Origin of the sequence: Plesiomonas sp. ZOR0011 (assembly GCF_000800945.1) — a bacterium.
Classification (GTDB): Bacteria; Pseudomonadota; Gammaproteobacteria; order Enterobacterales; family CAMTGL01; genus Plesiomonas; species Plesiomonas shigelloides.
In genome coordinates, this window is record NZ_JRKB01000009.1 from 1 (window position 1) to 57,671 (window position 57,671).

Consider the following 57,671-nt stretch of genomic DNA (forward strand, 5'->3'; position numbering starts at 1 on the left):
TATGTAGCTCAGCTGGTTAGAGCACAGCACTCATAATGCTGGGGTCACAGGTTCGAATCCCGTCATAGCCACCATTAATTTGAAACACCTTGTTGGGGTGTCGCCAAGCGGTAAGGCAGCGGGTTTTGATCCCGCCATGCCCAGGTTCGAATCCTGGCACCCCAGCCACTCTTCTCGAAGTAAAAAGGCCTGCTTTTAGCGGGCCTTTTTGCTATCTGGCGTTCAGCTATTTCTTTCTCCCTTTCTCATTATTTGGGCTAGCCATGACTTGGCGCTTCAGGCTGTATTTGAGCGCTGCGCGGCACAAAAAAACCGGCGCTCGTGTGAGATCGCCGGTTAGATGGGTTGCATATCCGTGCTATTTGAAGCGGCAGCAATGTTGGCTAGGTTGCCGCAGCGCGCTGCCTTACCATTTTCTCTTCTTACACTGATCTTGTGCTCAGGGCGCTACAGGCCAAGCGCGTAACGCAGTGCCTGACGTTTGAGCACGCCAGACTTATCCGCCACCATCAGGCCGACATTGCGCAGCATACGCAGCGGCGGTAAATCGTTACTGAACAGGCCATAGAACAGATCCATGCCCGATTGCATCAGTAAGTTATCCGGTCGACGGCGACACTCATAACGGCGCAGCACCGCCAGAGAGCTAATATCTTCTTGATGGCTGACCGCACTGTCCAGTACCTCCAGCAAGGCTTGCACATCTTTAAAGCCCAGATTGACACCCTGCCCTGCCAGCGGATTAATGGTGTGCGCCGCATCCCCCAGCAATGCTAATCCCGGTAACACATACTGCTGTGCATGACGACGCACCAGCGCGAACGCGCCTTTATCTAGCACCTCAAACTCGCCCAAACGCGCCGGAAAGGATTGGCTAATAGCTTTGTGTAACTGCGCATTCGGCAATACCGACAGCTGTTTAATGCGCGCCGGCTTGTCATACCACACCAGCGACCCATGCTGACCATACAGCGGCAAAAATGCCCGTGGCCCAGACGGATAAAAACGCTGCCAGGTAGTGTCTTGCTGCGGTGCTGCGGTTTTTACCGTGACTAACAGGCAAGACTGACGATACTGCCAGCCACTTAAGCCGATACCGGCTTGGGCACGCACGCGTGATTGCGCGCCATCAGCGCCCGCGAGCAAGCGCGGTAGCCATTGACGACCATCGGCCAAGGTCAGCCGCCAACGGTTATCCTCGCGCGTAAGGGTAAAGCCTTCAGACTCACACAGCAGCGTTACCTTTGGATGCGCCTGCAACGCTTGCCACAGAGCCAACTGTACCACGCAGTTTTCCACGATATGACCGAGCTCGGGCAAATTGAGCTCTTGGGCTGAAAAGCGGGTCTGCGCCCCTTCCCACTCCCAAGTTTCTAAGTGGCGGTACGGACAGGTGCGCATGGCCTGAATCTGTGGCCAGACGCCTAAGCGCTGCAACAGCGAGACCGACGCCACACTGATGGCCGAGACGCGCACTTGCGGCGGCAGCTCAGCTGACCAAGGTTCGGGCTCGTGTTGTTCGAGTACGGTGACGCTGAGCCCTTGCTGCGCTGCGCCAAGCGCCAAAGCCGCGCCGACCATGCCACCACCGACCACCAGCAGATCCGGCGTAAGCGTATGTTGTTGCCTGTCCATATCCATACCTGACATCTGTAAATATCATCTGTGATTATGCTTACGGTGAAGTGTACCGGATTTGCCCGCCGCACTCAGCGCCGAAGGCCACTGATTCACGAAAAAGTTCACGCCTAACTCAGACCTCGTTTTCCTACACTATACCTTCACAGCCCCAAAAGCGGCATTAGGCGCACAGCGGTTAAAAACCGATACGCAAACCAACTGGTCACCGGTCAGGTGAATGAGTAGAATAGTTCGCTTGCATACTGTCTGCCCGCCGCGACGGGCCGGCGTTTCACTTTGTTTTGGGCACTGAGATTCGATGACGAAGAAACTTCACATCAAAACCTGGGGCTGCCAGATGAATGAATACGATTCATCTAAAATGGCCGATCTGCTGGACTCCACTCACGGTTACCAGCTCACTGAAGAAGCAGAAGAGGCAGACGTTCTGCTGCTCAATACCTGCTCCATTCGGGAAAAAGCGCAGGAAAAAGTGTTCCATCAACTGGGACGCTGGAAAAACCTGAAAGAGAAAAACCCAGATCTGATCATCGGGGTGGGTGGCTGTGTGGCGTCACAAGAAGGCGACCATATCCGTCAGCGCGCGCCGTATGTGGATATCGTATTCGGCCCACAAACCCTGCACCGTTTGCCTGAGATGATCAATCGTCTGCGCGGCAATCGCAGCCCGATTGTGGACGTCAGCTTCCCTGAAATCGAGAAGTTTGACCGCCTGCCTGAGCCACGTGCGGAAGGCCCGACAGCGTTCGTATCTATCATGGAAGGCTGCAACAAATATTGTACTTACTGCGTGGTACCGTATACCCGTGGTGAGGAAGTGAGCCGTCCGGCAGATGATATCCTGCTGGAAATCGCGCAATTGGCCGCGCAAGGCGTGCGTGAGATTAACCTGCTGGGTCAAAACGTGAACGCGTATCGCGCCACTAACCATGATGGCAGCGAGTGCACCTTCGCCGAACTGCTACGTTTGGTTGCCTCTATCGATGGTATCGACCGTTTGCGCTTTACCACCAGCCACCCGATCGAGTTTACTGACGACATCATCGCGGTGTACGAAGACACCCCTGAGTTGGTGAGCTTCCTGCACCTGCCGGTACAAAGCGGCTCCGATCGCATTTTGACCATGATGAAGCGTGCGCACACCGCGCTGGAATACAAATCGCTGATCCGCAAGATCCGCAAAGCTCGCCCAGGCATTCAGATCAGCTCTGACTTTATCGTCGGCTTCCCAGGTGAAACTCAAGAAGACTTCGAGCAGACCATGAAGCTGATTGCCGATGTAGAATTCGACATGAGCTACAGCTTTGTCTTCTCTGCACGCCCAGGTACACCGGCAGCCGATATGCCGGATGATGTGCCGGAAGAAGAGAAAAAGCAGCGTCTGTACATTCTGCAAGAGCGCATTAACCAGCAAGCGATGCAGTTTAGCCGCCGTATGCTCGGCACCACACAGCGTATTTTGGTGGAAGGCTTGTCACGTAAGAGCGTAATGGAGCTGTCTGGCCGTACCGAGAACAACCGCGTGGTGAACTTCGAAGGTACACCGGATCTGATTGGTAAATTTGTTGATGTCGAAATCACCGATGTCAATCCGAACTCCCTGCGCGGTAAACTGCTGCGCACCGAAGATGAAATGAATCTGCGGGTCGTCGAGTCACCAGAGAGCGTGATCGCCCGTACCCGTAAGGAAGATGATTTAGGGGTTGGTACTTACGCACCTTAAATCCTCTTAAGCGCTTAACTGACACTGCCCGCGCTGCGGGCAGTAATTTAAGAGGTTGAATTTGAACAAGGTCTATACCCACGAAATTTCCCTGACCCCCGCGGATAACAAGCGTCTGCTGAGTCTGTGCGGCCCGTTTGACGACAACTTAAAACAGCTGGAGCGCCGTCTGGGCGTGGAAATTATCCGTCGTGATAACTTTTTCCAGATCTCTGGCAAACAACTGTGTGTAGAGGCGGTCAGCCAGATCCTCACGCGTTTGTATGTGGATACTGCGCCGGTGCGTGGTGTGATCCCTGATTTGGAGCCGGACCAAATCCATCTGGCTATCACCGAAAGTCGTGTGCTGGAGCAGGTCAATGCTGAGTTGCCGCAATACGGCAAAGAAGTGGTGATCAAAACCAAACGCGGTCTGATTAAGCCACGTACGCCAAATCAAGCCCATTACATTGCCAATATCCTTGGCCATGACATCACCTTCGGCGTCGGCCCAGCCGGTACCGGTAAAACCTATCTGGCGGTTGCTGCCGCAGTCGATGCGCTGGAGCGTCAAGAAATCCGTCGTATTCTGTTGACGCGTCCTGCGGTAGAGGCCGGTGAAAAACTAGGCTTCTTGCCGGGCGATCTGAGCCAGAAAGTCGACCCGTATCTGCGCCCGCTGTACGATGCCCTGTTCGAGATGCTGGGTTTTGAGCGCGTAGAAAAGCTGATTGAGCGCAACGTGATTGAAATCGCCCCGCTGGCTTACATGCGTGGTCGAACGCTGAACGATGCCTTCATCATTTTGGATGAAAGCCAGAACACCACCAGCGAACAGATGAAAATGTTCCTGACGCGGATTGGCTTTAATTCCAAAGCGGTGATCACCGGTGACGTCACGCAGGTTGACTTACCACGTGGCCAGCGCTCTGGCTTGCGTCACGCCATTGAAGTGCTGAAGGATGTGGAAGACATCAGCTTCAACTTCCTGATGACCGAAGATATCGTGCGTCATCCGGTTGTCGCCCGTGTAGTGCAGGCGTATGAAGCGTGGGATGCACAAGACCAGCGTCACCGAGAAGAAAAGGCCGAACAGCGTCGCCTAGAAGCTTTAGCGCTGTCAGCGCCAGCAGCGACTTCGGAAGTGACTGAAATTACAGCACTTGCTCCTACCAGTGAGAACGAATAATAATGAGCGTGGAACTCGATCTGCAGATTGCCTGTCAGAATGATAGCGGTTTACCGGCCGCCGCTGACTTTCAGCGTTGGCTCGATGGCGCAGTGCTCGGCTTTCAACCGGAAGCCGAAGTCACCATCCGCATTGTGGATGAAGAAGAAAGCCATCATCTAAATTTAACCTATCGCGGCAAAGATAAGCCTACCAATGTGTTATCTTTCCCGTTTGAAGCCCCGCCAGGCATTGAACTGCCGTTGCTGGGCGATCTGATTATCTGCCGTCAGGTTGTTGAAGCCGAAGCGGTAGAGCAACAAAAGGAGCTTTCGGCCCACTGGGCTCATATGGTGGTACACGGCAGTTTGCATCTGCTGGGCTATGATCATATTGAGGACGAAGAAGCCGAAGAAATGGAGTCTTTGGAAACGGAAATCATGCAGGAGATGGGGTATCCCGATCCGTATGCTGCCGAAAAAGACCTGGATTAACTAACTAAATAGAGCACATGAGCGACGACCATTCGCAAAACACTGATGGCCCCAGTCAGAAAAAGGGATTCTTCAGTCAACTGTTAACCCAGCTTTTTCACGGTGAACCGAAAAACCGTGATGAACTGTTTGAGGTCCTGCGGGACTCCGAGCAGAACGAGCTGATCGATCAGGAAACCCGCGAGATGATCGAGGGTGTCATGGAAATCTCCGAACTGCGTGTTCGCGATATCATGATCCCCCGTTCTCAGATCGTTACCCTGAAGGTCAACCAGTCACTGGATGAGTGTATTGACGTGATTATTCAATCCGCCCATTCACGTTTTCCGGTGATCAGCGAAGACAAAGATCACATCGAAGGCCTGCTGATGGCCAAGGATCTGCTGCCGTTTATGCGTAGCGATGCCGAGCCGTTTGCCATCAGCAAAGTGCTGCGCCCTGCCGTGGTAGTGCCCGAAAGTAAGCGGGTTGACCGCATGCTGAAGGACTTCCGCTCACAGCGCTACCACATGGCTATCGTGATCGATGAATTCGGTGGGGTGTCCGGTCTGGTAACCATCGAAGATATTCTCGAGGAGATCGTCGGCGAGATTGAAGATGAGTACGACGAAGAGGACGATCGTGATATTCGTCAGCTGAGCCGGCATACCTTTGCGGTCAATGCCCTCGCCCCGATTGACGAGTTCAATGACGCCTTTGGTACCCACTTCAGTGATGAAGAGGTCGACACTATCGGTGGTCTGATCATGCAAAGCTTCGGCCATCTTCCCGCGCGGGGAGAGCAGGTCACCATCGATGGCTATCAGTTTAAGGTCACCATGGCGGACAGCCGCCGGATAATTCAAGTGCGGGTAACCATTCCCGACGATGCCCCTCAACCTGATTTGGCTGACTGAGCTGTATGATGCAACTGTTAACTCGCCGGCGGTTTGCGCTACCGCTGGCGGCGCTGTTTGGCGCCTTGGGTACACTGGCCTACTCCCCGTTTGATTTTTGGCCGTGTGCTCTGCTGTCTTTGATGGGATTACTCCTGCTGACCTTAAACCGTTCAGCCAAACAGGCTGCGTTGGTTGGGTTTGTCTGGGGGTTTGCCCTGTTTATCACCGGCATTAGCTGGATCAACGTCAGTATCCAGCAATTTGGCGGGTTACCGGTGGCGGTCGGCTGGGTATTGGTGGCGTTACTGGCTGCCTACCTGTCGCTCTATCCGGCGCTGTTTGCCGCCTTACTGGCGCGTCTCTTGCCGTATGCCAATGCTGCCCGTTTGGTGTTTGCTGCGCCAGTACTGTGGACCTTCACCGAGTTTCTGCGCGGCTGGATGCTCACCGGCTTCCCGTGGCTGCAATTTGGCTATACCCAGATTGATGGCCCACTGCGCGGGCTGGGGCCCATCACTGGCGTGCAAGGCATTACCTTTGCCCTGATGCTCATCAGCGGCCTGCTGACGCTGGCGCTGGTGCGTCGTAAGGTGATCCCTGCCGTAGTCGCGGTCGCACTACCACTCGCGGCATTGCCACTGGCTAATCTGCATTGGGTGAAAGCCGATGGCGAGCGCAAAATCAACGTGGCGCTGGTTCAGGGCAATATCGATCAGGAGCTCAAGTGGGAGCCAGCCTATCGGATCCCGACACTGCAAACTTACCTCGATATGTCGCGTCCGTATCTGCAACGCGGCGATCTGGTGATTTGGCCGGAAGCGGCGATTCCGTCACTGGAAACCGAGGAAAATGAGCTGCTGAGCATGCTCGATAGCATCACCCGCAGCAATAAATCGATGCTGATCACTGGTGTGGTGGATCGTAATCCACAGACCAAGCAGTTTTTTAACACGGTGATTGTGCTCGGCGATCCGCAAGAGACGTATCAATATCCAACCCGTAACCGCTATAACAAGAACCATCTGGTGCTGTTTGGCGAATACGTACCGTTTGAAGGTTTGCTGCGTGAAATTGCGCCGCTGTTCAATCTGCCGATGTCTTCATTTAGCCGCGGCGATTACCTGCAGCCGGATCTGCGGGCCGGTCAATTCCATCTGGAAACCGCTATCTGCTACGAAATTATTCTGGGCAGCCGGATGCGCGCTAATTTCCTGCAAAATCCGGATACCGATTTCCTGCTGACTGTCTCTAATGATGCGTGGTTTGGTCACTCTATCGGCCCGTGGCAGCATTTCCAGATGGCACGTATGCGCGCCCTTGAACTGGGTCGCCCACTGCTACGCGCCACCAATAACGGCGTCACTGCCGTGATTGATAGCAATGGCGAAATTCAGCAGCAGATCCCGCAATTCAAAACTGCGGTGCTGAGCGCGACCGTGGTGCCGATGCGCGGTGAAACGCCCTATGCCCGGTTTGGTGACTGGCCATTGTGGATTGCATCACTTTTAGCCATCGCAGCGGCGGCAGTTTTACGTCAGCGCCGTTAATGGTGAGTGGCGACCACTGAGTAGCCACACCGTAAGTAACGCATCTGCGCCATAATGAAAAACGCCGTCCTAGGACGGCGTTTTTGTTGTCTTGAATATCATCAATCCGCATTACGGCTGAAATGGCTGACGGCTAAACTCAGTACCGCCGCATTTTGGACACACCGGCAACACATCCGGATGGTTGAACACCAAACGATGATGACAATGTTCGCACACCAGATTCCCCAAACCGACAATCTCGCCGCTTTGGTATACCCCGTGGTGGGTTACATCATCAATCACCTCACGCCATTCCAGCTGGGTTTTATCGGTGATCTCCGCCAACCCCTGCCAGATACTCTCTTTCAGGCTCAGGTAGAACACCCCGTCTTTGAACGCCGCCTTGCTCTCTTCATATGACTGCGCAAACTCGGCCAAGTCACGTTCGATATAAGCATTGATCAGAGCCAACTCATCACGGGTCAGATCGCTGGTTGCATTCAGATAAGCTTCGGTGGTCTCCACCGCCTTATTAATCTGGTGTTCACCGGTTTGCAAATCACGGGTGAAACGCTCGATAAACGCCTGATAGTACTTTGTCCACTTACTCATCATGCCTCCTCAGCCTGCAAGGCTGTACCGGTAGATAGCGGCTTGTTCGCGGCCAGCAACACCACAACGGGCGCTGCTCTATTCAGTGTAATCTGCAAGAAAAGAGTACTCCATCGACAGCAAAACACTAAACTCCGACGGGAAAAGCCGGTTGCTATTGTTGCACCTTGCTTCAATACGTTATTCTATGAGAATTTCTAAGTGTGATACTTAACTAACCCCACAGAATTCTGGATTGTCAGCATGCAAGAGCAATACCGCCCGGAAGACCTTGAAGGCAAGGTTCAGCAACATTGGGATACCAAAAAAACGTTTCAGGTTACCGAAGATGCCAGCAAAGAGAAGTTTTATTGCCTCTCCATGTTCCCGTATCCGTCCGGCCGCCTGCACATGGGTCACGTGCGTAACTACACCATCGGTGATGTGATCTCCCGCTACCAGCGGATGCAGGGCAAAAACGTTCTGCAGCCTATCGGTTGGGATGCGTTCGGTCTGCCAGCAGAAAACGCGGCGATCAAAAACAAGACCGCGCCTGCACCGTGGACTTACGACAACATCGAATACATGAAAAACCAGCTGAAAATGCTGGGCTTTGGCTATGACTGGAAGCGTGAAATCGCTACCTGCAAGCCAGAATACTATCGTTGGGAGCAGTGGTTCTTCACCAAACTGTACGAAAAAGGTCTGGTCTACAAGAAAACTTCTTCCGTGAACTGGTGCCCGAACGACCAAACCGTACTGGCTAACGAGCAAGTAATCGAAGGTTGCTGCTGGCGTTGTGACACCAAAGTTGAACAAAAAGAGATCCCACAGTGGTTCATCAAGATCACTGACTACGCCGATCAGCTGCTGAGCGATCTGGACGGTCTGAACGAATGGCCAGACATGGTGAAAACCATGCAGCGCAACTGGATTGGCCGCTCTGAAGGGGTCGACATCACCTTTGATATCGACGGCATGGATGACACGCTGACCGTGTACACCACCCGTCCAGATACCTTCATGGGCGTGACCTATGTTGGTATTGCCGCCGGTCACCCACTGGCGCAAAAAGCCGCGGAGAACAACCCAGAGCTGGCGGCTTTCATCAACGAATGCCGTAACACCAAGGTGGCCGAAGCTGAGCTGGCAACCATGGAGAAAAAAGGCGTGGCCACCGGCCTGTACGCTATCCACCCACTGAACGGCCGCAAGGTGCCAGTATGGGTAGCGAACTTTGTACTGATGGGCTATGGCACCGGCGCAGTCATGGCGGTACCAGCGCACGATCAGCGCGATTATGAATTTGCCACCAAGTACAGCCTGCCAATTGACGCGGTAATCAAACCGGCTGACGGTAGCGAGCTGGATATCTCCGCTCAGGCATACACTGAAAAAGGCATTCTGTTTAACTCTGGCGAGTTCGACGGTCTGGACTTCGACGGTGCGTTCAATGCCGTCGCTGACAAGCTGCACAGCATCGGTAAAGGCGAGCGCCGCGTGAACTTCCGTCTGCGTGACTGGGGAGTGTCTCGTCAGCGTTACTGGGGCGCGCCAATTCCAATGATCACTTTGGAAGACGGTACCGTAATCCCAACGCCAGAAGACATGCTGCCGGTCGTGCTGCCAGAAGACGTGACCATGGACGGCGTACAAAGCCCAATCAAAGCCGATCCAGAGTGGGCGAAAGTGACCGTTAACGGTCAGCCAGCCCTGCGCGAAACCGACACCTTCGATACCTTCATGGAATCCTCTTGGTATTACTCACGTTATACCTGCCCAGATTACAACGACGGTATGCTGAACCCAGCTGCGGCTAACTACTGGCTGCCAGTGGATCAGTACATCGGTGGTATCGAGCACGCGACCATGCACCTGCTGTACTTCCGCTTCTTCCACAAGCTGTTGCGCGATGCCGGTCTGGTTAACTCCGACGAGCCAGCCAAGCGCCTGCTGTGCCAAGGCATGGTTCTGGCTGATGCGTTCTACTACACCGGTAGCAACGGCGAGCGTATTTGGGTATCTCCAACCGACGCTATCATCACCGAGCGTGATGACAAGGGTCGCATCCTGAAAGCACAAGACCAAGACGGCCATGAGCTGGTGTATGCCGGCATGAGCAAGATGTCGAAGTCCAAGAACAACGGTATCGATCCACAAGAAATGGTGGAAAAATACGGTGCTGACACCGTGCGTCTGTTCATGATGTTCGCCTCTCCAGCCGAAATGACACTGGAATGGCAAGAGTCTGGCGTTGAAGGTGCGAACCGCTTCCTGAAGCGTCTGTGGCGTCTGGCCTTTGAACATCTGGCACAAGGCCCGGTTAGCGCGCTGGATGTGGCTGCGCTGAACGCAGATCAAAAAGCGCTGCGTCGCGATCTGCACAAGACCATCGCTAAAGTGAGCGACGACATCGGCCGTCGTCAGACCTTCAACACCGCGATTGCGGCTGTGATGGAGCTGATGAACAAGCTGACCCGTATGCCACAAGAGACCGAGCAAGATCGCGCACTGCTGCAAGAAGCGCTGATGGCAGTGGTACGTATGCTGTACCCAATCACACCGCACATCTGCTTTGCTCTGTGGCAAGAGCTGGGCGGCGAAGGTGATATCGACGTTGCTCCATGGCCAGTGGCTGACGAAGCGGCAATGGTCGAAGACAGCAAGCTGGTCGTGGTACAGGTGAACGGTAAGCTGCGCGGTAAAGTGACTGTTGCGGCCGATGCCACCGAAGAGCAAGTGAAGGAAGTAGCCTTTGCTGATGCCAACATCGCCAAACACATGGAAGGCGTGAGCATCCGTAAGGTGATCTACGTACCTGGCAAACTGCTGAACGTGGTTGTCGGCTAACACAGGAGCATTTACGTGCTGAAAGCATCGCTACTCAAGCCGTTAATGACAATCCTGACCGTGGTGGCATTAGCCGCCACGGCAGGCTGCGGTTTCCATCTGCGTGGGACAACTCAAATCCCACAACCGCTACAGAAAATGAGCCTGCAAAGCTATGACCCGTACGGCCCGCTAACCCGCGCGGTACGCGAGCAGATGCAGCTCAATGACATCACTATCGTCAGTGATACCACGCCGGGGGTACACCAGTTACCGACGCTGCGTATCAACGGCTCCGGCCAAGGCGATGCGGTCGTGTCCGTTTTCCGTAACGGTATTGCCGCCGAGAAAAACATTACTCTGAACGTGAATGCCAGCGTATTGATCCCAGGTCAGGATCTCTATCCGCTGTCAGTTCAGGTAACCCGTTCTTTCTTCGATAACCCGAATACTGCACTCGCCAAAGCAGCTGAAGAAGATTTGCTGCGCGACGAGATGTATGAGGAAGCGGCCCGCCGCCTGATGCTGAAATTGCTGACTATTCAGGCCCGTACCCCAGCGGCTACGGACACCCTGCCGGCCAACTCTGCGCCGGCACAATAATCTGAACCTGATGAATAAAATTTATCCGGAACAACTTGGCGCGCAACTGCAACACGGGCTGCGCGCCTGTTACCTGCTCCTTGGTAACGAACCGCTGCTGTTGCAAGAAAGTCTCGATACCCTACGCCAGCACGCCCGTCAACACGGCTTCGAAGAGCGCCACAGTTTTACCCTTGATAATAGAACCGATTGGGATGCTATTTTTGACTGCGCCCAAGCCATGAGTCTGTTTTCCGCTCGGCAAATTATCGAGCTCACCTTGCCAGAAAGCGGCCCCGGTGCGCATAACAGCGAACCATTAGTTGCGCTGGCCGGCATGTTACATCCCGATATTTTGCTGCTGATCCAAGGCGGCAAGCCAACCCGCGCACAAGAAAACAGTAAATGGTTTAAAGCACTGTCGCAGCAAAACGCTACCTTAGTCAGCTGCCAGACACCGGAGTTAGCCCAGCTTCCGCGTTGGGTTAGCCAGCGTGCTCGTTCGCTGAAACTGCAACTCGATGAACCGGCGCTCAATTTGCTGTGTCATTGCTACGAAGGCAACCTGCTGGCGCTGGGTCAGGCTCTTGAGCGGCTGCGTCTGCTGTTTCCCGATGGCAAATTATCACTGCCACGCGTCGAATCTGCCGTTAACCAGTCCGCGCACTTTACCCCTTATCACTGGCTGGATGCGCTCCTCGAAGGCAAGACCAAACGCGCCCTGCGCATTTTGGAGCAGCTGAAAAACGAAGATGTCGAACCGGTGATCTTGTTGCGTACCCTGCAACGGGAATTACAGCTCGTGCTGCAATTTCACCAGCAGATGCAACGCGGTATACCGCTGCGCACTCTGTTCGATCAGCATAAAGTGTGGCAAAACCGTCGTCCGTTACTGACTCATGCAGTCCAGCGCCTGACCTTGCCACAGCTGACGGTCCTGTTCACGCAACTTGCCGCGCTCGAACGCAGCGTCAAACAAGATTACAGCAGCAATCCGTGGCCTGCGCTGCAAACCCTCAGCTGTGGTGTGTGTGGCCATGTGTTGGATCTGGGGTCACCATCGACATGACTGAGCATGCGTTATCCCCAGCAGCCACGCTGCCGCTCATCGGTCTGTATGGCGGCACCTTTGATCCGCTGCATCGCGGTCATTTAGAGCCAGTGCAAGCCTTAGCCCGCACGTTACAACTGAGCCAAGTGCGGCTGATGCCCAACAATGTGCCGCCACACCGGCCACAACCGGTCGCATCTGCCGCCCAGCGCGCCGAGATGGTGCGTCTCGCCTGTGCAGCTAACCCGCTGTTTGTGCCGGATTTGCGCGAACTGCAACGCAGCACGCCGTCCTACACCATCGAAACGCTGGAAGAAGTGCGCCGTGAGATAGGCCCGCGCCAACCGTTGGCCTTTATCATCGGTCAAGATTCCCTGCTCACGTTGCCCAGCTGGTTTCGCTGGCAGGAGCTGACGGACTACGCGCACTTACTGGTATGCGCGCGCCCCGGTTATGCGCGGATGCCGGATGATGCGGCATTTCAGCACTGGCTACACCCGCGTCTGACCACGGATTGCAACGTGCTGCACCACCAACCGGCCGGCACGGTATTTTTGGCCGAAACACCGGAATATCCTATTTCAGCCACCGCCATCCGCCAGCGTTTGCAAAACAGACAACCGTGCGATGACTGGCTTACCTGCGAAGTGGCCACCTACATCACACAGCATGGCCTGTACTCATCACGCTAGTCGCATGCTATACTCCGCCGCCTATTTTCGGCTAACTGCATATCACCGGAACTGATTTCCGGTCAGGGGGAACCTTTGCAAGGCAAGACACTCCAAGACTTTGTTATTGATAAAATTGACGATCTGAAAGGCCAAGATATCCTGCCTTTAGATGTACGCGGCAAGTCCAGCATCACCGATTACATGGTGATCGCTACCGGTACATCAAGCCGTCATGTCTCTTCCATCGCTGACTATGTGGCTAAAGAAGCCCGTCTGGCAGGTGCGGATATGATGGGGATCGAAGGTACACAAACCGGTGAATGGGTGATCGTGGATCTGGGTGATGTGATTGTGCACATCATGCAAGAAGAGAGCCGCGCCCTGTACCAACTGGAAAAACTCTGGAGCTAAGCGGTGAAACTGCAACTGGTCGCGGTCGGCACCAAAATGCCGGCCTGGGTTGAAACGGGCTTTCAAGAATATGTGCGCCGTTTTCCCAAAGACATGCCGTTTGAACTGCTGGAAATTCCAGCCGGAAAGCGCGGCAAAAATGCCGATATCAAGCGCATTCTGGAAAAAGAAGGCGAACAAACACTGGCGGCCATCCCAAAAGGCAACCGGATTGTAACGCTGGATATTCCGGGCAAACCGTGGACGACCGAGCAATTGGCCGAACAGCTGGAGCGCTGGAAGCAAGATGGCCGCGACGTCAGCTTTTTGATTGGCGGGCCGGAAGGTCTGGCGCCGTCGTGTAAAGCGGCTGCGGACCAAAGTTGGTCTTTATCTCCCCTGACCTTACCACATCCGCTGGTACGGGTCGTGGTGGCAGAAAGTTTATACCGGGCGTGGAGCATCACAGCTAACCACCCTTATCACCGGGAATAATTACGCTGTTTACAGCATTATCATTGGGATTGTTATAGCGGATGAAGCAGGATCGTACGCATTTTCGGGATCACTCGTCGGAAAGCGCGTTATTTTTTCGCCGGGCCATTGTCGCCTTTATCGGCATTCTGCTGTTAAGCGGTGTTCTGGTTGCCAATCTGTACCACCTTCAGGTGCAGAACTACGAAGACTACCAGACCCGCTCCAATGATAACCGGATCAAACTGCTGCCGATCCCGCCGAGTCGGGGTCTGATCTATGACCGCAACGGCATCTTGCTGGCGGAAAACCGCACCGTCTTCCAATTAGAGATGGTGCCGGAGAAAGTCGACAGCGTCGATAAGACGCTGGCTGCTTTGCGTCCCATTGTGGGCCTGACCGACGAAGATATCGCCAACTTCCGTAAAGAGCGCAAGCGCTCGCGCCGCTTTAGCTCTATCCCAATTAAAACGCCGCTCAATGAAGAGCAGGTGGCCCGTTTTGCCATCAACCAATACCTCTTCCCCGGCGTGGAAGTGAAAGGCTACCTGAAGCGTTACTACCCGTATGGGGAGGCGCTGACGCACGTCATCGGCTATGTAGCCAAAATTAACGATAAAGACGTCGAGCGACTGGATAAAGAAGGTCGACTAGCCAACTACGCCGGTACCCACGATATCGGTAAGCTCGGCATCGAGAAATACTACGAAAATATCCTGCACGGCCAAGTGGGCTCAGAAGAAGTTGAGGTCAACAACCGCGGCAAGGTGATCCGCAAACTGCGTGAACAGCCTGCCACCGCCGGCCAAAACATTACGCTGAGCTTAGATCTGGAGCTGCAGCAATATATCGAACGCATTCTGGGTAAACGCCGCGGTGCGGTCGTGGTGATGGACCCACGCGATGGCAGCATTCTGGCGATGGTCTCCAGCCCAAGTTATGACCCGAACCTGTTCGTCAACGGTATTCCGAGCAAGACCTATAGCGCCCTGCTCAACGATCCGGATCGCCCGCTGATTAACCGGACCACCCAAGGTACCTATCCACCGGCCTCCACCGTCAAACCATTGATTACCGTGGCAGCGCTGGAGTCTGGCGCGATCACCACCAAAACCACGCTGTTTGACCCTGGTTGGTGGAAACTGCCGGGTTCCGAAAAACGCTACCGCGACTGGAAAAAGTGGGGCCACGGTCAGCTGAATATCACCAAAGCCATTGAAGAGTCGGCAGATACCTTCTTCTATCAGGTTGCCTACGACATGGGCATCGATCGCCTGTCTGAGTGGATGAAAAAATTCGGCTTCGGTCAGTATACCGGCGTGGATATCTCAGAAGAGCGCTCGGGCGTCATGCCATCACGGGAATGGAAAATGGCCCGTTATCGTAAGCCGTGGTATCAGGGCGATACCATTCCGGTGGGGATCGGCCAAGGTTACTGGACCGCCACCCCATTGCAGCTAGCCAAAGCCATGACCATCTTAATCAACGATGGCGAGGTGAAACCGCCACACCTGTTAAAGAGCATTCAGGGTAACGGCATCACCATGAACTATCCGGAAGAAAATCTGCCCTCGATTGGCGTGAAAGACTCCGGCTACTGGGAAATCGCCAAAGACGGTATGTACGGCGTGAATAACCGACCAAACGGTACAGCCCGTCGCTCATTTGCTGGCACGCCGTACAAGTCGGCTGGTAAGTCGGGTACCGCGCAGGTATTTAGTCTGGCACCAAATCAGACTTACGATGCGAAGAAACTGGCCAATTACCTGCACGACCATGCTTGGTTCACCGGTTTTGCGCCGTATGACAACCCACAAGTCGTCGTCTCCATTTTGCTGGAGAACGCCGGAGGCGGCTCCACCAACGGTGCACCAATCGCACGTAAGATTTTCGACCATATTTTGCTGGGTAAGAACGATACCGATCTGCCGGCTGCGACACAGGATCATACTCCGAATGACTGATACCAATCCCAATCGCCCTCGTTCATTCTGGGATCGCATTCATATCGATCTCCCGCTGCTGACGGGGTTGTTACTGCTGCTGATGATGGGCGCGTTTGTGATGTACAGCGCCAGCGGTCAGGACATCGACATGATGGAGCGTAAAATCGCGCAGGTCAGCTTAGGTCTGCTGGCGATGTTCGGCATGGCGCAAATTCCACCGCGCGTGTATGAAAGCTGGGCACCGTACCTGTATATCGTCGGGGTGATTTTGCTGGTGCTGGTTGACCTGTTCGGTGCGATCTCCAAAGGGGCGCAGCGCTGGCTGGACTTAGGCTTCATCCGCTTTCAGCCTTCGGAGCTAATCAAACTGTCGGTACCGCTGATGGTGGCGCGTTTTATCAGCCGCGAGCCATTACCGCCCTCGTCGCGTAACACGGTCATCGCACTGATCCTGATCTTTGTCCCAACTTTACTGGTTGCGGCGCAACCCGACTTGGGGACCTCGGTGCTGGTTGCCAGCTCGGGTCTGTTCATCGTGTTCTTATCCGGCATCAGCTGGTACTTCATTTTGGGCGCGGTATTGTTGATCGCCGCCTTCGTGCCGGTACTGTGGTTCTTCCTGATGCACGATTATCAGCGCACGCGGGTACTGACTCTGCTCAATCCAGAAAGCGATCCGCTGGGCGCAGGTTACCACATTATCCAATCCAAGATTGCCATCGGCTCAGGTGGCGTGTTTGGTAAAGGTTGGCTGCACGGTACCCAGTCCCAGCTGGAGTTTTTGCCAGAGCGCCACACAGACTTTATTTTCGCGGTGATCGCCGAAGAGCTGGGGATGATCGGCTTCTTAGTGCTGCTGGCCTTGTACCTGTTTGTCATCGCCCGTGGCCTAGTGATCGCGTCACGTGCGCAGACCGCCTTTGGCCGTCTGCTAGCCGGGGGTATCACCCTGATCTTCTTTGTGTATGTATTTGTGAATATTGGTATGGTCAGTGGTATCCTTCCTGTGGTGGGGGTACCGCTGCCACTGATCAGTCATGGTGGTACTTCCATCATTGCTCTGATGGCCGGTTTTGGTATCGTGATGTCTATCCATACCCACCGTAAAATGTTATCTAAAAACGTATGAGGGACTTCATGCGCAATTTACGCGTTTCCGCAATTGTCTTCAGTTTGCTGCTGGCAGGATGTGCCGCCCAGCAGCCAGCGCCACATCAGGATGCGGCCAATCAGCCACAAGATCAGGGTGAAGAGACTCAATCTTTTGCTCTGGATATGTCGCCACAAATGGAGACGCTGGGTAGCGCCGTACCGGTTAATCACGAAGCCAGTGAGCCTGAGTATGCACAACCTGCGGCGCGCAGCGCAGACAGCTCTTACGCCGCAAGCAGCTATTCGGATAACAGTTATACCAGCAGTGCTGCGCAGCCAACCCTGAGCCAGCCGGGCCCGATTGAAGATGCGCCGGCGAAGCAGCAAGCCTTACCGATGTACAGCAACACCGATCAAAACGGTGTCACCACCATGGTCAGTACCGAAGGCAACAACACGCGCATTCACTTTGCCGCCCCTGCCGGTGAGCCAGAAGTGATCCCCGAGCCTGCCGTAGCAGCGCCGGTCGCCTCCCGCACCGCGACAACACACACATACACTCCTGCCGCTAGCAGCACTGATGGCTACATGGTGCAAGTGGTCGCGATCAGTAATGCGGAGCGGGCCAAACAATTGCTTACTCAGCTTAAACAAAGTCACCAAGTCAGCGGTAAAATCGAACCGGCTGGTGCGTTTTACCGAGTTCAGCTAGGACCGCTGAGCTCACGTGCACAAGCTGAGGAACTCCGAGACAGTCTGAAGGTCGAAAACTATCAGCAAGCGTTTGTTTTAGCGGGCGCCGGACGCTGATAAAACCCGCCCTGTCAGTGAGGGTAGCGGATACCTTGTTCATTTAACTTTTTGTTTCACCATGGAAGAAGTCACACACAGACCATGAAATTAACTACATTTACCCAATCTATTCGGGCTCTGCTGCTCGGTACTCTATCGGTTTCCGCATGCTATGCGCAGGCAGATACCACCATTCCTGCAGCGCCTGAAATCGCGGCAAAGTCTTATATCCTGATTGATTACAACTCAGGAAAAGTACTGGCTGAGCGCGATGCCGATATGAAGGTTTTGCCGGCCAGTCTGACCAAGATGATGACCAGCTACGTTATCGGCCGCGAAATCAAAGCCGGTAAAATTTCGCCGGACGACATGGTCACCGTGAGCAAAAACGCATGGAGCAAAAACTACCCGGACTCCTCCAAGATGTTTATCGAGGTGGGTAAGCAGGTCAAAGTGGCTGACCTGAACCGCGGTATCATCATTCAATCCGGTAACGATGCGTGTGTGGCGATGGCTGAACACGTTGCCGGTAGCGAAGACTCCTTCGCCGACATGATGAACAACTATGCCAAGCAGCTGGGCATGACCAACTCCCACTTCATGAACCCACACGGTCTGGATAACCCAGATCAGTACAGTACCGCGCGTGATTTGGCGACACTGGGCGCCGCGCTGATCCGTGATGTGCCGGATGAGTACGCCGTGTATAAGGAAAAATCCTTTACCTATAACGGGATCACCCAGCCAAACCGTAACTCCCTGCTGTGGGACAAGAGCATGAATGTGGACGGAATCAAAACCGGTCACACCGCCGCTGCCGGTTATAACTTGGTGACTTCCGCGACAGAAGGCCAGATGCGTCTGGTTGCCGCAGTCATTGGTGCTTCCAGTTCACAACAGCGCGCGGCAGAAAGTAAAAAACTGCTGACATGGGGCTTCCGTTTCTTTGAAACCATCGAGCCGCTGAAAGCCGATCGCGAATTTACCAAAGAGCGCGTTTGGTTTGGTGACAAGTCAGAAGTGAGCCTCGGCGTGCTGAAAAATGTTTACCTGACCGTACCACGTGGTCGAGTTAACGATCTGAAAGCGCACTTTGTGCTGGATAAAGAGCTGAAAGCACCACTTAAGCGTGGCGAAGCTGTCGGTAAAATCTACTTCCAGCTGGATGGCAAAGATATTGATACTCAGCCGCTGGTGGTATTAAATAACGTCGAAGAAGGCGGGATCTTTAGCCGTCTGATGGATTACTTCACTTTACTGTTCCACCGTTGGTTTGGCTAATTTCGCCCCCATATAGTAAACAGTAACGCGTAACAACGTTATCTCAAGGATGATCCCGGCCTCTTGCCGGGATCGTTTTTTGTTGCGGCCAATAGCGTACAACGCAAGAAAGTCGGCATACAAAGATATGCTGACAAGGCTGCAGATTCGTGCGGATAATACACACCGCCTTAGCGCGATGCGAATAACACGCATCCCATCCGGTGCTCGTATTCCTGTTAGAGAGTAGGGATACCCTTTAATTTTATCTAGCAACGGAGGCACTCACTCCCCTGATAGGAGACATGATTATGCAAAAGACCAAACTGAATGAACTGCTGGAATTCCCATGCTCTTTCACTTACAAAGTCATGGGTTTGGCACAGCCAGAATTGGTAGACAAAGTACTGAACGTTGTGCAAAAGCATGCGCCGGGCGATTACACCCCAAGCGTTAAGCCAAGCAGCAAAGGTAACTACCACTCCGTATCTGTGACTATCACTGCTACCCATATCGATCAGGTCGAAACCCTGTACGAAGAGCTGGGTGCCATCGATATCGTACGTATGGTGCTGTAATCAGGCTTTCGCTTGTCCGGCAACACCGTATAATGCACCTGATAATCACAACTTTATGGTGATGCTTTTGCAACATCAAACTTTGATTGTACGCCGTTTGGGCATGCAGGATTACGCATCGGTCTGGCAAGCGATGCATGACTTCACTGATCAGCGCAGCGAAAATTGCGCTGATGAAGTGTGGCTGGTCGAACATCCCCCGGTCTTCACCCAAGGCCAAGCTGGCAAGGCTGAGCACTTACTGGCCTGTGGTGATATTCCGGTGATCCAGTCTGATCGCGGGGGTCAGGTCACCTACCATGGTCCGGGTCAAATCGTTATGTATGTGTTGGTGGATCTGCGCCGTCGCCGTCTCGGTGTTCGCGAGTTGGTCAGCCATATCGAAAACACCGTCATCAATACACTGGCTCACTTCTCCCTGACCGCCGCAGCGCGTGCCGATGCTCCCGGCGTCTATATTGATAATAAAAAAATCTGCTCTCTGGGTCTGCGGATCCGGCGGGGCTGCTCGTTCCACGGACTGGCCCTCAATATTAATATGGATTTGTCTCCCTTCACCCGAATCAACCCTTGCGGATACGCCGGCATGGAGATGACTCAGACAAAAGATCTGGGCGGTCCTGAAACGGTGGCAGAGGTCGAGCCGGTTCTGGTGCAGGAATTTATCAAATTACTCGGTTACTCCGGTGCTGAGTATTCTAGTTGGAAACCACTGACCAATGAGTAAACCTATTCAGATTGAACGGGGCGTGAAATACCGTGATGCCGATAAAATGGCATTAATTCCGGTGAAAAACGTTGCCGCTGAACAGAGTGAGCGCCTGCGTAAGCCCGAATGGATGAAAATCAAGCTGCCCGCTGATTCCACTCGGATCCAAGAAATCAAATCTGCCATGCGCCACAACGGTCTGCACTCGGTGTGTGAAGAAGCTTCTTGTCCGAATCTGGCTGAATGCTTTAACCACGGCACCGCGACCTTCATGATCCTCGGCGCTATCTGTACCCGTCGCTGCCCGTTCTGCGATGTGGCACATGGCCGTCCACTGCCGGTCGATCCGGAAGAAGCCGCCAAACTTGGCCGCACTATCCGTGATATGAAGCTGAAGTATGTAGTGATCACCTCTGTCGATCGCGATGATCTACGCGACGGCGGTGCGCAGCACTTTGCGGATTGCATCAGCAGTATCCGCGCCGAAAGCCCAAATATCCGCATCGAAACGCTGGTCCCTGACTTCCGTGGTCGGATGGACAAGGCGCTGGATATTTTCGCGCAAACGCCACCGGATGTGTTCAACCACAATCTGGAAAACGTGCCGCGCTTGTACCGTCAAATTCGTCCGGGCGCAGACTATCAGTGGTCGCTGACCTTGCTGCAAAAATTCAAAGAACTGCATCCGGATGTGCCGACCAAGTCAGGCCTGATGATGGGGCTCGGTGAAACTAACGAAGAGATTTTGCAAGTGATGCAAGATCTGCGCGCTCACGGCGTAACGATGCTGACGCTGGGCCAATATCTGCAGCCAAGCCGTCATCACCTGCCGGTACAGCGTTATGTCAGCCCAGCTGAATTTGATGACTTCAAACAAAAAGCGCTGGAAATGGGCTTTACCCATGCCGCGTGTGGTCCGTTTGTCCGCTCTTCTTATCATGCGGATCTGCAGGCCAAAGGCGAAGAAGTTAAATAAAAGCGACGCTGGTATATTGGCGCTGATAGGACGTCATCGCTGTAACGGCACTGTTATCGAGCTGCTGTTATAGCGGTGCTGCTACAAACTGCGCTATGACACACTGAACATGACACACTAAACAAACCAAAGGCCACGGAGCAGTTTTGCCACGTGGCCTTTGTTCACTCTTGCATCGTTATTAGCCTACCGATGGTTTAACGAGTTTTACCCTTCACCGTCATGCTGTCTGCCTGTGTTACCCAGCCACCGCCCATCGCCGCATACACATTTACGATCGACTGAATCGCCTGCCCTTGCACCTGAACTTGGTTCAATTCCGTGGTAAACAGTGTTTGCTCGGCATCCAGTACTTCCAAATAAGGCGTATTCCCGCTGTCATAGCTCAAACGCGCGAGGCGTGCGTAGCTACGTAGCGAATCCACCTGTTGCTGTAACGTGTCTTGCTGCTCTTTGATTTTCACCACCGCCGATAGCGCATTGTTGGCGTCGGCAAAGGCATTTTGAATCGCCTTTTGATACTCCGCTAACAACTGTTGTTGCTGCGCACTGGCTTGCTGTATCTGGCCCTCAATACTGCCTGCGGTAAAGATAGGGCCGGCCAACTCTGCGCCCAAGCTCCACAGCGCCGCGGGGCCGGTCAGCAAATCCGTCAACGCCAAGCTCAAACTGCCCAACGCTCCGGTCAACGAAATGGTCGGGAAGTAAGCCAGACGCGCTGCGGCCAAATTCGCCTGTGCGGCCACCAAATTTTGCTCGGCCACACGAATATCTGGGCGCTGCTGCAACAACGTAGACGGCAAATCCGCCGGAATCGCTGGCAAACTCAAACCATCCAAGGTCTGCCCACGTGGGATCGCCTGCGGATTAACCCCCAGCAATACCGACAGCGCATTTTCCTGCTGAGCAATGCTATCTTGCAGCCGTGGCACTTCACTTTGCGCTTGGTAGTACTGCGACTCCGCTTGGTTCAGCTGCAACTGTGAAATCACGCCAGCATTGAACTGCAAGCGGAAGATCTGCAGTGACTCTTGCTGCGCAGCCGCCGTGCTACGAGCAATATGTAATTGCTGATCTAAACTCAACAGTTGAATGTAGTTGTTCGCGACCTGCGTCACCAACGTCAGCAATACCGCTTGGCGCTGCTCTTCAGCGCTCAACATCTGAGCCTTGCTCGCTTCTGTCGCCGCCCGCAGCTGGCCAAATAAATCCAGCTGCCAACTGGCGGTCAGACCGACTTGATAGGTCGAGGTGTAATCACCTAACCGCCGCTGCCGACTGGCGCCCGCACCATAACCGAGTTGCGGATAGAGATCAGCGCGCGTCTCTCTAAGCTTGCCCGCGGCCTCTTCAATACGCTGGGTAGCAATCACCAGATCCAAATTCTGCTGCAGTGCGGTTTGAATCAAGCGGGTCAGCACCGGATCATTAAATTGCTCCCACCAGCGCATTTGCACTTGTTTACTGGCCTGTGAATACGGCATACGCCACTCAGCGGGAGTGCTGACCTTCGGCTTTTCATACGTAAACGGAGTGATACAGCCACTGAGCAACCACGGTATTCCGGCAACAGTGAGTGTGACTGCATGACGAATGCTGCGTCTCATGATTGCCCCTCCTGATTGCTCTGGCCGCCTTTTGTCTCTTTATCGGCATGCTGTTGCGCATGGGGTGATTGCTCGGCTGTCGGCGTAACCTCGCTCTCGCCACTCGGAGGCGGCGATTTTTTCCCGCGCTCGGCCAAGCGCTCAAAAATGACGTAGAACATCGGGACATAAAACAGCGCCAAGGTGGTCGCGCCGATCATGCCACCGACAATACCGGTCCCGATGGAGTGACGTGAGTTAGCCCCTGCGCCACTGGCCAACATCAGCGGCAAGGTACCCAGAATAAAGGCCAATGATGTCATCACTATCGGGCGCAAACGCAACTCACCGGCTTCAATCGCCGACTCAATCAAGCCTTTGCCTTTATGTCGCAGCTCCACCGCAAACTCGATGATCAGTACGGCGTTTTTCGCCGCCAAACCAATCAGCACCAGTAGCCCAATTTGGAAGTACACGTCATTTTCAAGACCGCGTGCCATGGTGAAAATCAGCGAACCAATCAAGCCAAACGGCACCGCGGTCAATACCGCGCACGGCAAGCTCCACGATTCAAACTGCGCCGCCAAAATCAGGAATACAATCACCAAACCCAGCGCAAAGGCAACGGTGGAAGTACTGCCCGCTTGTTTCTCTTCGAAAGCTTGCCCTGACCAAGCAAAGCTATAGCCTTGCGGTAACGTCTCCTTGGCGATTTGCTCCATCAAGGCTATCGCATCACCAGAGCTATAACCGGGGGCCGCTGAGCCGTTGATTTGCGCCGCCGGGAAGCTGTTAAAGTGCGGGACTAAATCAGGACCGGCGGCATATTTGGTTTCCATCACCGCCGACAGCGGCACCATATTGCCGACATTGTTACGGGTATAGAACTGCATCAACCACGATGGATTATCGCGGAAACGATCCTCGGCCTGCAGCACAACATTCCACACGCGGCTTTGGTCAAAGTACTGACTAACCGTGGACGACGCGAGGAAGGTCTGTAACGTGCCGTAGGCCTCTTGCACCGGCACCCCAAGCAGCATGGCTTTATCGCGATCGATATCCGCCTGCAATTGGGTACTGGCGGCGTTAAAGGTCGACGACAACCCCGTCAACTCAGGGCGTTGACGCGCCTTGGCCAAAAACTGATTGGTCACTTGCTGCAACTGCGCCAAAGAGCCATTGCCAATATCTTGGATCCAGAACTGGAAGCCACCGGTAGCGCCCAAGCCAGGAATCGCCGGTGGGGAGATCGGCAGAATAAAGGCACCTTCGATACCACGCGCTTTCTTGGCGATATCTTGCAGTACTGCATCCGCCGATTGCGAAGGCTCGGTACGCTCTTCAAACGGTTTCAGGGTAACGAAGAACGTCGCAGTATTGGTTTTAAATGAACTGTCGAGCAGGTTATAGCCGGTAATCGCCGAGCGTGTATCCACTTCAGGGTTAGCGGCGAAAATTGCATCGAGCTGTTCAGTGATCTCTTTGGTGCGCCGGATACTGGCGGCATCCGGTAAAATCGCCCCTGCCAGCACATAGCCCTGATCTTCTTGTGGCACAAAGCTGGATGGCAAGGCACGAAACATCATGACGATGGCACCTATCATCACCCCCATCAGCACCAGCGCCAAGGTGGTACGCTCGATGGTCAAGCGCACCCCGCGGCCATAGCGCGTGGTGAGTGAGGCAAACATCCGGTTAAACCAACCGAAAAAGCCACTCTGCGCCATCTGCCCCGGCTTGAGGAACAAGCCACACAGCGCTGGCGTTAACGTCAGCGCCACGAACCCTGACAGCACAACCGAGATCACAATGGTCACCGCAAACTGCTTATACAGCTGGCCAGTGGTACCGGTTAAGAAGGCTGCCGGAATAAATACCGATGACAGCACCAACACCACCGAAATCAATGCGGTGGAGATTTCATTCATTGCCGCCAGTGAAGCCTCTTTCGCCGATAAGTGCTGCTCGTGCATCAAACGCTCAACGTTTTCCACCACCACGATGGCGTCATCCACCACCAGTCCGATGGCCAAGATCATGCCGAACAAGGTCAACAGGTTGATGGTAAACCCAAGCGCCAGCATGCCCACGAACGTGCCGATTAACGCGACGAATACCGCAGCAATCGCAATCAACGTCGCCCGTACGCTTTGCAAGAATAGGTAGACCACCGCAATTACCAGCACAATCGCTTCTACCAGTGTGTGCAGCACATCTTCGATGGAGATCCGCACGAAATCGGTGGTATCCAACGTGATCTTGTAATCCATCCCCTCAGGGAAGGTTGGCTTTAAGCTCTCTAAGGTATCCGCCACATTTTTGGACACTTCGAGCGCATTGGCGCCGGGAGCCAGATAGACCGCCAAGAACGTCGCCGGGACTTTATTCAGCGCTGTATCCACCAAATATTGCTTCAGCCCCAACTGCGCCTTGGCGACATCTTGCAACCGCACCAGCGCCGCGCCGTTATTTTGCGCCCGTAAGATAATGCTTTCATACTCAGACGGCTCAACATACGGGTTTTGTGTCACCACCGGATAAGTCAATTGAGTCCCCTGTGGGTTGGGCGCTTGCCCTATCTGACCGGCACTGAACAATTTGTTTTGATTGGCGACCGCTTGCTGCACATCATCGGTTGTCACCCCTAAATTGGCCATCTTTTCAGGGTTTAGCCAGATGCGCATGGCCTGATCTGCCGACCCCATGACTGACGCTTGCCCTGCCCCAGGGATACGTTTAATCGCATCCAGCACATAAACGTTCGCGTAATTAGCAATATAATCGGCGTTATAGCGGTTATCCGGCGAATAGACTCCCACCAACATCAAGATACTGGACGAGCGTTTTTGCACCTGTACGCCATTTTGCTGTACCGCTTGCGGCAGTTGAGGTAGAGCCAGACTGACGCGGTTTTGCACCTGTACCTGTGCAATATCCGGATCGGTATCTAGCGAGAAATAGACGCTGATGTTCATCTGCCCGTTCGACGAGGAGCTGGACGTCATGTACAGCATGTTATCCACGCCGTTGATTTGTGCCTCGATGGGGCCGGCCACCGACTGGGATAACGTCTGCGCATCCGCGCCCGGATAGACCGCCGTGACCTGCACCTGTACTGGCGTCATCGACGGGTATTGCTCCACCGGCAGATTCATGGCCGAAATGACACCCGCCAACACAATCACCAGCGACAACACCGTGGCAAAAATCGGTCGTTCAATAAATACACGGGAAAACATGATCCTGCCCCCTGATTATTGCGCCTGTGCTGGCTTCTGATCGGGTTTCGGTGCAGGCACCGACTCTGATTTCGACGTTCCCGCTGATACGGCGTCAGCCGCTTTCAAATCCGTCGCACTCACCTCGGTGGCAACCACTGGCGTATCAGGACGCAGCATCATGCCGCCTTCTACCACCACCTGCTCGCCCGGTTGTAAACCTTGTTCGATTAACCAGTCATGGCCCACGTAGCTACCGACCGTAACCGCCCGATATTCAGCTTTATTATCTTTGTTCACCACCCAGACAAAGTGTCCATTGGCGCCCTGCATCACCGCCGACTGCGGCACTAAAAGCGCATTTGGCCGTACTGCTCCTTTCACGGTCACGCGAACAAACTGCCCTGGGCGTAATTTGCCATCGGCATTATTGAAGCTCGCCCGCACCAAAAAAGTGCCGGTTTTCGAGTCATATTCGGCATTAGCAAAAGTGATGCGGCCGTTTTCTGGATACACCGAGTTATCCGACAGCGTCAGTTGCACATCAAACTTGCTGTCACCCGGATAGCGCAGCAGCCCTTGGCGCATCATTTCATCGCGCTTTAACGATTGAGCTTCCGAGATACTGAAATTGACCCACATAGGAGACAACGCCGCCACATAGGTCAATTTGTCGCTAGCGGTGACATAGGTGCCTTCATCAATCAGAGCTTCACCGCTGATCCCGGTTAATGGCGATTTGATGGTGGCATAGCCCAAATTTAACTGCGCCTGCACCACTTGCGCTTTGGCCATTTCGACTTGCGCTTGCGCGGATTTTTCCTGCCCTATCGCCTGATCCAGATCCTTTTGGCTTGCCGCATTTTGCGCGGCAAGTGGCTTAATGCGCCGTAAGTTTTGTTGGGCGACAAGCAAATTGGCTTTTTGCTGCGACAAGGCGGCCTGCGCGGCTTGTAACTGCGCTTGGAACGGTTTGGCATCCACTAAAAACAAGGTCTGCCCCTGCTTTACCATGGCGCCATCTTGATACACCTGCTTATCCAGAAAGCCATTTACGCGCGACACAATGTTGACCTGTTGCGAGCTCTTGGTCAGGCCGACAAAGGAGAAATCCTCTGGCACTTCTTGGCCTTGTAAGCGTAAGGTTTTGACCGGCATGGCCGCAGGCGCGGCGCCACTTTCAGCTGCGGTCTTATCACCATCGCAGCCAGTAAGCCACAGCAAGGAAAAGCACAGCGTCAGCAACGCAGCAAAGCGACGAGACGCACCAGCGTGGGGCAAAGAAGAAACATGCGGAAGCTGAGCATTCCTGAATAAGAAAAGGCGCATAATCGTGTTCCTTGCTGCATTTCTGGTTATGACATACAGATGCCTTTAATCAGCATAGAAGAGCGCCGTTTTTTTGCGGTCAAAAATGTCAGTTTGGCGAAAATAAAAACGCCGCCCGGCATAACCGGACGGCGTCAATAATAAGTTTGCTAATTAAAACAAGTGGTTATTTGCGGATTAGATTATCCCCGTAGCCAATCCACTTATAGGTGGTCAGGGCTTCTAAACCCATCGGCCCACGCGCATGCAGTTTTTGCGTACTGACTGCCACTTCGGCGCCCAAACCAAACTGGCCACCGTCAGTAAAACGAGTGCTGGCGTTAACATATACCGCAGCGGCATCCACTTCTAAGGTAAAGCGATCTGCATGCGCCAGCGTCTGAGTCAGAATGCTTTCACTGTGGCCGCTACCGTGGTGGTTGATATGGCCAATCGCTTCATCCAGATCGCCAACAATTTTGACGTTCAAGTCCAGCGACAACCACTCATCCACATAATCTTCGGCCTGCACCGGGATCACCTGCGCGCGTGTACCGGCCGCCTGCAGCAACGCCAGACTTTCTGGGCAAGCATGTAAAGTCACGCCCAAACTGTGCAAATAATTGGCCAATTCTGGCAAAAAATCGGCCGCAATATGGCGATGCACCAACAGGGTTTCCAAGGCGTTACACACGCTCGGACGTTGCACTTTGGCGTTTTCAATCACGCTCACGGCGCCAATCAAATCGGCACTGGCATCCACAAACATATGACACACACCAATACCGCCGGTAATCACGGGGATGGTGGCTTGTTCACGGCACAAGGCCTGCAACCCTGAACCACCGCGTGGGATAATCATGTCGACATACTTATCCAGTGTCAGCAATTCGGTCACCAACGCCCGATCTGGATCGTCAATCGACTGCACCGCAGCTGCCGGTAAATTGCATTCTGCCAACGCATGCTGAATAACGGCCACCATCGCCTGATTGGTGTGCACGGTTTCCTTACCACCGCGTAAAATCACCGCATTCCCGGTTTTCAGGCATAAGCTCGCCACATCAATGGTCACATTCGGGCGCGCCTCATAAATGGTGCCAATCACCCCAAGCGGAACGCGGCGGCGCACCAGAGCCAGCCCATTATCCAAACGACTACCGTCGATCACTTCGCCGACCGGATCATGCAAGCGGCTAACCTGACGCACATCGCTGGCAATTCCTTGTAGACGCTCAGGCGTCAGACGCAGGCGGTCGAGCATCGCACTGCTCAAACCGGCCGCTTCGGCGGCAAACAAATCACGGGCATTCGCCGCCAGAATTTCAGCTTCCCGCGCCACCAGCTCATCGGCAATCAGATGTAAGGCCTGATTCTTTTGGGCTGAACTTAAGGTAGCTAAACGGTATGACGCCTGTTTGGCGGCATACCCCATATCCGTTAAACGATTCATTGTCTTACCCTTAAATCAGAATCAGATCATCGCGGTGGATCACCACCCGTCCGTATTCGTAGCCCAAAATGTCGGCAATTTCTTGCGACTGGCGTCCGGCTATCAAACTGAGCGCATCACTGTTGTAACGGCTCATGCCACGAGCAATCTCTTTGCCATTCGGTGCCCGCACTCGCAGCACTTCACCGCGCGAGAAGGTACCGCTTACGCTGACCACGCCACTTGGCAATAAAGAGCTGCCACGCTGTAAAATGGCTTGCGCCGCGCCATCATCTACCTGCAATTCACCCGCCGGTGGTGGCCCGAAAATCCAGCGCTTACGGTTTTCTAATGGCGTAGTTTGTGGATGAAAACGGGTGCCCACGGAATGATTAGCGACCACATCGGCAATCACATGCGCTCGGCTCCCCGCTGCAATAACCACCTCGATACCGGCGCGATTGGCCACATCGGCCGCTTGTAGCTTGGTGCTCATGCCGCCAGTACCTAAACCGGATACGCTGTCACCGGCCAGAGCACGCAAAGTATCATCCACGGCGTGGACTTCGCGAATGAGCTCGGCATCAGGGTGTTTGCGAGGGTCTGCGGTAAACAAGCCTTCTTGGTCAGTGAGCAAAATCAGTTTGTCGGCTTCGGCCAAAATCGCCGCCAGCGCTGACAAATTATCGTTATCGCCCACTTTGATTTCAGTGGTGGCGACGGCATCGTTTTCGTTGATGACCGGCACAATATTCTGATCGAGTAAGGCGCGCAGCATATCGCGGGCGTTCAGAAAACGCTCGCGATCCTCCAAGTCAGCACGGGTCAGTAACATCTGCCCGATGTTGAGGCCGTAAATTGAGAATAGCTGCTCCCAAAGCTGGATCAGGCATGTTTGCCCCACCGCTGCCAGCAGTTGTTTCGACGCCATCGTGGGGGGGAGATCGGGGTAGCCCAAGTGTTCACGACCGGCAGCAATAGCACCGGACGTTACGATCACCATACGGTGGCCGGCTTGCTGCATCTGTGCACACTGTCGGACGAGCTCCACCATGTGTGCGCGGTTCAACTTCCGTGAACCGCCTGTCAGCACACTGGTACCCAATTTCACAACGATGGTTTGACAACTGCTCATGGGATAATGCCTGAATCCTGCTTTGGCTGAAAAAAAGTGAATCTTTGTTGTAGCAGCTTGCAGCGGCGCTGCCAACTGACTGCACAAAAATTTTCACGATTCAGCACGCTGTTGCAGGTTCAGGCCGCCGTATTGAGATCTATGCCACATACGCCGGGCGCAGGCTGCAGTTCAATCTCCAAACTGTGTAGTAATTGGCGTAATCGCGGATAGAACACCCGCAGGGTATTGTGAACTTCATCAGCAATGGTTTTATCCGGTAACGGTTTTTCCAACCAATCACCGTTCTTATCGTAAAAACCAAAGCGATACTGATAGGTTAGCGCCTGACGATCCGCATCAGCCTGTAACTCCAGCCACCAGCCCCAAAACTCTCGTTTTTCGGTGGGTAGACGTGGATTGGCGCAAACAGCCAGACAATCGAAGAAAAACTGCTGCTCCAGACACTGGCTTTCACGCAGGTAAGGGCCAAGAGCAGTCAGTTTTCTGATCAGCTTAGAGCGGGGTTGCCCGAGAACCAGCATATGCACCTCCTTGGTGATTTGCCTATTCTTGCAGCAAATACCGGAGAGCTGGCAAGCTGTTTTATATTAGTTTTTGTTCTATCCAATCAGCAATTTGTTCCATAGCCCGTTGGAAGCCGGTTGGCAGAGGGCTGGACGGAATTTTTAAGCGTCGTCCTTCTACCGAAGACATCGCGATAAAGCGGTTTTCTTCTTCTGGGCAGAACGGATCGCCCTCAATTCCCGCCGCCAATACCGGCACCTGACAACGTCGGCCCAATAGCCCTTGGTTTTTCAGCGAGTAACTTTGCAGTTCGGCGCGCAATAACCCTTCCGCCGAGGCATCGATGCCCAAACGGCTCGCCAGCATATCCACATACATCTGCGGCACTTGGTCAAACTGACGTGGGCTGCACAGCAGATGGTGCACCACAGCGCCCAGACAAGCGACGCCGCGCAGACGCTGCGGCTCCAAAAACGCCAGCCGGAGCGCGGCATTGGCACCAAACCGGATCCCTAAAATCACCACTTTATGATGATCGACCCACGGCTCTTGCTCCAGATGGTGCAGCAATACCTGATGCAAACAGCTGGTGTCTTGGGTTAGCGTCCAGCGTGAAGACGCGCCGACCGATGGCATATCCATGGTCACCATGGCAATACCACGCGGGGCCAGATATTCGCGGAACAAGCGATACGAGTCGCTATGCAGGCTATCAAGACCACCACACAGCATCACGACCGGATAAGGGCCTTCATCGCCCGGCAGGTGTAAATATGCCTGCAACGGATGTCCTTCATGGCGCAATGACAGTTCGCGTACCTTGTAACCCAAGCAATGCGCCGCCTCTTTGTAAGCGCGGTTAGCCAGCACTTCGACTTGCTCGGCCAAATGGTCACCGCGCAGATGCGGATAACTGGCCACGCTGTAATGCAATGCAGCCTGTAGCCAATGTTCACCGGCCTGCGACTGATCGCCGGCATCCAGCGCTTTTTGCTGCCACTGCATGGCCTGATTGGCCCATTCGTAAATCCAGTTACCGCTGCGATAGCCAATCACGGTATCGAGCAAATGAGGCTGAGTGCGCTCTGCATCGCTAACTGCAATGCGCGCCAGTGTGGCTTCCAAATCGATAGGGTTGATACCGCGCCAAATCCATTGCGGACGGTTCAAGACCCGATACCAGCTAGGTTCAGTTCGACCATCTAAAGAGGAGTTAATTTGTGGATTGGCAATACGCGGTTGGCGACGGGCAATCGTCGAGGTTTCCTGCTGATTAACCTGCGGCTTAAACAGACTTTGCGAGCGGTTGATAGGTTCACTCATTGACGTACAACACTCCTGTCATCCGATGATGTTGTCGAGTTTACGCCACAGCATAAGAAAACGCCCCGCAAGATGCGAGGCGTTTAGTCAATATTTAGTCACGTTCTGCAACTGGCGGGACAAAAGTGATACCCATATCCCACGGCTGTTCAATCCAAGTGTCTTGTGGAATATCAATCACATAGTCATCAACCAGTGGGCGACCCGCCGGCTTAGCAAACATTGTCACAAAGTGCGCTTTCGGATACATCTCACGCAGCACCTTAGCGGTACCACCGGTATCCACCAGATCGTCAACCAGCAGGAAGCCTTCGCCATCCCCTTCGGCACGCTTAAGCACCGTCAGGGCGCGCTGATGATCGTGGTCATAGCTAGAGATACACACGGTATCTACATGACGAATGCCCAGTTCACGAGCCAGCAAGGCTGCCGGTACCAGACCACCGCGGCTAACCGCGATAATGCCTTTCCACTGCTCGGCTGGCAGCAAACGGTGAGCCAATTTACGGGCGTGGATCTGCAGCATGTCCCAGCTGACGATATATTTTTCTGTCATGGCGATAACCCCGATCGCAACCCGTACTCAGCGGCATTGCGTTTCAATTTTGTTGGACGTAACACGTTATCAAGAATAAAAACGATTTCAGTAGAATGCCAGATAACCCGACAGCCTAGTGAAATCGGTCTTGGTATGCATGCAGTGGCAAACGTTTGCCAATTTACCTAAAAAAGAGCTAAAAACTGTTGGGGCGCGATTATAGAGACAACACCAGACAAAAACCAGTGATTCAGGCAGAGAATCTGCGATATATGCAATCTTTTGAAGGATTGTGCGGCCAACTGCTGCTTTTTACAGCACTGGTAAATTGCAGGCAAAAAAAACCACCTTCGCTGGAAGGTGGTAAAAATACCTAGGAATCAGGTGTGGGCCATCATAATTCACTGATAGACCAATAGGGATGAACAAAATCGTTCAATGTTGCCATCATTACCGGGTAGTGAAACCGGTAATCAGAAAATTCGGTAGCCGAACTCGCGTGGATAAACAAACTGTTGTCCGGTATAGACACCACGACGGTTCCAGAACAAATCGCAATAAATACCTTGCATAAATCACCTCATTAACAAGTGTTACTAAAGACCAATGCGGCGCCTTTAACTTGTTCTCAGTTCCTTGGAGGCGTGAGACACGGGCTTAATCCTTAAGCTTTCTAAAGTTGCGTTGCATGTTGTTGTGTTGCTTTTCTCAACGCTCAAAATAATACCACTTCGGAATTTAATTACAAGAAAAAGTGATATGAATCACGCAAAAACCTTTCAGCACTAAAATACCCCATCATTCTTGATCTAAAAATTACAGATAGAGCGCAACAATTCAGCGTTTGCAACTCATTGTCTTATCGGTGAAATAGCATGTGCCGCGTGGGTCACCTCTTTTACGGCCAGTCATGTGGGTAAAATCTATCGCAGAAAACGGCAGATCATTTTTTGCTTCTGCAATGGCAGTGGTATGCTGTGACTCATAAACCTGCATTTGCCAAATAACACGCTGTTTTATTTGACAACGTAGTTATAAATAGCGCAGGGTTGATTCCACTATTACTGACAATACGGGGCCACACAGCAGTATCCCTTCATTGCTGTTTTGTCAGGCACCCGAAAGGAGTTCACGCCGTGTCTCAATTGGGCCATCTGTCACCACAACCTTTGTGGCAATTTTTCGAAAAGATCTGCTCTATTCCACACCCATCGCATCACGAAGAAGCGCTGGCAAACTACATTGTGGAGTGGGCGCGTAGCCAAAATCTGCACGTTGAGCGTGATCAGGTCGGCAACATTCTGATCCGTAAGCCAGCAACGCCAGGCATGGAAAACCGTAAGCCGGTGGTGCTGCAAGCGCATTTGGACATGGTGCCGCAAAAGAACAACGACACTGAGCATGACTTCACCCGTGATCCGATCCGTCCTTATATTGATGGTGAGTGGGTTAAAGCCCAAGGCACTACACTGGGCGCGGACAACGGTATCGGTATGGCTTCTGCACTGGCAGTGGTCGCATCATCTGATCTGGAGCACGGTCCACTGGAAGTGCTGCTGACTATCGATGAAGAAAGCGGAATGACCGGTGCATTTGGTCTGCAACCAAACTGGCTGCAAGGCGAAATCCTGATCAACACCGACTCGGAAGAAGAAGGTGAGATTTACATGGGTTGCGCCGGTGGTATCGATGCCACTTTGACCCTGCCAGTGAGCCGTGAAGCGACACCTGCGGGCATGCACGCCTTCACCCTGACCGTAAAAGGTCTGAAAGGCGGCCACTCCGGCGGTGATATCCACCTGTATCTGGGCAACGCTAACAAGATGCTGGGCCGTTTCCTGTTCGGTCACGCTGAAGAGCTGGGTCTGCGTCTGTCTGACATTCACGGTGGTACCCTGCGTAACGCAATTCCTCGTGAAGGTGCTGCGACCTTTGTGCTGCCACATGCCAACGTAGAGCGTCTGCAAGCGCTGGTAAGCAAGTTCACTGAAATTCAGAAAAACGAGCTGGGCGCGATCGAGCCAAACCTGACTATCCTGCTGGATAACGCCGCGCAACCGGCTCAAATTTTCGCCCACGATGCACAGCAACGTCTGCTGGCGCTGCTGCACAGCTGCCCGAACGGCGTGATGCGCATGAGCGATGCCGTGCCGGGCGTGGTGGAAACCTCGTTGAACGTCGGTGTCGTTACCACCTCTGACAGCGAAGTGAAAATTGTCTGCCTGATCCGTTCTCTGATCGACAGTGGCCGTTGTGGCGTGCAAAACATGCTCAAAGCGCTGGCTCAATTGGCGGGCGCAAACGCTGAGTTCACCGGCGGCTACCCAGGCTGGAAACCAGACAACAGCTCACCAATCATGCAAGTGGTGCGTGAAACCTACCAAGACATGTTCGGCAAAACCCCGAACATCATGGTGATCCACGCCGGTCTGGAGTGTGGCCTGTTTAAAGAGCCATACCCACAGATGGACATGGTGTCTGTCGGCCCAACCATTCGTGGCCCACACTCACCAGATGAGCGCGTACACATTGCTAGCGTCGATAAATACTGGCAATTGCTGACCATGCTGCTGAAAAACATTCCTGCGCGTGGTTAATCGCCGGTAAGGCTATCTGGCCGATTATCGATGACAAAAGGGTTGTCCATAGGGACAACCCTTTTTTATGCCGCTCATTTATTCCGCTAAGTACGTGATGCGCAGTCTGCCACTAGCTCCACGGCAAAGCCAATTGCCGAATCAATTGTGGGTCAAGCAAGGTAACGTGCAAGCCGACTAAACGCACCCCACGCCCTTCGCAGCGCTGCCAAACCGACTCGGCCAGTTGCAACAAATCATCGAGGCACAACACCGGATAGACATGCTCTTGGGTGGTGAGCTGAAAATCGGAAAACTTAAGCTTCACCCCTTGCCGCGCAATCGCCAAAGACGGACTCACCCGCTGCAAGCGACGCTCTAATTCGGGATACAACTCCGTCACCAACCGGCGGCACTCATCGAGCGAGTTAATATCTTCAGCTAAGGTGCGCTCTACCCCAACCGATTTGCGCTGCCGATCAGGGTTAACTTCCCGCTCATCAATCCCCTGACTGCGTTGCCACAGCATATGGCCTTGCTTGCCAAACTTGTCGGCTAACGTTTTCAGCTCCACACGATGAACATCGGCGCAGGTATACAGCCCCATATCGGCCAGTTTTTGCGCTGAGACTTTGCCAATACCGGGGATTTTATTGAGCGGCAATGCGGCGACAAAATCCGGCATTTGCTCTGGGCGAATCACATACAGCCCATCGGGCTTATTCATGTCGGAGGCGATTTTGGCCAGAAACTTTACCGGTGCAACACCCGCGGAGGCAGTAAGCTGTAACTCTTCGCGGATAGCACGCCGAATATCCTCGGCAATCCAGGTCGCCGAGCCGTGGAATAAGCTGCACTCGGTGACATCTAAATAGGCTTCATCCAATGACAGAGGTTCGATACGCGGGGTATAGCGGCGGAAAATGGCATGCAGCTGTTGTGAAACCCGTTTGTACACATCCATCCGCCCAGGTAATAGTGTCAGATGCGGACACAGCTTAAAGGCTTGCGCGGTAGGCATGGCACTGTGCACGCCAAAACGGCGCGCCACATAATTACAGGTGCTGATCACCCCACGCCGCTCACTTCGCCCGCCGATAGCCAACGGTACATGGCGCAATTTGGGGTTGTCGCGCATTTCGACTGCTGCATAAAAGCAGTCCATATCAATATGAATAATCTTCCGCATACCCGCCTCGCATCACTGTATAAATATACATGCAGTGATAGCTGAATGACAATCCAGCAGGCAGAAAAAAGCCCCTGTCGTGACAGGGGCCAATTATCAGTACCATCGCGCCTCGCTCCGCGTTTACGCGCAGTTCGCACAACGCGGGTGAGAGCAGGCAGATAGTGCGTGCAAGCATCAGATGATGCGATTTTCCTGCAGCTTGGCCAAACGGGCTTCTTCCGCCATTTTAGCTTTACGCTTATCGCACGGCTCAGGGCAGTTACAGACTTTTTCCAGACCTAAACTGGCAATTCCGCCACAGCTGCCATGAATGCTTTTCTTCTGCACAATATAGCCAATTGCCATACCGGCAATGACCAACACAAATACCGCAAACGTAGCAATAAATACGGTCATCGAAGCTCCTTACGGTTGCTTTTGCAGATAGGGTTTAAACGCCTCGGTGGCCACTTCTTTGAAGCCATCGGCAGTTTTGATGATCATAAAGGCCGCAATGTTGTGAGCGTTAGCCACTTTGAGCGCTTCTTCCTCGCCCAAGACATTCAGACCGGTCGACAGACCATCAGCTTCCATACACGTTGGTGCCAGCACGGTGATAGACACCATCTTGTGCTGGATCGGCTCGCCGGTGCGCGGGTCAATGGTGTGCGAATAACGCTTCCCATCTTGCTCAAAGTAATTGCGGTAATCACCAGAGGTAGCAATCGCCATATTTCCCGGCGCGATAATTTCCTGCGCGGTTTGGTCTACCCCCGCAACCGGCTTTTCAATGGCGATACGCCACGGGTTACCCTGTGCGTTATGACCGTGCAGGCGCACTTCGCCGCCAATCTCCACCATGTAGTTTTGGATCCCAAGCGACGCTAAATACTCGGCCACCTGATCGACACCAAACCCTTTGGCAATCGATGACAAATCGACATACAGCTCAGGGATCGCTTTCACCAGCGCATCGCCCTGTACCGACAAATGACGAATACCGACGCGCGCTTTGCGCTCCGCCAGCGCTTCAGGCGTTGGCACTTTGTCTGGGCGACCTTCTGGACCAAAGCCCCACAGGTTCACCAGCGGCCCTACGGTCACATCCAGTGCACCGTGCGTCACTTGATTGATGCGCAGTGCTTCACGCACCACTTTGGCAGTATCGGCCGACACGGCAAATGGCGTGTTAACGGCGGTACTGCTGTTAAAGCGGCTCAGCTCGGATTTCGGTCGATAGGTCGACATCTGGTCATTGACCAGTTCGAGACGCTTATCGATTTCGGTTTTCACCTGCTCCGGCGCTGGCAAATTATCTTGGTTAATGTACTTGATGGAGTAATAGGTCCCCATCGTTTGGCCTTGCAGGGCAATCTGTTCGTTTGACGAACTGTCATTACACCCACTTAGAAAAAAGGCCAGCCCGACCAGGGCTAGCCATTGCTTAGTTTTTACAAACATGCGGGATATCAACCACCAAAGTCATCCAGCAGAATGTTTTCATCTTCAACGCCCAGATCTTTGAGCATCTTAATGACCGCGGCGTTCATCATTGGAGGACCACACATGTAGAATTCGCAGTCTTCCGGCGCCTCGTGATCACGCAGATAGTTCTCGTAAATCACGTTGTGGATGAAACCGGTGTAACCGGTCCAGTTGTCTTCCGGTAACGGATCAGACAACGCCACATTCCACGTAAAGTTCGGGTTCTCAGCTGCCAGCATATCGAAATCTTCTACATAGAACATTTCGCGCTTAGAACGAGCACCATACCAGAAGCTCATCTTACGCTTGGAGTGCAGACGCTTCAACTGGTCGAAAATGTGGGAACGCATTGGCGCCATACCCGCACCACCACCGATGAACACCATTTCGTTGTCGGTGTCTTTGGCGAAGAACTCACCAAATGGACCAGAAATGGTCACCTTGTCACCCTTCTTCAGAGACCAGATGAAAGAAGACATCTGACCTGGAGGGGCATCTGGGTTGCTTGGTGGCGGCGTAGCGATACGCACGTTCAGCATAATGATGCTCTTCTCTTCCGGATAGCTCGCCATGGAGTATGCACGGATGATTGGCTCATTAACCACTGACTCATAACGGAACAGGTTGTACTTGTCCCAATCTTCACGATATTCCTCAGGAACATCGAAGTCAGAGTATTTAATGTGGTGCGCTGGCGCTTCGATCTGGATATAACCACCGGCACGGAATGGCACTTCTTCGCCTTCCGGAATAGCCAGTACCAGCTCTTTGATGAAGGTAGCAACGTTATCGTTAGAGATAACTTCACATTCCCACTTCTTCACGCCGAAGATCTCTTCTGGCAGCTCGATCTTCATGTTTTCTTTCACGTTCACCTGGCAAGCCAGACGGCAACCTTCTGCCGCTTCGCGCTTGGTGATGTGAGACAGTTCGGTCGGCAGTACATCACCGCCGCCTTCCAGCACTTTGGCATGGCACTGACCACAAGAGCCACCGCCACCACAGGCTGAAGAAACGAAAATCCCGTTGGCTGCCAAAGCACCCAGCAGCTTACCGCCAGCCTGAGTCGTGATGGTCAGGTTAGGATCGCCGTTGATTTCAATCGTAATGTCACCGGAACTTACCAGCTTGGATTTGGCAAACAGAATTACCAAAACCAATGCCAGCAGGATCAGGGTGAACATTACTACGCCAAGAATAATTTCCATTGAATGTTCCTATACGCCCTGATTACAACTGGATACCGGAGAAGGACATGAAGCCCAGCGCCATCAGACCTACAGTGATAAAGGTAATACCCAGACCACGCAGACCTTTCGGTACGTCGGAATACTTCATCTTCTCACGCAGACCGGCCAGAGCCACAATCGCCAGCATCCAACCGATACCGGAGCCGATACCGTATACGATGGATTCGCTGAAGTTGTAGTCACGCTGCACCATGAAAGATACGCCACCGAAGATCGCACAGTTTACGGTGATCAGCGGCAGGAAGATGCCCAGCGCGTTGTACAGTGGTGGGAAGAACTTATCCAGCACCATTTCCAGGATCTGTACCAGAGCTGCGATTACACCGATAAAGGTGATGAAGCTCAGGAAGCTCAGATCAACGCCAGCAACCAGTGCGCCGTCTTTCAGGATCAGGTTGAACACCAGGTTGTTAACTGGAACAGCAATACCCAGAACGACGGTTACTGCGATACCCAGACCAAACGAGGTCGCCACTTTCTTGGACACAGCCAGGAAAGTACACATCCCCAGGAAGAAGCCCAGCGCCATATTTTCAATGAAAATAGAGCGGACAAACAGACTGATATAATGTTCCATCTGCCGTTAATCCTTCTCGTTTTGTTCAGGCTTGTAAGTACGGATAGCCCAAATCAGACCACCAATGATAAAGAATGCGCTTGGTGCCAGCAGGAACAGACCGTTGCTCTGATACCAGCCACCATCCTGTACCAGAGGCAGAATGGACACGCCGAACAGTTTGCCGGAACCGATCAGTTCACGCAGGAACGCAACGGCCAGCAGGATCGCACCGTAGCCCAGACCGTTACCGATACCGTCCAAGAAGCTCTCTTTTGGAGGCGACTTCATTGCATAGGCTTCCGCACGGCCCATTACGATACAGTTGGTGATGATCAGGCCAACGAATACCGACAGCTGCTTGGAGATCTCATAGGCATACGCCTTCAGCACCTGGTCTACCACGATTACCAGCGAGGCGATGATCGCCATCTGCACGATAATACGCACACTGTTCGGAATATGGTTACGAATCAGTGAGATAAACAAGTTGGAGAACGCGGTTACCACAGTTACCGCCAGCGTCATTACAAACGCGGTTTCCATCTTGGTGGTCACGGCCAGTGCCGAACAGATACCCAGAATCTGCAGTGCAATCGGGTTGTTATCCAGTACCGGGCCGACCAACAGTTTTTTCATTTCTTTACGATCAACCATTGTTCAACTCTCCAGCACGCACCTTGGCCAGGAATGGACCAAAGCCATTCTCGCTCAGCCAGTAGTCAAAGGTGTTCTGTACGCCGTTACCGGTCAGAGTTGCACCTGACAGACCATCGATCGCATACGGATCGTTTGGCAGTGCGGTTCCTTTCACGATATGAATTGCCGGCTTACCGTCGACATCAAACAGCTTCTTGCCAACCCACAGCTTACGCCAGTTCGGGTTTTCAATTTCGCCGCCCAGACCCGGGGTTTCACCCTGATCGTAGTAAGTGATGCCTTTTACGGTGTTGCCATCAATGTCTACCGCCAGGAAGGCGTACATCATGGACCACAGACCGGTACCGTGTACTGGCAGGATCACTTGCGTTACCTTGCCTTCGGTATCACGTACCAGATACACCGCCGACACTTTCGCGCGACGCTTGATCTTCGCTACGTCCTGATCAGCGGGGATGCTGATGCTCAGCGCAGGGTCTTTATCCGCAGCGCGCTGGTCGTAGTGAGCGGCATCACCTTCAACGAAGTTGCCGGTCGCCAGATCCACCAGACGTGGTTCGATGAACTTGCTGAATGTCTCTTTAACATTGACATTCGGCTGCAATAAGCCCGCAACAGACAGAATGTTACGCTGCTTATCCAGCTGCTTTTGTTCAATCTGGGTAGACTTCAGACCCACCGCAGCACCGGCTACGATGATAGAGCACACCAGACTGAGGGAAATTACCACCAGCAGCGTTTTGGCGATGCTATCGTTACTCTTAGCCATTACGCGCATTCCTCCGCTTGATGTTTGCCTGTACCACCAGATAGTCGAAAATCGGGGCAAACAGGTTAGCAAACAGAATTGCCAGCATCATACCTTCCGGATACGCCGGGTTAACCACACGAACCAGTACTGCCATCACGCCGATCAGCGCACCGTACCACCACTTACCTTTATTGGTAAAAGAGGCTGATACTGGGTCAGTCGCCATGAACGCCATACCGAACGCAAAACCACCCAGCACCAGATGCCAGTACCAAGGCATGGCAAACATCGGGTTAGTTGCAGAGCCGATCAGGTTAAACAGCGTAGAGGTCACCACCATACCGATCATGACACCGGCAATGATGCGCCAAGAAGCAACACGGATGTACACCAGGAATGCCGCACCCAGCAGGATCATCAGGGTAGACACTTCACCGATGGAGCCTGGAATGTTACCCAGGAATGCGTCGAACCACGTGATTGCTTGACCGGTTGCATTGTGCACCAGACCTGCTTGACCTTGAGTTGCCCACTGGGACAGCGCGGTCGCACCAGAGAAACCGTCAGCAGCGGTCCATACCAGATCGCCGGAGATTTGTGCTGGGTAAGCAAAGAACAGGAATGCACGACCAGCCAGAGCAGGGTTCAGGAAGTTACGGCCAGTACCACCAAAGATCTCTTTAGCGACCACAACACCGAAACTGATACCCAGCGCGGCTTGCCACAATGGCAGAGTCGGCGGAACAATCAGGGCAAACAGAATAGAGGTTACGAAGAAACCTTCGTTAACTTCATGGCCGCGCACGATAGCAAACAGTACTTCCCATGTCGCACCTACCGCAAATACCACGGCAAAGATTGGCAGGAAGTAGGTTGCACCCAGCAGCATTTTACTGCCCCAGCCAGCGTCAGCCGCGGTCATCGAACCACCCAGCGCTTCAACCAGAGAGTAGTGCCAGTCACCGGCAACGATCTGAGCCAGTTGCTCAGCACCGTACATGTGGTTCAGGGCAATAATGGCCTGTGCACCGGTATTGTACAGACCCCAAAACAGGGCTGGGAATACGGCGATCCACACCATGATCATCATACGCTTAAGGTCTATCCCGTCACGAACGTGGGCAGACGTACGGGTAACAGTACCCGGCGTATAGAAAATGGTAGCCACGGCTTCGTATACGGCATAGAACTTCTCGTACTTGCCGCCTGGCTCGAAATGATGTTCGAGCTTTTCAAGAGCGTGTTTCAAACCCATCTCGATTAACCTTCTTTCTCAATCTTGGTCAGGACATCACGCAAGATTGGGGCATACTCATACTTGCCTGGGCACACAAAGGTACACAGCGCCAAGTCTTCTTCATCCAGTTCCAGACAACCCAATGTCTGCGCACCGTCAGTATCACCCACAATCAGATCACGCAGCAGCAGCGTTGGCAGAATATCCAGCGGCATAACACGCTCATAGCTGCCGATAGGCACCATGGCACGCTCACTGCCCTGAGTTGCGGTAGTAAATTTGAACAGGTGCTTCTTAAACAGGTGCGCCAGTGTGGTGCGAGTCAGGGAGTATTTGTTTACGCCCGGCACCAGCCAGCCCATAAACTCTTTCTCACGACCTTCCAGCAGCACAGAAATCTGGTTGTGGAAACGACCCAAGAATGCATGGCTGTCAGCAGCGATAGTCCCGTTCAGTACAGAACCGGAAATCACACGGTTTTCACCGTCTTTCAGCTCACCGGCTACCAGCTGCTCGGTGCTGGCACCCAGACGGGTACGGATCAGACGCGGATTGTTCACCTGTGGGCCACCCAGCGCGATCACGCGATCGGTGTACAGCTCACCGGTAGTAAACAGTTTACCGACCGCAATCACGTCCTGATAACCAATATGCCAAACGATCTTATTCAGGCTAACTGGCTCCAAGAAATGGATATGCGTGCCCGCCAGACCTGCAGGATGCGGACCGGCAAACTCGGTGATCACCACTTGTGCATCGGTGGTGAATGGGATCTTCGCGCCCGGCGCTTTACACAGGTGCACTTTGCCGTCAGTCAGACGAGTCAGTACATTCAGACCCTGAACGAAAGCATCAGCCTGCTCGTTGATCACCACTTCCGGATTCGCTGCCAATGGATTGGTATCCATCGCCGTAACGAAAATGGCCACTGGCTCACTGTCTACGGCTGGCGCTTTACTGAACGGACGGGTACGGAACGCAGTCCACAGGCCGGACTCGATAAGATTGTCTTTAACTTGCTGACGATCCAGCGTCGTTAATTCGTCTGCACTGTATTGCTTGAAGGTAATTTGTTCGTCACCTTCAACGGCAATCACAACAGATTGCAACACACGCTTGGCACCTCGGTTGATTGCTACAACCTTTCCACTGGCAGGTGCGGTGAATTTCACGCCTGGGTTCTTTTTGTCTTCAAACAGAACCTGGCCTTTTTTCACCACATCCCCTTCATGCACATGCATGGTAGGGCGCATACCAATGTACTCTTCGCCTAGCGTAGCGACTTGGTTGATGGTCGGACCATCATGGATTACTTGCGTCGGCACACCCGCAATAGGGAGATCCAGACCCTTTGTAATTGTAATCATATTCACTTGCACTACTTTATCGGGAAGGAAAGAAAGATTTGTCCGAGCAAGAAACGACATCCTGACGCCTTTACCCGAGCCTGTGGAGAATGTGATTTATCGAACCTGTAGGCAAAAATCGTCCTGTCATTTCGCCGCCGGCTCACCGCCATTCCCGCTGTTAAACTCTTAAAACTTTCGCTACAGCCGTAACAGATGTAAACCCATTACAAGATGCATATTTTAGCATTTTTGTCTTCTTTGATGCCATTCTCAAAGCGGTTCTCTCTGACACAAAGCACACAAAATTGAGGTAAAAACGCAGGCTTAAACGAGCCAATATTCAATAATGTGATCGGTGCCTCACACTCAGAAAAACGTGACGGTTGATTTATTATCACACAAAAAATAAAAACCGAAACATTTGGCAACACCAACTGCACCACATGTCATTAACACAAATAAAAAAACCGGGTCACCCCGGTTTTGTGGTTAATTATCTGTTTACATCAGGGTTACTGTGCTACTTAGCGCTTATTGCCACCCAGACACTGCGGTGAATCAGGGAAATCGCCCTGAATCGCGGCCCACTCTTCCAGTGTGTAAGTATGCAACGCTAACGCATGAATATGATGCGCAAGTTCCTCAGCTAAGGCGGCGTTTACCGCGCGATGGCGCGCTAACAGACGCTGCCCACAAAACGCATCACTCACCAGTACGACTTTGAAATGACTTTCCGAACCAGCCGGTACATTGTGGCGATGGCTTTCATTAATGACGTCCAGATGCAACGGCGCAAAGGCGGCCTGCAACTTAGCGATGATCTGTTCTTGTATCATAGACTTCCCTCTATTGATGACCGTGCACGTGCCGCTTCTTTATTATCAAATATGCTGCGAGATGCTTATTGACCAAGGCTATGTCTGCTCCCTGGCCAACCGCGGCAATACGCTAAAGCGGCATGCTAATACCTTATTGTTTTTAAGCGTTTTTTTTGTTGAACCATTGTAGTAGATTCGTTCTATTGCGCCAAATTATCTCCCTTCTGGTATCAAAGGAGTCAGCACACCGATGGATCCGGTTGTTTTATTCTTCCTGCTCGGGCTGCTGGCCGGTTTAGCCCGCTCAGACTTAAAATTGCCCCCGTCTTTATACGATACGCTGTCCGTATTTTTGCTGCTGGCGATCGGCATTAAAGGTGGGCTAGAGCTGGCCAAGCAACCCCTGTTGCAGGTGTTACCGCAAAGCTTGTGGGTGCTGCTGATGGGCGTGGTGATCCCGCTGCTGGTTTATCCTGTACTGCGTTTCGCTGCCCTCCCCCGCCCTGATGCAGCCAGTTTGGCGGCGCACTATGGTTCGGTCTCGGTGGTGACTTTCGCCGTTGGGGTGGCGTTTTTAAGCCGCCATCAGATTGCCTATGAATCACAAACCACGCTGTTCTTGGTATTGCTGGAAATGCCTGCGCTGGTGATTGGGGTGATCTTGGCACGCCGAGGCAGCCGTGATAACGAAAAACCGCGTGGTCATGGCTGGGGGAAATTGCTGCATGAGGTGCTATTAGGCAAAAGTATCGTACTGTTGCTCGGCGGGATGCTCATCGGTGTGCTCGCGGGCCCCGAGGGGATCAAGCCACTGGACAAACTCTATCTTGACTTGTTCAAGCCGGTGCTGACGTTGTTCTTGTTAGAGATGGGTCTGGTGGTGGCGGGCAAATTCAGTTCACTGCGCCAACATGGTCTCACACTACTCTTAATGGGATTGGGGCTACCGGTGCTGCTGAGCTGGGTGGGGATTGGCTTTGCCCTGCTGATGGGGTTATCTGTCGGCGGCATGACCTTAATGGCACTGCTCGCCGCCTCGGCTAGCTATATCGCCGCCCCTGCCGCCATGCGGATGGCGATCCCACAGGCTAATCCGGCCATTTCACTGGGCGCGGCCTTGGGGATCACGTTTCCATTTAACGTACTGCTGGGCGTTCCGCTGTATTACCAATTTGCCCAGTGGGCGGCGTAGACCCGCACGGTAGTATCTCAGATGAGCAATCTGTACCTGATGGCATAAGCCTGATGAAAGGCATCGGATGGAATAATGCAATCAACGCTACACCCATACGCTACCCATATAAGCTACGCCCATATATAAAGGAGTGTACATGCAGTTTCATACCCGCACCTTGCTGACCATCGTGACCGAGGCCATCTTGGAAAACGATCTGGTCGATCTGTTTAACCGCCGCCAGATCCGCGGATGGACCATTGTGGCGGCGCGCGGTAAAGGCGATCACGGTGAAAAACGCGGCAGCTTTGATGCCAACGAGAACATTCAGCTTGAATTGCTCACCGCTACCGCTACCGCAGAAGCGCTGGCCACGGAGATCATGCAAGAGTTCGGGCAAGATTACGCCTTGGTGCAGTGGCTATCTGAGGTACGCGTGTTACGCGCCGACAAGTTCTAACGTGTCTGGTGCGCGTGCTATATCTTCCGATTTTTTACGCCCTTTACATTGCGCAAATTACGGCGCACCTCGCCCATCAGATGACACGCGTTTCATGGTAAGAGTGAAACTGGCCGCAGACCGTCATGCGACTTGCGACTGGAGCGGAAAATATTGCCGTTTTGCTCTTTTACCCCGATCGCGGGTTGTTTATTATGCTGCCTCTTAAAGCATCAACGTCTCGACACGTTTATATAAAGTTTTTAGGCTAAAGGATTGTGCGCACAATGAAAAAATTTCTCCTGCCATTACTGGCCGTCCTGTCTCTGGCCGGCTGTGTCAGCCAACCTAGCAATACCGTTGCCGTCAATCCACCGATTGCGTTGCCACACCAAGACCCAACCCTGATGGGTGCTACGATTGCCATCAGCAGCTCGGATCAACGTCCACAGCCTTACGTGGCGATGGTACGCCGTGGCGAAGGTAAACCTGAGCCGCTGTACGCATCCCGCGACCTGCGTTTTTTGATGCAAGAAGTGCTGGAAAAGCAGATGCAAAAACGCGGCTACATGCTGGGTACCACCGGTCAAGCCACTCTGGAAATTATCCCTATTGAAATCTATGCCGATGTGACTGAAGGCAACCTGCGTCACAACATCACCACTAAGGCCAAAATTCGCGTAATCACGCGTACGCCAAAAGGTGAGATGGTGAAAGAGTACCGCGCAACCTATAACGTTCAAGGGCCGTTAGGGGCGAAGAACGAAGACATCAGCAAAGCGCTGAACGAAGTACTGAAATCTGTGATCAGCGATATGGCGCAGGATGACAGTATCAATACCTATATCCGTCAGAACAGCTGATAGGAGCCAATGATGCGTCGTTTAATGTCTATTGCTGCCACCTTGCTCGTGTGCTGGAGCAGCGCGCTGTTCGCGGCGCCTGCAGCGCCAGTGGTGACCCTGCAAACCTCACAAGGTGAGATTGCAATTGAGCTCGATCCACAAGCCGCGCCGCAAACTGTCGCCAATTTCCTGCGCTATGTGGATGACGGCAGCTATGTCGGCACCCAGTTTCATCGCGTGATCCCAGGCTTTGTGGTGCAAGGCGGCGGACTGGATGCTGATCTGCGCCCACGCCCTGAGTATGCGCCAGTGAAAAATGAGTCGGCCAATGGCTTATCCAACCGTTATGGCAGTATCGCCATGGCGCGCACCTCCGATCCAGATTCAGCCACCCGCCAGTTCTATATCAACATCAGCAACAACACCATGCTGGATAACACCCCTGGCCGTCCGGGTTATGCGGTGTTTGGTAAAGTGATCCGCGGGATGGATGTGGTCGAGAAAATGGCTGCCGTTCCAACGCGCAATGCCGGTGGGATGGCCGATGTGCCGGTCACGCCGATTGTGATTGAAAAAGTCAGCGTGACGCGCTAAACCTGTCAGCAGAAGGCCAGTATTAAGGCTGTCCTTCTGCTGTATTTTTCTGTCGCGCGACAGCACAACAAAATATAACAAAGATAAAGGAGCGAACCATGCCAGCCTCTGCCGCCGAATTTGTCGCCCTGTATCAAGACGCTCTGGCCGAACACCTGCGCCTGATTTTACATGGCACGCCGCAGCCAGAGACATTGCAATTGCTGCGCGATGAGATCCTGCACCACTGGTGGGGACGCGAGCTTACCGACGACATCCCGTTATCCCCCACCGAACATGCCTTCTGGTATACCTTAGCGTTACTCGAATCGACCCCACTGCATGAGCTACGCGGCAATCGCTTTTTACGCCAGCGCCTGCATACCTGCCAAGCCTTACTCAACCAGCATCCGACCAGTACCGGTGTTTTTATTCGTGGCACGCGTCCGTAAATCAAAGCTCGGCTGACTCAACCCCATGCCGCGCAATCCAGCCCCATTTAACCGCTAGAGGGCGTGGTTTATCGCTACTCTCCGTATGGTTTGCCCTATCTGACGGATGCATCCGCCGCCCCTACCTGATAGCATCGTGGCTGTTTTGAATTTCACACGGAGTAACAGGCGCATGCGAGCCTCTCCTTCAAGTCTGCGAAGCACCCTTCGCAGTTACGCTGACATCCGGCTGTGGTGGATTTTTCTGCTGGGATGCGCCAGTGGTTTTCCCTGGGTGCTGATCGGCTCCAGTATGAGCGGCTGGCTGAAAGATGCCGGTATCTCCCGCGCCACCATCGGTTTTTTTGGTTCGATTTTTATCGTCTACGCCATCCACTTTATCTGGGCACCGTTGATTGACCGAGTGCGCCTGCCGTGGCTGCATGCCCGTTTGGGTCAACGCCGTAGCTGGATTGTGTTGATGCAGATTTTCATCCTGCTGGCGACGGTGGCGGTTGGCTTTACCAATCCGGCCGATTCACTGCTGTGGACAACATTGCTGGCCTTTACCATTGCGGTGGCCTCTTCCACGCAAGATATCGCCATTGATGGCTACCGGATTGATATTCTGTCGCAAGACAAAGAGATGCTACCGCAAGGCTCGGCGATGGCGGTGATCGGTTGGTGGACTGGCTATTCACTACCTGGCTATCTGGCATTTCACTTTGCCGATCAATACGGCTGGCAACACGTATTTTTAGGCATGGGCGCCATCAGCGCCTGCTGGCTGCTGGGGGTTTTAGTGATCCGTGAACCCCAAACCGGGCGTGATGAATTACAAGCCGAAGCCGAAGCCCATTACTCGCGCTATTTGCATAACAGTAAGCTAGTCACTTGGCTGGCAGTCACCGTGGTTGAGCCGTTTGCCGAGTTTTTCCGCCGTAACGGCGCATCATTGGCGCTGTCTATCTTAAGCTTTGTGTTTTTGTTCAAGATTGGTGAAGCCTTTTTAGGCCGCATGTCGATCACCTTTTATAAAGAAATCGGCTTTAGCAACCAGCAAATTGCCGAGTATTCCAAGCTGATTGGCTGGTTTGCCACCGTGGTGTTTACCCTGATGGGTAGCATGCTGAACGTGCGTTTCGGGATTGTGCGTGGGCTGCTGATCGGCGGAATTGCCATGGCCGGCAGTAACCTGATGTTTGCATGGATTGCCAGCGTCGGGCCGAATGAGCATCTGTTTGCCGCCACCATTATCGTGGATAACTTTACCACTGCCTTTTCCTCGGTAGCGTTTGTCTCGTTTCTAAGCTGGCTCAGTGGACGCGCCTTCTCGGCCACCCAATATGCCTTGCTGTCATCACTGGGGAATCTGGGGCGCACCACACTCTCGTCATTTAGCGGACAAATGGTGGACATGTTACACGGCAACTGGACGCTATTTTTCATTTGCACCTCACTGATGGTGGTGCCGGGATTAGTCCTGCTGTTGTATGTAGGCAAACGATTTTCTGCCCTCACCACCGACCACGGCGCGTCAGCGAGTGATTCAAGTCACAAATAACTAAATCGATTGCGCAATATCCTGTAAAATCTGCGAGAGCTCTCACTATGGCACTTCCCCTGAACGGGAAGTGCTTTTATTATGTGCGCCCTGTTGCACCGAGATGTAACACTTTATTTCATTACCCGTTGTCGTTTTCTGAGGTATTCATGTACAAACGTCTTGCCTGTTTATCTGCACTTGCTGCCCTGACCGCTACCTCTGTTCAGGCCGAGCCTATCTACAGTTTTGCTAACGTAAGTGCGAACTACCTCGACTGGAGCAGCCGTACAACCAAAGATACAAATCCTAGCAAAAAAGACTTCCCATATCTGGAGCTGGAAGGCGGCGCCGGTTACAACTGGGGTGAGGTGTACGGCTTCTTCGATCTGGAAAACCCGACTCGCGAGTGGGATCGTAACGATGGTATGCGTATCGCAGCTAAAGGCACCGTGCGTTACTACCTGGGCGACTCAGGCTTTAACCTGTACGGTCACTACTACAACACCACGTCAAACAGCTTCTATGAAAATAACCTGATCTACGGTATCGGTTATAACTTCAACGTAGGTCCGGTGTGGGCAAAACCATTCCTGGCCGCTAACTACACCCACAATAAATTCTTCGAAGGTAGCAACGGCTACATGTTCGGTTGGGTTCTGGGTTATGACTTCCAAGTGGCTGGCCAGAAGTTCAGCTTCACCAACTGGAACGAATATGAATTTGCCCGTGACGAAGCATACGGCAATGGCGGTAAAGATGGTCTGAACGGCGCAGCCGCTGTTTGGTGGCATCCAACCCCAAGTATCACTACCGGTATCCAGTACCGTTATGCGGACAAGAAACTGGGTAGCGAAGCCTATCAGAACGCGATGGTGTACTCCATCAAGTACAACTTCTGATAACGCTGACGGGTTACAACAAAAAACGGACACCAAGGTGTCCGTTTTTTTATGCGCGTTTTATGTGCCCGCACTTATCTCCACCAGTACACCGTGAATGCTAAGCACCGCAGCGCGCCGAGAGATGATTATGCAGGCAACAAAGCGTGATTAGTCGCGGAAGTTATTGAACTGGAATGGCTGACCCAGATCAGCGCCACGTACCAGTGCCATCACCGCTTGCAGATCGTCACGTGACTTACCGGTCACACGAACTTGCTCGCCTTGAATCTGCGCTTGAACCTTCAGCTTGGAGTCTTTAATCAGCTTCACCAGCTTCTTGGCCATGTCAGTTTCGATACCCTGCTTGAGCTTCACTTCTTTACTGAAGGTTTTACCGCTATGCTCACAGCTATCTGGCTCTTCCAGCGCGCCATTTTGGATCTCACGCTTAACCAGCGCACTGCGCAGGATGTCCATCAGTTGCTCAATCTGGAAATCTGACTCGGTCGCAACTTTGATGGTCTGATTTTTTTCGTTCATCTCGATGCTGGCAGTTACGTTACGAAAATCATAACGGCTTTCCAGTGCCTTGTTGGCATTGTTTACCGCGTTACGAACTTCCTGCATATCAATTTCAGAGACAATATCAAAAGAAGGCATGACGACTCTCTCTTCTGTCAACTCAACAATGGCGGGCATAATAGCAGAAAGTCAGGAACGACGGGAAAAGATGATGAAAATTACCGTACTGGGATGTGGTGCCGTCGGCCAGCTATGGCTAGGCTACTTGCAGGCTAAGAATCATACTAAGGAGCATGCCGTGCAAGGCTGGCAACGCAGCGCCGAGGCAGCGCCGGTGCGCTTTACTCTGCAGCCGCCAAGCAAGCCAGACAGCGCCTCAGGCCAAGAACGCCAGTATCAGCTGCCATGCAATGACCCGCACCATCTGGCCAGCAGTGATTGCTTACTGGTGACGCTCAAAGCCGGCGACGTTGCGCCAGCACTGTTACCGATGCTCGACAAGCTCTCAACAAGCTGCGCGATCGTCTTGCTGCATAACGGCATGGGCAGCTTAAGCGAGCCACAACTGGCGCAGATTCAGCAACCGCTGCTACAAGGGATCACCAGCCATGGCGCGCTGCGCTATGCGCCCCACAGTGTACGCCATACCGGCTACGGCGAAACCCATCTCGGTGCGCTCAATGCCGCCGGACAAACTCGGCTTGACGCTATTACCGATGTGCTCAATGCAGCGTTCCCGCCCGTCACTGCACATACCGATATCCGGCCACGGCTGTGGCACAAACTGGCGGTGAACTGTGCAATCAATCCACTGACTGCGCTGCGGCAATGTCGCAATGGCGCACTGCTGTCACTGCAAGCCGAACTGCAGGCCTTATGCGGCGAAACCGCGGCGGTGATGAATGCCGAAGGTATCGTAGTCAGTGCTGAGCAGCTGCTGGCTGGGGTCAATCAGGTGATTCAGACGACAGCAGAGAACTTTTCCTCGATGCATCAGGATATTACTCTGCAAAGAGCGAGCGAAATTGACTATATTACCGGATACTTAATTCGTCGGGCGCAAGCACATGGTCTTGCTGTCCCGCATCATCAGGCCCTGTATGCGGCCATCAAACAATTGGAGTCTGCCCATGCCAAACGCTGAACACCGCGCCACGGCACTGGTCTGTATCGCCCCTGGCTCGGAAGAGCTGGAAGCGGTGACCGTCCTCAACCTGCTGGCGCGAGCCGGCATCCGTACTACCTTAGCTAGCGTCGATGGTGATGGCGCACTGCCCGTCACCTGCTCACGAGGAACAACGTTGCTGGCCGATGCTGCGTTAATCGATGTGGCCGATCAGCCGTTCGATATGATTGTCTTACCGGGCGGTCTTGGCGGTGCGGAATACTTTGCTCGCAGCGAATTGCTGACCGAAAAAGTGCGTCAGATGCATTTGGAAGGCCGTTGGGTGGCCGCTATCTGCGCCACTCCGGTGCTGTTTTTACAGGCGCGCGGCCTGTTTGCTGACAGCAACATGACCTGCTATCCCAGCCTGTTGACCGACATCCCCGAAGAGCACCGCATCAATAAGCGCGTGACGGTCGATCCACGGTTTAATCTGATCACCAGCCAAGGCCCCGCGACCTCGATTGATTTTGCCCTGAAAATCATCGATACCTTGTGCGGTAAAGAAACCGCGGCGCAAGTGGCGGACGAGCTGGTACTGCCGCCGGGCATTTACAACTACGCTGACTAAACCGTCAACCTCGGCATAAGGCCGCAAAGCTAAATCCTCGCCATAAAAAAACCACCTAGCGATGCTTATCGTAGGTGGTTTTTCTTCACTCGCTTACAAGCTAATTATGGGCGATACACTTTCACGTTCGTGAAGCCTTTCTCGCGCAGATACAGTGCCTGCAGCTTGCTCATCACGCCACGCTCGCAGAACAGCAGATAAGTCTTAGACTGATCCAGCGTATCGAATTGGGTCGACAGCTTGTAGAACGGCATGCAGGTGACGGTCACGCCTTCCAGTACCAGCGGCTTTTCCTCTTCCTCTTCAGGCGAGCGGATATCCAAGATCACTTCGTTAGCACCGAACTCCGCCACGGTTTCCACTTCTGGAATTTGCTCTTTGGCTTGCTCAGCGATATCGCGGATATCCATGTACTGCGCGTTTTCAATCACGTCATCCAAAATAGCGAAGTTGAATTTGCTCTCTTCTTCTTCAATCTTAGATTTCACCGCTTTCACGGTTGGGCTCTTGGAGATCACACCGCAGAACTCTGGCATGGTCTTAGCAAAATCTTCGGTACCGATTTGACGCGCCAAACGGATGATGTGCTCTTTGTCATGGGAGATCAAAGGGCGCAGGATCAGGGTGTCAGTCACGTTATCAATCAGACGCAAGTTAGTCAGGGTCTGGCTCGAAACCTGACCCAGCGCTTCACCAGTCACCAGCGCCTGAATGCCGAATTTCTCCGCCACCGCTGATGCAGCACGCATCATCATGCGCTTTAAGATCACGCCCATCTGGCCGTCTTCAACTTTTTCCAGAATCTCACCGACAACCGGTTCAAAGTTGATGGCACAGAAACGGACTTTGTGCGAAGAGCCAAAACGGTTCCAGATATAATGGGATACTTGCTTCACACCAATCTCGTGCGCCGAGCCACCCAGATTGAAGAAGCAGTAGTGCACGCGGCAACCACGGCGGATCAGCATATAGCTCGATACGCCGGAATCAAAACCACCAGAAACCAGTGACAGCACATCTTCCTGCGTACCGATTGGGTAGCCGCCCAAACCTTCATGGCGTGCTTTCACCAAACGCAGACGATCATCTTCCACTTCCAGACGCACGGTCACTTGTGGATTGGTCAGGTTTACTGACGCGGTTTCGATATGCTGGTTCAGACCGCCGCCCACATAACGTTCAACGTCTTGTGAGTTGAAGCTCTGCTTACCACGGCGCTTAGCACGCACACAGAACGTTTTGCCTTCCAGCAGTTCACGGTTGGCCGCCAGTGTCTTTTCGAAAATATCGTGCAGATCGGTATACACGCACTCTTCGACTTCCAGAATATGGTGGATCCCTGGGGTCTGCGTCAGACCGTCCAACAGACGGGCACGGTTCTCCGCGCTGTCGTTTTTGGAGCGGACTTCAATGTGATCCCAATGACGTACCACAGCCAGCGTTTCATCGTACTTTTTCAGTACGTTACGGATGTTGCCGGTCAAGATCTTGGCAAAGCGCAGTCGTACTGAATCGCTTTTGATCATGATTTCCGGGAAAAGCTTGACGATAAATTTCATATTCTTTCAGTAACACGTGGAGGTTAAGAGGAGTGCGCGAAGGCGCGGATTATACACAATAGCGTAGATGCTGTCTCACTGTTGAGCCATTCTGCGCGCAAGCGATAAAGAAAAACAGCCGTATCGGCAAAGCGAATACGGCTGTTTTACTGAAAAGTAACTCACTCAGAATGACTGCTCACTGGCCGGCGTAGCATCCGCGGCTGACGCGCTATCTGTTACCGCTGTACCTGTTGCGGTTGTACCTGTTGACGTGGTGGCCTGCGCAGCGGGCTGACTCACCGGTACCGGCGCTGCCGGTGACAGCGACGTGCTAGACGGAATATCTAATCCGCCAGATTCGGTCGGTTTCCCCTGCAGCACCAAAATCTCCACGCGGCGGTTTTGCCGACGATGCTCTTCGCTATCATTGGGGAAACGCGGCTCGCTATCGGCCACCCCGATCACTTCCAAACGCACTGGATTGAAATGCTCGTTTTTCTCCATCTCGATAGCAATTGAAGCCGCACGCTGAGCAGACAAATCCCACGCCGAGCGGAACAAGGTGGTATCGACATTGCGATCATCGGTATGCCCGATAATGCGAATTTGCCCCGGCACGCTGTTCAGCAGCGCCGTAATATCCGCCACGACCGGACGGAATTTAGGCTGCAAAAAGGCTGAACCAGCGGCAAACGCCACGCCTTCATTCATACGGATCAACAGCTGCTGGCCTAACATCTCCAGCTCGACCCCACCGGTGAGGTTTTCACGCTCCATCATCAGCTTCAAGCGTTGATAGACCTCATCCATCGCTTTGGAGGCGGCTTTATTCTCTTCATGCGCCTGCTGCTGTTTTTCCACCTGCACTTTGGCCCCTGAGCGATCAGAATCGCCCGGCTGGAAATACAACGTTGGCAAAGTCACATCCGCCGTTTGCTGCTGGATCACTTCCACCGGCGTCGGATCAGGACGCCCAGGGCGGTATTCCTGCGCCACCACGCTGGTGCCCTTCGGAATATCTTTCAAATCTAACCGATTTTGTACCCCGAAAGCGCTACGCACTGAACCCGCGATCTGCTTGTATTTCTCCACATCCATCTCAGAAAACGACAACAGAAGGACGAAAAAGCATAACAGCAGCGTCATCAGATCGGCGAAGGTGGTCATGTAAGCCGGCGCACCTCCAGTGCGACGGGGAATTTTACGCGGCTCGTCCATCAGGCAGCCTCGTTCATCAATTCACGCTTGGACTCATGCAGATAGTTCTTCAGTAACGACTCAATCACCCGTGGATTGAGGCCATCTTGGATAGCCAGCACGCCATCGATAATCAGACGGCGATTGAGTGCCTCTTCATCGCGGCGCAGCGCCAGCTTATCGGCAATCGGGTTGGCAATCATGTTGGCAATCAGCGCCCCGTACAAGGTGGTGATCAAGGCCACCGCCATCGCAGGTCCAATAGATTTCGGATCGGACATGTTCGCCAGCATCGCCACCAGACCAATCAGGGTACCGATCATCCCCATCGCCGGCGCCACATCGGCAAAGGCGCGGAAAATCTGCTCGCCGCGCTCATGGCGCTCCAGCGTCAGATTCAGATCTTTCGACAAAGTCATGCGCACGGTAGCTTGCTCGTGCCCATCCACCAGCATGTCGACGGCTTTGCGCATAAACGGGTGGTCAATTTCCACCTCTTCCAGCGCCAAGAAGCCGCCCTTACGTGCCGCATCGGCCAGCGCCACCAGCTGCATGATCAAATCATCCGCGCGGGTTGAGCGATAGAAAAAAGCTTTGGTGGCAATTTTGGCCGCGCCCCAGAACTGGCTGAGGGTAAATTTCATCATCACGACAAAAATACTGCCCCCCACCACAATCAGGACGGAAGGAATGTCCACATACACCAGTCCGTTGCCACCCATGATCATGGCATAGATGATAAATGCGAATGAAACAATCAGACCGATAAGTGTTGCCAAATCCACAACTGATTCCTCTTACAAATAAAACGCCGGCAGACAGCAAAAAACGCGCCGCAAACCCCTTTTGTTCTGGGTTTTATGCGAAAAGGGACAATAAAAATGCGTATTTGCGTCCCCATAGCACTGTGTCGGCAGCAAGTGCAAAACATTGACAGCAAAATCAAAAAAAAGCGCTCTATATCGCACACTTCATTTTGCGCCGATTTGACCGGACGGCACGGCTGGGGTAACTTTTGCGGCATTGATTTCCCAAGTTTTTACCTGCTATGGCCAGAGCTGCGAAAAAAACCACCGATTTTGCCTCCACGCTCACTGAATTGGAGCAAATCGTGACCCGTCTGGAAACGGGAGATTTACCGCTGGAAGAGGCGCTGACCGCCTTTGAACGTGGTATTGTATTGGCACGGGAAGGTCAGCAGCGGCTGGCTCAGGCAGAGCAACGGGTGCAAATCCTGCTCAGCGACAACCCGAACGCCGAATTAACCCCTTATCCAACCGATAGCCAGTCATGAGCACACTGTTTGCACAACTCTCTTCCCTTTATCGGGAGCGCATCGATCAGGTTCTGAGCCACTCGCTGTCCGCCTTGCCTTTGCAAGAGCAAGAGATGGTGCAGGCCATGCATTACGGTGCTTTGCTGGGCGGGAAACGCCTGCGTCCATTTTTGGTGTACGCCACCGGTCAGCTGTTTGCTGTGCCGCTAGACGCGCTCGATGCACCCGCGGCGGCGGTCGAGTGTATCCACGCCTATTCGCTGATCCATGACGATCTGCCGGCGATGGACGATGACAATCTGCGCCGTGGCCAGCCGACCTGCCACATTCGCTTTGGCGAAGCGCAGGCGATTTTGGCCGGTGATGCGCTGCAAACACTGGCGTTTACTATACTGACCAGTGAGCGCGAACCGGTGAGCGCGGCAATCCAACTGGCACAGGTGCGCGAACTGGCGCAGGCCAGCGGCGTGGCTGGGATGTGCGGTGGCCAAGCGCTGGATTTGGCCGCCGAAGGCAAATCCTGTTCGCTGGCGCAATTGGAGCAAATCCATGCCCACAAGACCGGTGCATTGATCCGCTGTGCCGTGCGTTTAGGCGCGTTGGCGGCAGGCCCTGCCGGTATTGCTGCGTTACCGGCACTGGATCGCTATGCCAACGCTATCGGTCTGGCATTTCAGGTGCAAGATGACATTCTGGATGTGATCGGCGATACCGCCGTGATCGGAAAACAGCAAGGATCAGACCTTACACTGGGCAAAAGTACCTATCCTGCCCTGCTGGGTATTGAAGGAGCCAAAGCCAAAGCGCGGGAATTATACCAAGAAGCTTTAGGCGCATTGCAGACTCTGCCGTACAATACTAAAGCACTGGAAGCTCTGGCCAGTTACATCATTGAGCGCGACAAATAAAACCCTAACGCGCAACGCGAGTTTGTGATGAATCTTGATATCGCTAAATACCCTATGCTGGCACTGACCAATACGCCAGAAGAATTACGTCTGTTGCCGAAAGACAGCCTGCCACAGCTGTGCGCGGAGCTGCGTGAATATCTGCTTAACTCTGTCAGCCGCACCAGTGGTCATCTGGCGTCTGGCCTCGGCACGGTCGAACTGACCGTGGCGCTGCATTATGTCTACAACACCCCGTTTGATCACTTGATCTGGGATGTCGGCCATCAAGCCTATCCGCATAAAATTCTGACCGGTCGCCGTGATCGCATGCCGACCATTCGCCAAAAAGGCGGTCTGCACC

At 53.3% G+C, this 57,671-nt stretch carries 55 protein-coding genes and 1 tRNA gene (1 of these 56 running past the window's edge); 32 read left to right on the forward strand and 24 right to left on the reverse strand.

From position 1 onward, the window contains the following. Positions 1 to 93: 93 nt before the first annotated feature. Positions 94 to 168, forward strand: a tRNA-Gln gene (locus L975_RS00420). A gap of 279 nt (positions 169 to 447) precedes the next feature. Here L975_RS00420 and ubiF read toward each other — a convergent pair. Further along, positions 448 to 1,635, reverse strand: a complete 1,188-nt coding sequence (gene ubiF, locus L975_RS00425; RefSeq protein WP_039045686.1) for a 3-demethoxyubiquinol 3-hydroxylase — start codon at positions 1,633 to 1,635, stop codon at positions 448 to 450. Between the two features lie 304 nt (positions 1,636 to 1,939). Between ubiF and miaB the strand changes: the two genes are divergently transcribed. From miaB to lnt, 5 genes are all read left to right on the forward strand, one after another. Beyond that, positions 1,940 to 3,364, forward strand: a complete 1,425-nt coding sequence (gene miaB / locus L975_RS00430; protein ID WP_039045532.1) for a tRNA (N6-isopentenyl adenosine(37)-C2)-methylthiotransferase MiaB — start codon at positions 1,940 to 1,942, stop codon at positions 3,362 to 3,364. A 61-nt stretch (positions 3,365 to 3,425) separates the two neighbouring features. After that, positions 3,426 to 4,532, forward strand: a complete 1,107-nt coding sequence (locus tag L975_RS00435) for a PhoH family protein (RefSeq protein ID WP_010864260.1) — start codon at positions 3,426 to 3,428, stop codon at positions 4,530 to 4,532. Beyond that, positions 4,532 to 5,005 carry an rRNA maturation RNase YbeY gene (ybeY, locus tag L975_RS00440; protein ID WP_152105426.1) on the forward strand — a complete coding sequence of 158 codons (474 nt, stop codon included), beginning with the start codon at positions 4,532 to 4,534 and terminating at the stop codon, positions 5,003 to 5,005. The genes L975_RS00435 and ybeY overlap by 1 nt, the downstream gene beginning before the upstream one ends. Positions 5,006 to 5,022: 17 nt before the next feature. Then, complete coding sequence (corC, locus tag L975_RS00445) at positions 5,023 to 5,901, forward strand: CNNM family magnesium/cobalt transport protein CorC (protein ID WP_010864262.1); 879 nt, start codon at positions 5,023 to 5,025, stop codon at positions 5,899 to 5,901. Positions 5,902 to 5,906: 5 nt separating this feature from the next. Then, positions 5,907 to 7,430 carry an apolipoprotein N-acyltransferase gene (lnt, locus tag L975_RS00450; RefSeq protein WP_047706629.1) on the forward strand — a complete coding sequence of 508 codons (1,524 nt, stop codon included), beginning with the start codon at positions 5,907 to 5,909 and terminating at the stop codon, positions 7,428 to 7,430. A 111-nt stretch (positions 7,431 to 7,541) separates the two neighbouring features. On the opposite strand, the gene L975_RS00455 is transcribed toward lnt, so the two are convergent. Beyond that, positions 7,542 to 8,024, reverse strand: a complete 483-nt coding sequence (locus L975_RS00455) for a zinc ribbon-containing protein (protein ID WP_039045530.1) — start codon at positions 8,022 to 8,024, stop codon at positions 7,542 to 7,544. A 243-nt stretch (positions 8,025 to 8,267) separates the two neighbouring features. Between L975_RS00455 and leuS the strand changes: the two genes are divergently transcribed. The 13 genes from leuS (at position 8,268) to lipA (ending at position 21,356) form a co-directional block, all read left to right on the forward strand. Continuing rightward, positions 8,268 to 10,853, forward strand: a complete 2,586-nt coding sequence (gene leuS, locus L975_RS00460; protein ID WP_047706631.1) for a leucine--tRNA ligase — start codon at positions 8,268 to 8,270, stop codon at positions 10,851 to 10,853. A 15-nt stretch (positions 10,854 to 10,868) separates the two neighbouring features. After that, a complete protein-coding gene (gene lptE, locus L975_RS00465; protein ID WP_010864266.1) occupies positions 10,869 to 11,435 on the forward strand; it encodes an LPS assembly lipoprotein LptE in 567 nt (188 codons plus the stop codon). Positions 11,436 to 11,445: 10 nt separating this feature from the next. After that, entirely contained in the window at positions 11,446 to 12,483 is a 1,038-nt protein-coding gene (gene holA / locus L975_RS00470) for a DNA polymerase III subunit delta (RefSeq protein ID WP_047706633.1), read from the forward strand. Next, positions 12,480 to 13,157, forward strand: coding sequence for a nicotinate-nucleotide adenylyltransferase (gene nadD, locus L975_RS00475; protein WP_052181176.1), 678 nt, complete (start codon positions 12,480 to 12,482; stop codon positions 13,155 to 13,157). The genes holA and nadD overlap by 4 nt, the downstream gene beginning before the upstream one ends. Before the next feature lie 75 nt (positions 13,158 to 13,232). Next, positions 13,233 to 13,550 carry a ribosome silencing factor gene (gene rsfS, locus L975_RS00480; protein WP_010864269.1) on the forward strand — a complete coding sequence of 106 codons (318 nt, stop codon included), beginning with the start codon at positions 13,233 to 13,235 and terminating at the stop codon, positions 13,548 to 13,550. Between the two features lie 3 nt (positions 13,551 to 13,553). Continuing rightward, entirely contained in the window at positions 13,554 to 14,024 is a 471-nt protein-coding gene (gene rlmH, locus L975_RS00485; RefSeq protein WP_010864270.1) for a 23S rRNA (pseudouridine(1915)-N(3))-methyltransferase RlmH, read from the forward strand. A 41-nt stretch (positions 14,025 to 14,065) separates the two neighbouring features. Continuing rightward, positions 14,066 to 15,967, forward strand: coding sequence for a peptidoglycan DD-transpeptidase MrdA (gene mrdA, locus L975_RS00490; RefSeq protein WP_010864271.1), 1,902 nt, complete (start codon positions 14,066 to 14,068; stop codon positions 15,965 to 15,967). Continuing rightward, positions 15,960 to 17,078 carry a peptidoglycan glycosyltransferase MrdB gene (gene mrdB / locus L975_RS00495; RefSeq protein ID WP_010864272.1) on the forward strand — a complete coding sequence of 373 codons (1,119 nt, stop codon included), beginning with the start codon at positions 15,960 to 15,962 and terminating at the stop codon, positions 17,076 to 17,078. Before mrdA ends, mrdB begins: the two co-directional genes overlap by 8 nt. 8 nt (positions 17,079 to 17,086) lie before the next feature. Next, positions 17,087 to 17,851 carry an SPOR domain-containing protein gene (locus tag L975_RS17150; protein ID WP_052181177.1) on the forward strand — a complete coding sequence of 255 codons (765 nt, stop codon included), beginning with the start codon at positions 17,087 to 17,089 and terminating at the stop codon, positions 17,849 to 17,851. An 84-nt stretch (positions 17,852 to 17,935) separates the two neighbouring features. Next, positions 17,936 to 19,114: a serine hydrolase gene (locus L975_RS00505; RefSeq protein ID WP_010864274.1), complete on the forward strand. Its 1,179-nt coding sequence runs from the start codon at positions 17,936 to 17,938 to the stop codon at positions 19,112 to 19,114. Between the two features lie 290 nt (positions 19,115 to 19,404). Beyond that, entirely contained in the window at positions 19,405 to 19,671 is a 267-nt protein-coding gene (gene ybeD / locus L975_RS00510; RefSeq protein WP_010864275.1) for a DUF493 family protein YbeD, read from the forward strand. Positions 19,672 to 19,726: 55 nt separating this feature from the next. Continuing rightward, positions 19,727 to 20,398 (forward strand): lipoyl(octanoyl) transferase LipB, encoded by a 672-nt coding sequence (lipB, locus tag L975_RS00515; protein WP_010864276.1) that lies wholly within the window; start codon positions 19,727 to 19,729, stop codon positions 20,396 to 20,398. Then, complete coding sequence (lipA, locus tag L975_RS00520; RefSeq protein WP_047706635.1) at positions 20,391 to 21,356, forward strand: lipoyl synthase; 966 nt, start codon at positions 20,391 to 20,393, stop codon at positions 21,354 to 21,356. The genes lipB and lipA overlap by 8 nt, the downstream gene beginning before the upstream one ends. A 197-nt stretch (positions 21,357 to 21,553) precedes the next feature. On the opposite strand, the gene L975_RS00525 is transcribed toward lipA, so the two are convergent. The 8 genes from L975_RS00525 to gpt all read right to left on the reverse strand — a co-directional run bounded on the left by L975_RS00525 (position 21,554) and on the right by gpt (position 32,424). Beyond that, a complete protein-coding gene (locus tag L975_RS00525) occupies positions 21,554 to 22,963 on the reverse strand; it encodes an efflux transporter outer membrane subunit (protein WP_072032991.1) in 1,410 nt (469 codons plus the stop codon). Beyond that, positions 22,960 to 26,184 carry an efflux RND transporter permease subunit gene (locus L975_RS00530; RefSeq protein ID WP_072032992.1) on the reverse strand — a complete coding sequence of 1,075 codons (3,225 nt, stop codon included), beginning with the start codon at positions 26,182 to 26,184 and terminating at the stop codon, positions 22,960 to 22,962. The genes L975_RS00525 and L975_RS00530 overlap by 4 nt, the downstream gene beginning before the upstream one ends. Before the next feature lie 15 nt (positions 26,185 to 26,199). Continuing rightward, complete coding sequence (locus tag L975_RS00535) at positions 26,200 to 27,492, reverse strand: efflux RND transporter periplasmic adaptor subunit (protein WP_052181179.1); 1,293 nt, start codon at positions 27,490 to 27,492, stop codon at positions 26,200 to 26,202. A 166-nt stretch (positions 27,493 to 27,658) separates the two neighbouring features. Beyond that, complete coding sequence (locus tag L975_RS00540) at positions 27,659 to 28,924, reverse strand: glutamate-5-semialdehyde dehydrogenase (RefSeq protein WP_047706637.1); 1,266 nt, start codon at positions 28,922 to 28,924, stop codon at positions 27,659 to 27,661. 10 nt (positions 28,925 to 28,934) lie between these two features. Further along, complete coding sequence (proB, locus tag L975_RS00545) at positions 28,935 to 30,038, reverse strand: glutamate 5-kinase (RefSeq protein ID WP_047706638.1); 1,104 nt, start codon at positions 30,036 to 30,038, stop codon at positions 28,935 to 28,937. 119 nt (positions 30,039 to 30,157) lie between these two features. Beyond that, positions 30,158 to 30,562, reverse strand: a complete 405-nt coding sequence (gene crl / locus L975_RS00550; RefSeq protein WP_010864283.1) for a sigma factor-binding protein Crl — start codon at positions 30,560 to 30,562, stop codon at positions 30,158 to 30,160. 61 nt (positions 30,563 to 30,623) lie between these two features. Then, on the reverse strand, positions 30,624 to 31,868 hold the full coding sequence (gene frsA / locus L975_RS00555; protein WP_047706639.1) for an esterase FrsA: 1,245 nt from the start codon (positions 31,866 to 31,868) through the stop codon (positions 30,624 to 30,626). A gap of 94 nt (positions 31,869 to 31,962) precedes the next feature. Continuing rightward, positions 31,963 to 32,424, reverse strand: a complete 462-nt coding sequence (gene gpt / locus L975_RS00560; RefSeq protein WP_047706642.1) for a xanthine phosphoribosyltransferase — start codon at positions 32,422 to 32,424, stop codon at positions 31,963 to 31,965. Positions 32,425 to 33,542: 1,118 nt separating this feature from the next. Between gpt and L975_RS00565 the strand changes: the two genes are divergently transcribed. Then, entirely contained in the window at positions 33,543 to 35,003 is a 1,461-nt protein-coding gene (locus tag L975_RS00565; protein WP_047706644.1) for an aminoacyl-histidine dipeptidase, read from the forward strand. 112 nt (positions 35,004 to 35,115) lie between these two features. Here L975_RS00565 and dinB read toward each other — a convergent pair whose 3' ends face one another. The 10 genes from dinB to bolA all read right to left on the reverse strand — a co-directional run bounded on the left by dinB (position 35,116) and on the right by bolA (position 44,277). Beyond that, positions 35,116 to 36,171, reverse strand: a complete 1,056-nt coding sequence (gene dinB, locus L975_RS00570) for a DNA polymerase IV (RefSeq protein ID WP_010864287.1) — start codon at positions 36,169 to 36,171, stop codon at positions 35,116 to 35,118. Between the two features lie 177 nt (positions 36,172 to 36,348). Then, a complete protein-coding gene (gene nqrM, locus L975_RS00575) occupies positions 36,349 to 36,570 on the reverse strand; it encodes a (Na+)-NQR maturation NqrM (protein ID WP_010864288.1) in 222 nt (73 codons plus the stop codon). Between the two features lie 9 nt (positions 36,571 to 36,579). After that, positions 36,580 to 37,614, reverse strand: a complete 1,035-nt coding sequence (locus L975_RS00580) for an FAD:protein FMN transferase (RefSeq protein ID WP_010864289.1) — start codon at positions 37,612 to 37,614, stop codon at positions 36,580 to 36,582. Between the two features lie 8 nt (positions 37,615 to 37,622). After that, positions 37,623 to 38,846 carry an NADH:ubiquinone reductase (Na(+)-transporting) subunit F gene (gene nqrF, locus L975_RS00585; RefSeq protein ID WP_010864290.1) on the reverse strand — a complete coding sequence of 408 codons (1,224 nt, stop codon included), beginning with the start codon at positions 38,844 to 38,846 and terminating at the stop codon, positions 37,623 to 37,625. A gap of 22 nt (positions 38,847 to 38,868) precedes the next feature. Next, complete coding sequence (nqrE, locus tag L975_RS00590; RefSeq protein WP_010864291.1) at positions 38,869 to 39,465, reverse strand: NADH:ubiquinone reductase (Na(+)-transporting) subunit E; 597 nt, start codon at positions 39,463 to 39,465, stop codon at positions 38,869 to 38,871. A 6-nt stretch (positions 39,466 to 39,471) separates the two neighbouring features. Next, the gene (locus tag L975_RS00595) at positions 39,472 to 40,101 is read right to left on the reverse strand and encodes an NADH:ubiquinone reductase (Na(+)-transporting) subunit D (RefSeq protein WP_010864292.1); all 630 of its coding nucleotides are present in this window, start codon (positions 40,099 to 40,101) and stop codon (positions 39,472 to 39,474) included. After that, positions 40,094 to 40,873, reverse strand: a complete 780-nt coding sequence (locus tag L975_RS00600) for a Na(+)-translocating NADH-quinone reductase subunit C (RefSeq protein WP_010864293.1) — start codon at positions 40,871 to 40,873, stop codon at positions 40,094 to 40,096. The genes L975_RS00595 and L975_RS00600 overlap by 8 nt, the downstream gene beginning before the upstream one ends. Further along, complete coding sequence (locus tag L975_RS00605; protein WP_010864294.1) at positions 40,866 to 42,110, reverse strand: NADH:ubiquinone reductase (Na(+)-transporting) subunit B; 1,245 nt, start codon at positions 42,108 to 42,110, stop codon at positions 40,866 to 40,868. Before L975_RS00605 ends, L975_RS00600 begins: the two co-directional genes overlap by 8 nt. A 5-nt stretch (positions 42,111 to 42,115) precedes the next feature. After that, the gene (locus L975_RS00610) at positions 42,116 to 43,459 is read right to left on the reverse strand and encodes a Na(+)-translocating NADH-quinone reductase subunit A (RefSeq protein ID WP_010864295.1); all 1,344 of its coding nucleotides are present in this window, start codon (positions 43,457 to 43,459) and stop codon (positions 42,116 to 42,118) included. Positions 43,460 to 43,965: 506 nt separating this feature from the next. Beyond that, on the reverse strand, positions 43,966 to 44,277 hold the full coding sequence (bolA, locus tag L975_RS00615) for a transcriptional regulator BolA (protein WP_039045519.1): 312 nt from the start codon (positions 44,275 to 44,277) through the stop codon (positions 43,966 to 43,968). A gap of 232 nt (positions 44,278 to 44,509) precedes the next feature. On the opposite strand from bolA, the gene L975_RS00620 reads away from it, so the two are divergent. From L975_RS00620 to L975_RS00650, 7 genes are all read left to right on the forward strand, one after another. Beyond that, positions 44,510 to 45,451, forward strand: coding sequence for a sodium-dependent bicarbonate transport family permease (locus L975_RS00620; protein ID WP_047706646.1), 942 nt, complete (start codon positions 44,510 to 44,512; stop codon positions 45,449 to 45,451). A 139-nt stretch (positions 45,452 to 45,590) separates the two neighbouring features. Continuing rightward, complete coding sequence (locus tag L975_RS00625; protein WP_047706647.1) at positions 45,591 to 45,893, forward strand: hypothetical protein; 303 nt, start codon at positions 45,591 to 45,593, stop codon at positions 45,891 to 45,893. A gap of 266 nt (positions 45,894 to 46,159) precedes the next feature. Next, positions 46,160 to 46,735: a YajG family lipoprotein gene (locus L975_RS00630; RefSeq protein ID WP_010864299.1), complete on the forward strand. Its 576-nt coding sequence runs from the start codon at positions 46,160 to 46,162 to the stop codon at positions 46,733 to 46,735. A 9-nt stretch (positions 46,736 to 46,744) separates the two neighbouring features. Further along, positions 46,745 to 47,311: a peptidylprolyl isomerase gene (locus L975_RS00635; RefSeq protein ID WP_039045516.1), complete on the forward strand. Its 567-nt coding sequence runs from the start codon at positions 46,745 to 46,747 to the stop codon at positions 47,309 to 47,311. Between the two features lie 98 nt (positions 47,312 to 47,409). Then, positions 47,410 to 47,742 (forward strand): hypothetical protein, encoded by a 333-nt coding sequence (locus L975_RS00640; RefSeq protein ID WP_047706649.1) that lies wholly within the window; start codon positions 47,410 to 47,412, stop codon positions 47,740 to 47,742. A gap of 172 nt (positions 47,743 to 47,914) precedes the next feature. After that, positions 47,915 to 49,285, forward strand: a complete 1,371-nt coding sequence (locus L975_RS00645; RefSeq protein ID WP_052181180.1) for an MFS transporter — start codon at positions 47,915 to 47,917, stop codon at positions 49,283 to 49,285. A 149-nt stretch (positions 49,286 to 49,434) separates the two neighbouring features. Further along, the gene (locus L975_RS00650; protein ID WP_047706650.1) at positions 49,435 to 50,166 is read left to right on the forward strand and encodes an outer membrane protein OmpK; all 732 of its coding nucleotides are present in this window, start codon (positions 49,435 to 49,437) and stop codon (positions 50,164 to 50,166) included. A 150-nt stretch (positions 50,167 to 50,316) separates the two neighbouring features. Here the strand turns inward: L975_RS00650 and L975_RS00655 are convergent, their stop codons facing one another. After that, the gene (locus L975_RS00655; protein WP_010864304.1) at positions 50,317 to 50,808 is read right to left on the reverse strand and encodes a YajQ family cyclic di-GMP-binding protein; all 492 of its coding nucleotides are present in this window, start codon (positions 50,806 to 50,808) and stop codon (positions 50,317 to 50,319) included. A gap of 70 nt (positions 50,809 to 50,878) precedes the next feature. Between L975_RS00655 and L975_RS00660 the strand changes: the two genes are divergently transcribed. Then, the gene (locus tag L975_RS00660; protein ID WP_230400757.1) at positions 50,879 to 51,814 is read left to right on the forward strand and encodes a ketopantoate reductase family protein; all 936 of its coding nucleotides are present in this window, start codon (positions 50,879 to 50,881) and stop codon (positions 51,812 to 51,814) included. Beyond that, on the forward strand, positions 51,801 to 52,406 hold the full coding sequence (gene yajL, locus L975_RS00665; RefSeq protein WP_010864306.1) for a protein deglycase YajL: 606 nt from the start codon (positions 51,801 to 51,803) through the stop codon (positions 52,404 to 52,406). Before L975_RS00660 ends, yajL begins: the two co-directional genes overlap by 14 nt. 104 nt (positions 52,407 to 52,510) lie before the next feature. Here yajL and thiI read toward each other — a convergent pair whose 3' ends face one another. The 3 genes from thiI to pomA form a co-directional block, all read right to left on the reverse strand. Further along, the gene (gene thiI, locus L975_RS00670; RefSeq protein ID WP_047706652.1) at positions 52,511 to 53,965 is read right to left on the reverse strand and encodes a tRNA uracil 4-sulfurtransferase ThiI; all 1,455 of its coding nucleotides are present in this window, start codon (positions 53,963 to 53,965) and stop codon (positions 52,511 to 52,513) included. A 165-nt stretch (positions 53,966 to 54,130) separates the two neighbouring features. Then, complete coding sequence (locus tag L975_RS00675) at positions 54,131 to 55,165, reverse strand: MotB family protein (RefSeq protein ID WP_072032993.1); 1,035 nt, start codon at positions 55,163 to 55,165, stop codon at positions 54,131 to 54,133. Then, positions 55,165 to 55,929, reverse strand: coding sequence for a flagellar motor protein PomA (pomA, locus tag L975_RS00680; RefSeq protein ID WP_010864309.1), 765 nt, complete (start codon positions 55,927 to 55,929; stop codon positions 55,165 to 55,167). The genes L975_RS00675 and pomA overlap by 1 nt, the downstream gene beginning before the upstream one ends. Positions 55,930 to 56,192: 263 nt before the next feature. On the opposite strand from pomA, the gene xseB reads away from it, so the two are divergent. The 3 genes in view from xseB to dxs are tightly spaced (at most 27 nt apart) and all read left to right on the forward strand, a layout consistent with a single transcriptional unit that may run on beyond the window. Next, complete coding sequence (xseB, locus tag L975_RS00685) at positions 56,193 to 56,438, forward strand: exodeoxyribonuclease VII small subunit (RefSeq protein ID WP_010864310.1); 246 nt, start codon at positions 56,193 to 56,195, stop codon at positions 56,436 to 56,438. After that, on the forward strand, positions 56,435 to 57,328 hold the full coding sequence (gene ispA / locus L975_RS00690; protein WP_047706654.1) for a (2E,6E)-farnesyl diphosphate synthase: 894 nt from the start codon (positions 56,435 to 56,437) through the stop codon (positions 57,326 to 57,328). The genes xseB and ispA overlap by 4 nt, the downstream gene beginning before the upstream one ends. A gap of 27 nt (positions 57,329 to 57,355) precedes the next feature. After that, positions 57,356 to 57,671, forward strand: the 5' end (the start) of a protein-coding gene (gene dxs / locus L975_RS00695) for a 1-deoxy-D-xylulose-5-phosphate synthase (RefSeq protein ID WP_047706656.1). Its footprint extends 1,589 nt past the window's final position; 316 of the gene's 1,905 nt are visible here — the first part of the coding sequence; the start codon lies at positions 57,356 to 57,358; its stop codon lies off the right edge, out of view.

What these genes read in the sequence shown, in the direction of transcription:
- ubiF (WP_039045686.1), bottom strand. Translation starts at nt 1,635, where the DNA reads ATGGACAGGCAACAACATACGCTTACGCCGGATCTGCTGGTGGTCGGT.
- miaB (WP_039045532.1), top strand. Translation starts at nt 1,940, where the DNA reads ATGACGAAGAAACTTCACATCAAAACCTGGGGCTGCCAGATGAATGAA.
- corC (WP_010864262.1), top strand. Translation starts at nt 5,023, where the DNA reads ATGAGCGACGACCATTCGCAAAACACTGATGGCCCCAGTCAGAAAAAG.
- lnt (WP_047706629.1), top strand. Translation starts at nt 5,907, where the DNA reads ATGATGCAACTGTTAACTCGCCGGCGGTTTGCGCTACCGCTGGCGGCG.
- L975_RS00455 (WP_039045530.1), bottom strand. Translation starts at nt 8,024, where the DNA reads ATGAGTAAGTGGACAAAGTACTATCAGGCGTTTATCGAGCGTTTCACC.
- leuS (WP_047706631.1), top strand. Translation starts at nt 8,268, where the DNA reads ATGCAAGAGCAATACCGCCCGGAAGACCTTGAAGGCAAGGTTCAGCAA.
- holA (WP_047706633.1), top strand. Translation starts at nt 11,446, where the DNA reads ATGAATAAAATTTATCCGGAACAACTTGGCGCGCAACTGCAACACGGG.
- nadD (WP_052181176.1), top strand. Translation starts at nt 12,480, where the DNA reads ATGACTGAGCATGCGTTATCCCCAGCAGCCACGCTGCCGCTCATCGGT.
- mrdA (WP_010864271.1), top strand. Translation starts at nt 14,066, where the DNA reads ATGAAGCAGGATCGTACGCATTTTCGGGATCACTCGTCGGAAAGCGCG.
- mrdB (WP_010864272.1), top strand. Translation starts at nt 15,960, where the DNA reads ATGACTGATACCAATCCCAATCGCCCTCGTTCATTCTGGGATCGCATT.
- L975_RS17150 (WP_052181177.1), top strand. Translation starts at nt 17,087, where the DNA reads ATGCGCAATTTACGCGTTTCCGCAATTGTCTTCAGTTTGCTGCTGGCA.
- L975_RS00505 (WP_010864274.1), top strand. Translation starts at nt 17,936, where the DNA reads ATGAAATTAACTACATTTACCCAATCTATTCGGGCTCTGCTGCTCGGT.
- ybeD (WP_010864275.1), top strand. Translation starts at nt 19,405, where the DNA reads ATGCAAAAGACCAAACTGAATGAACTGCTGGAATTCCCATGCTCTTTC.
- lipB (WP_010864276.1), top strand. Translation starts at nt 19,727, where the DNA reads ATGGTGATGCTTTTGCAACATCAAACTTTGATTGTACGCCGTTTGGGC.
- lipA (WP_047706635.1), top strand. Translation starts at nt 20,391, where the DNA reads ATGAGTAAACCTATTCAGATTGAACGGGGCGTGAAATACCGTGATGCC.
- L975_RS00525 (WP_072032991.1), bottom strand. Translation starts at nt 22,963, where the DNA reads ATGAGACGCAGCATTCGTCATGCAGTCACACTCACTGTTGCCGGAATA.
- L975_RS00530 (WP_072032992.1), bottom strand. Translation starts at nt 26,184, where the DNA reads ATGTTTTCCCGTGTATTTATTGAACGACCGATTTTTGCCACGGTGTTG.
- L975_RS00535 (WP_052181179.1), bottom strand. Translation starts at nt 27,492, where the DNA reads ATGCGCCTTTTCTTATTCAGGAATGCTCAGCTTCCGCATGTTTCTTCT.
- L975_RS00540 (WP_047706637.1), bottom strand. Translation starts at nt 28,924, where the DNA reads ATGAATCGTTTAACGGATATGGGGTATGCCGCCAAACAGGCGTCATAC.
- proB (WP_047706638.1), bottom strand. Translation starts at nt 30,038, where the DNA reads ATGAGCAGTTGTCAAACCATCGTTGTGAAATTGGGTACCAGTGTGCTG.
- crl (WP_010864283.1), bottom strand. Translation starts at nt 30,562, where the DNA reads ATGCTGGTTCTCGGGCAACCCCGCTCTAAGCTGATCAGAAAACTGACT.
- frsA (WP_047706639.1), bottom strand. Translation starts at nt 31,868, where the DNA reads ATGAGTGAACCTATCAACCGCTCGCAAAGTCTGTTTAAGCCGCAGGTT.
- gpt (WP_047706642.1), bottom strand. Translation starts at nt 32,424, where the DNA reads ATGACAGAAAAATATATCGTCAGCTGGGACATGCTGCAGATCCACGCC.
- dinB (WP_010864287.1), bottom strand. Translation starts at nt 36,171, where the DNA reads ATGCGGAAGATTATTCATATTGATATGGACTGCTTTTATGCAGCAGTC.
- nqrM (WP_010864288.1), bottom strand. Translation starts at nt 36,570, where the DNA reads ATGACCGTATTTATTGCTACGTTTGCGGTATTTGTGTTGGTCATTGCC.
- L975_RS00580 (WP_010864289.1), bottom strand. Translation starts at nt 37,614, where the DNA reads ATGTTTGTAAAAACTAAGCAATGGCTAGCCCTGGTCGGGCTGGCCTTT.
- nqrF (WP_010864290.1), bottom strand. Translation starts at nt 38,846, where the DNA reads ATGGAAATTATTCTTGGCGTAGTAATGTTCACCCTGATCCTGCTGGCA.
- nqrE (WP_010864291.1), bottom strand. Translation starts at nt 39,465, where the DNA reads ATGGAACATTATATCAGTCTGTTTGTCCGCTCTATTTTCATTGAAAAT.
- L975_RS00595 (WP_010864292.1), bottom strand. Translation starts at nt 40,101, where the DNA reads ATGGTTGATCGTAAAGAAATGAAAAAACTGTTGGTCGGCCCGGTACTG.
- L975_RS00600 (WP_010864293.1), bottom strand. Translation starts at nt 40,873, where the DNA reads ATGGCTAAGAGTAACGATAGCATCGCCAAAACGCTGCTGGTGGTAATT.
- L975_RS00605 (WP_010864294.1), bottom strand. Translation starts at nt 42,110, where the DNA reads ATGGGTTTGAAACACGCTCTTGAAAAGCTCGAACATCATTTCGAGCCA.
- L975_RS00610 (WP_010864295.1), bottom strand. Translation starts at nt 43,459, where the DNA reads ATGATTACAATTACAAAGGGTCTGGATCTCCCTATTGCGGGTGTGCCG.
- bolA (WP_039045519.1), bottom strand. Translation starts at nt 44,277, where the DNA reads ATGATACAAGAACAGATCATCGCTAAGTTGCAGGCCGCCTTTGCGCCG.
- L975_RS00620 (WP_047706646.1), top strand. Translation starts at nt 44,510, where the DNA reads ATGGATCCGGTTGTTTTATTCTTCCTGCTCGGGCTGCTGGCCGGTTTA.
- L975_RS00625 (WP_047706647.1), top strand. Translation starts at nt 45,591, where the DNA reads ATGCAGTTTCATACCCGCACCTTGCTGACCATCGTGACCGAGGCCATC.
- L975_RS00630 (WP_010864299.1), top strand. Translation starts at nt 46,160, where the DNA reads ATGAAAAAATTTCTCCTGCCATTACTGGCCGTCCTGTCTCTGGCCGGC.
- L975_RS00635 (WP_039045516.1), top strand. Translation starts at nt 46,745, where the DNA reads ATGATGCGTCGTTTAATGTCTATTGCTGCCACCTTGCTCGTGTGCTGG.
- L975_RS00640 (WP_047706649.1), top strand. Translation starts at nt 47,410, where the DNA reads ATGCCAGCCTCTGCCGCCGAATTTGTCGCCCTGTATCAAGACGCTCTG.
- L975_RS00645 (WP_052181180.1), top strand. Translation starts at nt 47,915, where the DNA reads ATGCGAGCCTCTCCTTCAAGTCTGCGAAGCACCCTTCGCAGTTACGCT.
- L975_RS00650 (WP_047706650.1), top strand. Translation starts at nt 49,435, where the DNA reads ATGTACAAACGTCTTGCCTGTTTATCTGCACTTGCTGCCCTGACCGCT.
- L975_RS00655 (WP_010864304.1), bottom strand. Translation starts at nt 50,808, where the DNA reads ATGCCTTCTTTTGATATTGTCTCTGAAATTGATATGCAGGAAGTTCGT.
- L975_RS00660 (WP_230400757.1), top strand. Translation starts at nt 50,879, where the DNA reads ATGATGAAAATTACCGTACTGGGATGTGGTGCCGTCGGCCAGCTATGG.
- yajL (WP_010864306.1), top strand. Translation starts at nt 51,801, where the DNA reads ATGCCAAACGCTGAACACCGCGCCACGGCACTGGTCTGTATCGCCCCT.
- thiI (WP_047706652.1), bottom strand. Translation starts at nt 53,965, where the DNA reads ATGAAATTTATCGTCAAGCTTTTCCCGGAAATCATGATCAAAAGCGAT.
- L975_RS00675 (WP_072032993.1), bottom strand. Translation starts at nt 55,165, where the DNA reads ATGGACGAGCCGCGTAAAATTCCCCGTCGCACTGGAGGTGCGCCGGCT.
- xseB (WP_010864310.1), top strand. Translation starts at nt 56,193, where the DNA reads ATGGCCAGAGCTGCGAAAAAAACCACCGATTTTGCCTCCACGCTCACT.
- ispA (WP_047706654.1), top strand. Translation starts at nt 56,435, where the DNA reads ATGAGCACACTGTTTGCACAACTCTCTTCCCTTTATCGGGAGCGCATC.